The following is a 56312-nucleotide window of genomic DNA, read 5'->3' on the forward strand; positions in this document are numbered from 1 at the left end:
CGCCGTTCCCGCCGGGGCCGCAGCAGGGCGCCCCGTTCCAGGCCCCGCCGCCGTTCCCCGGTCCGCCGCAGGGTGCGCCGCCGCAGGCGCCCGGGCCGTTCCCGGGCGCGCCCGTGCCGCCGCCGCAGCCGGGTCCGGGCTTTCCGCCGCCGGGGCCCGGCCCCGCGCCGGCCGCCCCGCTGCCGCCGCCCGGTGTGCCGACCATCGGTCCGGGCACCACCGCCGTGGTCAACTACCGGGCGCCGGACGGCTCCGAGCGGAGCCTGGTGATGACGTCCGAGCCCGGCACCCCGCACCCGGAGTGGAAGGCGCTGCAGGAGCTGCGCCGGATCGGCGTGCCCGCCGACCAGGTGCTGGAGGTGCACACCGACCTGGAGCTGTGCGACCTGCCCGGCGGCTACTGCGCCCGGATGGTGAAGGCGTCCTGGCCGAACGCGCGGATCAGCCACACCGCCCCGTACGGCCGGGACACCGCGGCCCGGCAGGCCGGCATGGCGGTGCTGAGCGAGCACGTCGAGCAGCTGCACCAGCTGGTGTCCGCGCCGCCGCGCCCGCGCACCCAGCGGGTGCCGCTGCCGCCGCCCGGCTCGGTGCCGCCGCTGCCGCCGATGGTGCCGCAGCAGCTGGCCGCCGAACTGGGCCAGCTGTTCGGTCCGGGCGTGTTCCGGTTCGAGCAGCGCGCGGTGGCCCGGCAGGGCGTGCCGGACGCGGTGGCCCAGACCCTGATGTGGGTCGGCCTGCCGCGCGAGTTCCCGCCGTTCTTCTGGGCGCAGGCCCAGGAGGGCCGGCCGATTCCGACGCTGGCCGAGCTGGCCGCCGAGCGCGGACTGCCGTCCGGCCCGGACTTCGGCGGCTACCTGGTGCTCGGCAACGACTACGGCCGGCAGCTGTGCGTCCAGTACGGCACCGCCGCGGTGGTCGCCGTGGACATCGAGAACCCGGCCGAGCCGCCGCGGTTCGTCAACACCGGTGTCCCGGAGTTCGTCCGCTGCCTGACCGTGCTGGCCCGGATGTGGCATCTGCGACACGGCCTCACGCCCGAGCAGGCCGGCCGCTGGACCACCGACTTCCAGGCCCAGCTGCTGGCGGCCGATCCGGCCGCCGTGCACACGCCCGAGAGCTGGTGGGCCGTCCTGGTCGAACAGCTCTGGGACGGCCTGCTGTAAGGCATGTCCGACGATTCCTCGCCCCGTCCGCACGGCCGGTTCGCCCGGCCGCGCGGTGGCGGCCTGTTTGGTTTGCGTTCGTATCTGCGCAAAATAGGTCAATGGGACGGACCGTCCTTCCCACCGAACCACGCACCCGGCGGGGCTGCGCAGCCCGCGAGCACGAGGAGAACAGCCGAATGAGCGACGCCGTGTCCCAGTACGGCTTCACCGTCTCCCGGCGCGGCTACGCGCCCGACCAGGTCGAGGCGGCCGTCACCGCGCTCAGCCGCGAACGGGACGAGGCCTGGGAACGCCTCAGCGTGCTCGGCACCGGCCTGCGTGAGATGGAGAAGCGCCTCGCCGACATCCAGCAGGCCGCCGAGGACGCCCCCGACCCCGACTTCACCGAGCTCAGCGAGCAGGCCGCGATCCTGCTGAAGATCGCGCAGAACGAGGCCGAGGCGATCCACACCAAGGCCAAGCGCTCCGGCGAGGACGCCCGGGACGCCGCCCACGAGGCTGGCGAGTCCGCGGCCAAGGACGCCAAGCAGTTCTCCGCCAAGCAGCGCGAGGACGCCGACCGGTTCGCCCGGGGCGCCGACGAGCGCAGCCGCGCCGAGGCCGAGCGGATCCGCGCCCAGGCCGACGCCGAGGCCCGCGCCGTGGTGCACGCCGCGACCGGCCACGCCGCCCGGATCCGGGTCTCCGCCGCCGACGCCTCCGAGCAGTCCGAGGTCACCCTCGCCGAACGCCGCCGCAAGGCCGACGAGGGGTTCGCCACCGCCGAGGCCGACGCGGACGCGGTCGTCGCCAAGATCACCGCCGCCGCCGAGGCCAAGGTGAAGGAGGCCGAGCAGCACCGCGAGGCGATGCTCGCCGAGGCCCGCCGCCTCGACACCCAGGCCCAGGCCAAGGCCGACGCCGAGCTCGCCGCCGCCAAGGAGAAGGCCGCCCGGATCAAGCTCGCCAGCGAGCGCGAGCAGGTCGACTTCACCAAGCGACTCGACAAGGTCCAGACCCACCTCGACCACATCAAGGGCACCCTGGCCTCGCTCACCGGCGCCGCCGTCGGCGCGATCGAGGAGGAGCCCGAGGACGGGAAGCCGGCCGCGCCGAAGGCCGACCTCACCAAGGGCCCGGTCGCCACCGCCACCAAGCCGGCCGTCGAGAAGCCCAAGCCGGCCGTCGACCAGCCGACCGCCGTGCTCGACCGCGTCGAGGACCGGCCGACCGCGGTGCTCGACCGCGTCGAGGACCGGCCGACCGCGGTGCTCGACCGCGTCGAGGACCGGCCGGAGGCCAAGCCGCAGGCCGCCGACCCGCGCAAGCCCTACACCCCGACCGTGGCCGAGCCCCCGGCGCCGCCCGTCAAGCCCGCCAGCTTCGCCAAGGACCCGCTGCCCCCCAAGCCCGAGACCCCGCCCGCCCCGCCCGTCCCGTCGGCGGCCGCGGCCGAGCCGGAGGCGGAGACCCGCATCGTCCCCAAGATCGTCATCGTCGACGACGGGCTGAACCACGACACCCGCCCGAACCGCGACCGGATCCAGCGCCGGGGCTGAGCCCCGCGCCGCGGAACGCCACCGCCCCGCTCGGCAGCCGTCCGAGCGGGGCGGTGTGTTCTTCCGCGGTCAGTCCAGCAGGCTTTGGCCGATCCAGCCGCCGGGCGCGCAGCCGGGCGGGATCGCGAAGACGGCCGAGCCGATCGGGGTGGTCCACTGGTTGAGCAGGTCGGACGCGGCGAGGGCGCGCTGGATGGGCAGGAACTGCCCGGCGATGTCCCGTTGGAAGGACGCGAACAGCAGACCAGTGTCGGGGGTGCCGTCCGCGGCCGGGGCGTCGTCGTAGTTGAACGGGCGGCGGAAGATCCGCTGCCGGGGATCCGCCACGTGGGCCCGCCGGACGTGGGCGAACTCGGAGATGACCGGCAGGCCGAACGCGTCCCGGGCGGCGAAGTCGGGCGGGTCCGTCTCGGCGGCGCCGGTGAGCGGGGCGCCGGTGCCGAGGGTCCGGCCGATCGAGAACTCCTTGGCCCTGGTGTCGGCGGCGTCCCAGGTCTCCAGCTCCATGCGGATGCGCCGCAGCACCATGGTGGTGCCGCCGCGCAGCCACTCCGGGCCGTCTTCGGCCCACACCGCCCCGTCGAAGACGTCGCTGCCGGGCGCCGGGTTGACGGTGCCGTCGATCTGTCCCATCAGGTTGCGCTGGGTGACGCCGTCCTCCTGGACGCCGCGCCCGCGCCGGAACCCGCGCTGGGCCCAGCGCAGCCGGGCGAAGGTGCGGGCGTCCTTGACCAGCATCCGCTGGGCGTGCGCCACGGTGAGCGGATCGTCGGCGCAGATCTGGATCAGCAGGTCGCCGCCGCACCAGTGGTCCTGGAGCCGGTCGATGGAGAACACCGGCAGGGGCGCCAGCGAAGCGGGCCGCCGGTCGTCCAGCCCGGCGGCGGTGAAGAAGCCCGGGCCGAAGCCGAAGGTGACGGTCAACCGGGCGGGCAGCTCGGCGAGTTCGGCCTCGGTGTCGGCGAGCGCCGGCGCGCCCCCGGTGAGCCGGGCGGCGTCGTCGGTGAGCAGCCGCATCATCCGGCCCAGGGCCGCGCGGTCCGTTCCGCCGTCCAGGTCGAAGCCGAGGAACACGGCGTGGGCCTGGGCGGGGGTGTCGATCCCCGCCTGGTGCGGCCCGTGGAACGGGATCTTCTGGACGCCGTACCCGGGCGGCTGCGGCCGGGAGTCCCCGGTGCCGCGGTCGGCCGCGGCGACGCCGACGCCGGCCCCGGCCAGCGCCCCGCCGAGGGCGAGCGCGCCGCCGGCCAGCAGCCGGCGGCGACCGACCGCGGCGGCGGCGGGTGCGACGAGGTCGGTGGGGCTGCTGTCCATGGGGAGCTCAGCCCTTCGTCATGCCGGCGTTGTAGTCCTCCTTGGCGCCCGCGAACGCCTTGGCGACGGCGGTGAACTTCAGCGTCCGGCCGTCGTCGAGGGTCAACGTCACGGTGACTTCGTCGCCCGGCTTCACGGCCTTGGTCAGGCCCATCAGCATCACGTGGTCGGAGCCCGGCTTGAGTTCGTGGCTCGCGTTCGCCGGGATGACGAAGCCGCCCGCCTTCTGCCGCATGGTCGGCTTGCCGTCCACATCCGCGACCTCGTGCAGTTCGGTCTTCGCCGACACCGTCGAGGTGCCGGACACCACGGTGACCTTGGCGCCCGTGGTGTTGACCAGGGTGGCGAACACGCCGGTCATCTCGGTGTCGGAGGCCTTCACCCACGGGTCCTTGACCGTCAGGGGCGCCGCGTCGGCCGTGACGGCCGCGCTCGGCGAGGCCTTGGCCGAGGACGACGAGTCGCCGCTGCCGCAGGCGACGAGCGCGGAGAGGGATATCGCCCCGAGTGCCGTGGCGGCGACGAGGCGGCGCAGACGGGGGGAGCGGCCCGGAACGGTGGTGGTGGTCGGCATGGCGTGCATCGGCTTTCGGCTCGGTCGCAGGCGTGGTGGTGTCCCGCGGTTACCGCAGTGGTCGGACCGCACGGACCGGAAGTTCCCGGCATCTCGCGGGAACTTCCCGCGGGCCGCCGCCGACCACTGTCGTGTGAAGCCCCGAGTCCCCTCCCGCCCGGCGGCGGTGCCGTTCCTCACCGCACTGCTGCTGGCCGCGCTGTCCGTCCTGGCACCCGCGCCGCGGGCACAGGCGCACGCGCAGCTGCTCGCCTCCAGCCCGGCCGCGGACTCCGTGACGGCAGAGTCGCCGACGGCGGTCACGCTGAGTTTCGACAGCCCGGTGCAGCCCGGTTACACCACCGTCGCGGTCCTCGGCACCGACGGGACGCCGTACACCGACGGCACGCCGACCGCGCTCAACGGCCAGGTGCAGCAGAAGCTCGGCCGCCTGCCGAAGGGCGCCATCCAGGTCGTCTGGCGGGCCGTCGCGGCCGACGGGGCGCCGCTCCAGGGCCGCTTCACCTTCACCAACGCCGACGACACCGCCCCCGTCCAACCGCCCGCGCGCCCCTCGACGCCCGCGGCCCCGCCCGCCGCCGCCCCCGCCGCCCGGGACAGCGCGGACTGGCCGTGGTGGGCGGCGGCCGGCGGCCTGTCGGTCGCGGCGGTGGCGGCCGTGGCCGTCCTGGTGCGCCGGCCGTCCCGGGGCCGATGAGGCTCAGAGAACCTCGACGGACGCCCCCGTCAGGCGGTGGCGGCAGTCCAGGACGTACTGGGCGTGGGCGGTGACGGCGGCGTAGTCGAACTCGTCGTGGTCGGCGAGCAGGACGACCGCGTCGGCGGCGGCCAGTTCCTCGGGGGTGGCCTCGACCCGGTGGACGGTGGCGAGCGGGCCCGCGTCGTGCGGTTCGGCGACGTGGACGCCGGCGACCACGTGCGGGTCGGCGGCGCGGACTTCGGCGCCCTGGCGGGTGAGGAGCTCGACGATCCGGGCGGCCGGGGTCTCCCGGGCGTCGCCGGTGTTCTTCTTGTAGGCCAGGCCGAGCAGCAGCACCCGGGAGCCGTTGACGCTGCGGCGGCGCTGGTTGAGGGCTTCGGCCAGGCGGCGGACCACGTAGTCCGGCATGTGGCTGTTGACGTCGTTGGCGAGCTCGACGAAGCGGAACGACTGGCCGAGCGCGCGCTCCACCCGCCAGGACAGGTACGAGGGGTCGATCGGCAGGCAGTGGCCGCCGACGCCGGGGCCGGGCGTGAAGCGCAGGAAGCCGAACGGCTTGGTGGAGGCCGCGTCGATGGCCTCCCAGACGTCGATGCCGAGGTCGTGCGCGAACATCGCCAGCTCGTTGACCAGGGCGATGTTGACGTGCCGGAAGGTGTTCTCCAGCAGCTTGGTCAGCTCCGCCTCCTTGCAGGAGGAGACCGGCACGGTGCGCTCCACCAGCTGCCCGTAGAAGCCGGCCACCGCGGCCAGCCCGTCCGGCGTGGTGCCGGAGACCACCTTCGGGGTGTTCTCCAGCTTCCACTGCGGGTTGCCGGGGTCGATCCGCTCGGGGCTGTACCCGAGGTGGAAGTCGGCGCCCGCGCGCAGCCCGGAGCCGGCCTCCAGCAGGGGGGCGAGCAGTTCCTCGGTGGTGCCCGGGTAGGTGGTGGACTCCAGCACCACCGTCGCGCCGCGCTTCAGGTGCCGGGCCAGCAGCTTCGCGGACGCCTCGATGAACGACAGGTCGGGCACGCCGTCGCGCAGCGGCGTCGGGACGGTGATCACCGCGATGTCGAAGTCCGCGACGTCGGCGGGGTCGGCGGTGGGCAGGTAGCGGCCGCCGTCCAGCAGCGGTCGCAGCCGCTCGCCGGGGATGTCCTCCACGTACGACTCGCCGACCGCCAGCCGCTTGATCCGGCGTTCGTCCACGTCGTACCCGACGACCTGGTGGCCCACCTCGGCGGCGCGGACCGCGAGCGGGAGACCGACATAGCCCTGACCTGCGATGACGATGCGCATGACGAACCCAACCCCCTGGAAAAGACCGGTGTCCCCACACCTTCTTCACATGAGAGTACGGAGCCCCGGCCGTCGCGCGGGCCGCTTCGCCGGAAGTGGCCGGAGGCCGGCGTGCCGACGCCGAGATCTCGCGGCGCCCGCCCCAGGCGGGCGCCGCGAGTCCCGGCGTGAGTGGCACGGGCGCCCCCACCCAGGGTCGCCCGGCCTTCGCACTCCCGACCCCCATCGAGGTGCGATCGCGCTTCCGCAGCCATCCCCCACGGTTGGATGCGGCCTGCGCTGCACACCATCCTGCGCGGCGACCATGGACGGACAGTGACAGGAGTGTGTCGACTGCATGATCTCTGGACGAGTCTGTACGAATAGCGGCGAGTCGACCCGACGCCCCCGGTCCGGGACGCCGCGCCACGTGCCCGGGCCCGCGCGGCGTAGGCTGGACACCCCCCGGGCGCACCGCGTTCCGGGACTGTCGCGCTGCCCGGCCGCCGTCTGCTGCCGGGCCACTCCCCGCCGTGGAGAACTTGACGTATGAGCCTGTCCGGACTGCTCGATGTCGTCGTACGGGACGCCGCCCTCGCCGAGGCGATCGAGGCGGCGGCCACGGGCCACAGGCAGCACCTCGACCTGGTCGGCCCGCCCGCCGCCCGGCCGTTCGCGATCGCGGCGCTGGCCCGCTCCCTGGCCGCCCGGGCCGGCGAGGGCGGCCGCCCGGTCCTGGCGGTGACCGCCACCGGCCGGGAGGCCGAGGACCTCGCCGCCTCGCTGCGCTCCCTGCTGCCCCCCGACGCGGTCGCCGAGTTCCCGGCCTGGGAGACGCTGCCGCACGAGCGGCTCTCCCCGCGCTCGGACACCGTCGGCCGCCGCCTCGCGGTGCTGCGCCGGATCGTCCACCCGCGCGCCGACGACCTGGCCGCCGGGCCGGTGCAGGTGGTGGTCGCCCCCGTGCGCAGCGTGCTGCAGCCGCAGGTGAAGGGCCTGGCCGAACTGGAGCCGGTGGCCCTGCAGCGCGGTGAGCAGCACGACCTGGGCGAGATCGCCCGCAAGCTGTCGGCCGCCGCCTACGCGCGGGTCGAACTGGTCGAGAAGCGCGGCGAGTTCGCGGTTCGCGGCGGCATCCTGGACGTCTTCCCGCCGACCGAGGAGCACCCGCTGCGGGTGGAGTTCTGGGGCGACGACGTCGAGGAGATCCGCTACTTCAAGATCGCCGACCAGCGGTCGCTGGAGATCGCCGAGCACGGCCTGTGGGCGCCGCCCTGCCGGGAGCTGCTGCTGACCGACGAGGTGCGCGGCCGGGCCGCCGAACTGGCCGCCCAGCACCCCGAGTTGGGCGAGATCCTGGACAAGATCGCGCAGGGCATCGCGGTCGAGGGCATGGAGTCGCTGGCCCCCGTGCTGGTCGACGACATGGAGCTGCTGCTCGACGTGCTGCCCACCGGCTCGATCGCGGTGGTCTGCGACCCCGAGCGGGTCCGCACCCGGGCCGCCGACCTGGTCGCCACCAGCCAGGAGTTCCTGGCCGCGTCCTGGGTGGCCGCCGCCGCGGGCGCCGACCGCCCGATCGACCTGGAGGCGATCGACGTCTCCGCCGCGTCCCTCTGGTCGCTGGCCGACGTGCGCGAGCACGCCGCGGGGATCGGGCTGCCCTGGTGGTCGGTGAGCCCGTTCGCGACCAGCGACTCGACGGTGTCGGAGATTTTGGAGTTCGATGCCGACACGCTGACGCTCGGCATGCACGCCGTGGAGGCGTACCGCGGCGACACCGCGCGGGCGATCTCCGACGCACGGGAACGGCTGGCTGCCGACTGGCGCGTGGTGCTGGTGACGGAGGGCCACGGCCCGGCCGCCCGGCTGGCCGAGGTGCTCGGCAACGAGGGCATCCCGGCCCGGCTGGTCGCCGACCTGGGCGAGGCCCCCACCCGGGACGTCGTGTACGTCTCCTGCGGCTCGATCGAGCACGGCTTCGTCGACGAGGCCCTCAAGCTCACCGTCATCACCGAGACCGACCTGTCCGGCCAGAAGTCCTCCACCAAGGACATGCGCCGGATGCCGTCCCGCCGCCGCAACGCCATCGACCCGCTGGCGCTGGCCGCCGGCGACTACGTGGTGCACGAGCAGCACGGCGTCGGCCGGTACGTGGAGATGGTGCAGCGCACCGTGCAGGGCGCCACCCGCGAGTACCTGGTGCTGGAGTACGCGCCCGCCAAGCGCGGCCACCCCGGCGACCGGCTGTTCGTGCCCACCGACCAGCTCGACCAGGTCACCAAGTACGTCGGCGGCGAGGCCCCGACGCTGCACCGCCTCGGCGGCGCGGACTGGGCGAAGACCAAGCAGCGCGCCAAGAAGGCCGTCAAGGAGATCGCCGCCGACCTGATCAAGCTGTACTCGGCCCGGATGGCTGCCCCCGGCCACGCCTTCGGCCAGGACACCCCCTGGCAGCGGGAGTTGGAGGACGCCTTCCCGTACGCCGAGACGCCCGACCAGCTGACCACCATCGGCGAGGTCAAGTCGGACATGGAGAAGTCCGTCCCGATGGACCGGCTGATCTGCGGCGACGTCGGCTACGGCAAGACCGAGATCGCCGTCCGGGCCGCCTTCAAGGCCGTGCAGGACGGCAAGCAGGTGGCCGTGCTGGTGCCCACCACGCTGCTGGTGCAGCAGCACTTCTCGACCTTCGCCGAGCGGTACGCGAACTTCCCGGTCAACGTGAAGGCGCTGTCCCGGTTCCAGACCGACACCGAGGCCAAGGCCGTCCTGGAGGGCCTGTTCGAGGGCTCGGTGGACGTGGTCATCGGAACGCACCGGCTGTTCTCCTCGGAGACCCGATTCAAGGACCTCGGCCTGGTCATCGTCGACGAGGAGCAGCGCTTCGGCGTCGAGCACAAGGAGCAGCTGAAGAAGCTGCGGGCCAACGTGGACGTGCTCACCATGTCCGCCACCCCGATCCCGCGCACCCTGGAGATGGCGGTCACCGGCATCCGCGAGATGTCCACCATCACCACCCCGCCGGAGGAGCGCCACCCCGTCCTGACCTTCGTCGGCCCGTACGACGAGAAGCAGATCGCCGCCGCGATCCGGCGCGAACTGCTGCGCGAGGGCCAGGTGTTCTACATCCACAACCGGGTCGAGTCGATCGACAAGGCGGCCGCCCGGCTCAAGGACCTGGTGCCCGAGGCGCGGGTCGCCACCGCGCACGGACAGATGGGGGAGACCCAGCTGGAGAAGGTGGTGGTCGACTTCTGGGAGAAGGAGTTCGACGTCCTGGTCTCCACCACCATCGTCGAGTCCGGCATCGACATCTCCAACGCCAACACCCTGATCGTCGAACGCGGCGACACCTTCGGCCTCTCCCAGCTGCACCAGCTCCGCGGCCGGGTCGGCCGAGGCCGGGAACGCGGCTACGCGTACATGCTGTACCCGCCGGAGAAGCCGCTCACCGAGACCGCGCACGAGCGCCTCGCCACCATCGCCCAGCACACCGAGATGGGCGCCGGCATGTATGTCGCCATGAAGGACCTGGAGATCCGCGGCGCGGGCAACCTGCTCGGCGGCGAACAGTCCGGCCACATCGCGGGCGTCGGCTTCGACCTCTACATGCGGATGGTCGGCGAAGCCGTCGCCGACTTCCGCCAGTCCCTGGAGGCCGGCGGCGGCGAACCGGAGGAGGAGCCGCTCGAAGTCAAGATCGAGCTGCCGGTCGACGCGCACGTCCCGCACGACTACGCGCCCGGCGAGCGGCTGCGGCTCCAGGCGTACCGGTCGATCGCGGCCGTCAACTCCGAGGACGACATCACCCAGGTCCGCGAGGAGCTGACGGACCGTTACGGAAAGCTCCCCGAGCCGGTCGAGAACCTCCTGCTGGTGGCCGGCCTGCGACTGTTCGCCCGGCGCTGCGGCATCGGCGACATCACCCTCCAGGGCGCCTTCGTCCGCTTCGGCCCGGTCGACCTGCGCGAGTCCCAGCAGCTCCGCCTGAACCGGCTCTACCCCCGCACCCAGATCAAGTCCGCCGCCCAGCAACTCCTCGTCCCCCGCCCCGGCTCCGGCGGCCGGATCGGCGGCAAGCCGCTGGTGGGGCGTGAACTGCTGTCCTGGTGCACGGAGTTCCTGAGCACGATGTTCGACGACCTCAAGCGGTAGTCGGGGCGAGCACCACCAGGGGCGCGTGGGGGAGGCACCCCCGCGCGCCCCTGTTCCGTCCCCCCTCGGCGTTTACAGCTTCCACTGGCCGGTCTGCTGCGCGAAGCCGCTGTCCAGCGCGAACTGGATCTTGTCGAGCTTGGCGTCCGCCGGGACCTCGAAGGTGATGAAGCCGAGGGCGGTCTCGCCGGGGGCGATGTTCGCGGGGACGGGGAACTCGGGGCCGGCCTTGGTCTCGGCGACGGTCGAGCCGTAGCCCTGGCCCTTGTCGTCGATGACCTTCGCGCTGTTGGCCGGGGCGTCGGCGTAGGCCGCGCTGCCGGTGGCCTTGATCCGGAACTGGACCGAGACGAAGCGCTTGCCGTCGGCGGCCTTCGTGTACTCGTCCGCGCCCTCGGCGTTGTCGGCGACCTTCACCAGCGTGACGTCCGCGGTGTTGCTCTTCTCGGTGCCCTTGAGGCCGATGGTGTCGCCGACCTTGGCGGTCGAGGCGGCGGCCTTGCCCTGGTCGCCGGAGGCGGTGTTCGCGGCGGAGGCGGCGCTCTTGGGGGTGGTGGAGACGGAGTTGTCGGGGCCGCAGGCGGTCGCGGCGGCGAGCAGGCAGGCGCCGAGGAGGACGGCGGCGGTGCGGCGGGTGCTGATGCGGACGGACGACTCAAGCATGGCGGGTCTCTCCCCCAGGTTTTCTGCGGTGGGCCGGGGTTCCGGCGACGACTCCAGTAAAGCCTCGACTGTGAACAGTGTCAATGACGATTCACGAAACCTCTCTGTTCACGTGTGAACGCTCCCGGAAATCGGCCTGGCTATGCTGTGTGGCCACACCACGCTGCTGAGGAGCCCGCGCATGTCGGAAAGTCCCGAGGTCACGGCCGCCGAGATCGCCCGGCTCGCCGGTGTCGGCAGGGCCGCGGTGTCCAACTGGCGCCGTCGTCACGTCGACTTCCCGCGGCCCGCGGGCGGCACCGAGACCAGCCCGACGTTCCGGCTCGACCAGGTCGAGCAGTGGCTGCGGGCACAGGGGAAACTCGCCGAACTGCCGCTGCTGGAACGGGTCTGGCAGCAGCTGGAGACGCTCCGCGACCCGTCCGGATCGGCCGTCGCCCCGCTGGTGGAGGCGGGTTCGCTGCTGCTCCTGCTGCACCGTGAGCCGTCCGCGTGGGCGGAGCTCGCCGAGCAGTCGGACACCCGGCTGGCCACCGCGCTGCCCAAGGCGCTGCGCCGCGCCGCCGGCACGCTGCTCGGGCCGGCCGCGGCCGCGACCCTCGCCCTGCCGTTGATCGCCGGCGCCACCCAGCTGGACCTGGCCCGGCTGCTCGCCCGACTGGCCGCGGAGAACGGTCCGGCCGCCGCGTACGAGCAGCTGCTGACCAGGTACACCGAGGCCAACCCCCGTCTGCAGCAGCCGATTCCGGACGAGACCGCCGCCCTGCTGGCCGCGCTGGCCGGCGCGCCGGGCGAGGACCGGACGGTGCTGGACCCGGCGTGCGGCGCCGGCGGGGTGCTGCTGGCCGCCGCGCCCGCCGCGCGCCTCGGGCAGGACGCCGACCCCGGCCTGGCCGGCGTCGCACTGCTGCGCCTCGCGCTGACCGCCCCCGCCGACCGCCCCGGCCCGCTGCCGGTGGACGTCCGCGCGGGCGACGCGCTGCGCGCCGACGCCTTCCCCGGGGTGGCCGCCGACGCGGTGCTGTGCCGGCCGCCGTACAACGAACGCGACTGGGGCCACGACCAGTTGCAGTACGACAGCCGCTGGCCCGGCGGGGTGGTGCCGCCGCGCGGCGAGTCCGAACTGGCGTGGGTGCTGCACTGCCTGGCGCACACCCGCCCCGGCGGGACGGCCGTGCTGCTGCTGCCGCCCACCGTGGCGTCCCGCCGGGCCGGCCGCCGGGTGCGGGCCGAACTGGTCCGCTCGGGGGCGCTGCGCGCCGTGATCGCCCTGCCCGCCGGCGTCGCCCCGCCGTACGGGGTGCCGCTGCACGTGTGGGTGCTGCGCGGACCGGAGCCCGGCGACGACTTCCGGCACCTGCTGCTGCTGGACGCCGCCGCCGACGGCGGCCGGGAGCGGATCGACCGCGCCGCGCTCCGGAGCGACGTCCTGACGGCGTGGCAGGCGTTCGACCGGGCCGCCCGGACCGGCGGCCCGCTGCCCGCCGACCGGCCCGGCCGCTCCCGGGCGGTCCCCGCGCTCGACCTGCTGGACGACGAGACCGACCTCACCCCGGCCCGCCACCTGCCCGCGCTGCCCGCCGAGGCCGCCCCCGACGCGCTGACCGCCCTGCGCACCCGCCTGTCCGCCGAACTCGCCCGGCTCGCCGACCTGGACGCCGCGCTGCCCGCCCTCGCCGCCACCGGCGCGGCCGCGCCCCCGCAGGTCAGCATCGGCGAACTGGCCCGCTCCGGCGCCCTGGAGGTGCACTCCTCCGGCCAGGGCGCCCCCGCCCGCCCCGGCGGCCGCACCCCGCTGCTCACCGACCAGGACCTGCAGTCCGCCGCCCCGCCGAGCGCCGCCACGGACGCCGAAGGGACGGTGACGGTACGTCACGGCGACGTGCTGGTACCGGCATTGGGCGGTGACGGCGCCCAGGCGGTGCACCCCGGCAGCCCGTACGCGGACGCCGCGCTCGGAGCCCGGCTGCACCTGCTGCGGCCCGACCCGGCCCTGCTCGACCCGGACTTCCTGGCCGGACAGCTGCGCGCCACCGGCGCCGGCCGCCGGGCCAGCAGCTACGCCTCCACCACCAGCCGGTTGGACATCCGGCGGGTCGAGGTGCCGCGCGTCCCCGTCGAACAGCAGCGGGTGCTGGGCGCGGAGTTCCGTCGACTCGCCGAGTACGAGGCGGCCCTGACCCGCGCCACCACCGAGGCCCGCACCCTGACCCGGGCACTCACCGACGCCCTCGCCGCAGGAGCGGCGAAGCCGCTCTGACCCGCGACCGGGATCGGCGAAGCCGTTCCGCGACTCGACCCGTGGCAGCAACTCCCGGTGGAGGTAGCGTGTGCGCAGCACTTGCCCCGCCGTCGTCGAGGAGCGTCCATGCCCGCCCGCGCCGTGTCCGGCCCGTACCGGATCTGGGTGACGCTGCTGTGCGCCGCGCTGCCGGTGCTGACCCTCGGGTTCCTCGGCATGGTGCCGTCGGCGGTGCTCGCGGCCGGGCGGCGGCGGCCGGCCGACCTGGTCGGCGCGGTCGTCGTCGGGCTGATGCAGCTGGGGATGTTCGTGGCGCTCGGGCTGACCCCGACGGGCGGGACGCTCAACACCTGGGTCGCGCTGCTGCTGGTGATCCCGCTGTGGATCGGTACGCCGGTGCACTTCCTGGTGATGAACCAGCGCCGGTTCTGGCCGGCGGCCGACGCCCCGGCGCCGTACCCGTACCCGGCCTACCGGCCGTACCCGGCGTCGGCCCCGACGTACCCGGCCGCCGGCCCGTACGCCGGCCACCCGTACACCGACCACCCGTACGCCGACCACCCGCAGGCCGTCACCCGGCCGGTGCCGCCCGCCGTGCCGCCGGCCGGCGCGGCTGGCGCGGCCGGTGCGACCGGGGCCGCGGAGCTGCGCGAGCTCGGTGAGTTGTTGCGCCGTCAGGCCGGGGACGGGCAGCCGTGAGCCGCACCGTCGGCGGGCGGTACCTGCTCGACGAGAAGATCGGGCACGGCGGGATGGGGCAGGTCTGGGCCGCCCGGGACCAGCAGTTGGGCCGGTCGGTCGCGGTCAAGCTGCTGCGCACCGACGCGGTGCCGCACCCGGCCGGTCGCGGCGACAGCCAGGGCGATCTGCTGCGGCAGCGGTTCCTGCGCGAGTGCCGGATCGGCGCGTCCCTCGACCACCCCGGGCTGGTCACCGTGTACGACGCGGGCGCCGACGGGGACGAGCTCTACCTGGTGATGCAGCGGGTGCCCGGGCTGAGCCTGGCCGACCTGATCGCCGAGGAGGGCCCGTTCACCGTCGAGCGGGCCGTCGCCGTGGCCGGGCAGCTGTGCGCCGCGCTGGCCGCCGTGCACGGGGCGCGGGTGGTCCACCGGGACCTCAAGCCGAGCAATGTGATGGTCCGTCCGGACGGGCGGGTGGTGCTGCTCGACCTCGGCATCGCCGCCGCCGTCGACCCCGCCGCCACCCGCCTCACCCTCACCGGCAGCCCGATCGGCAGCCCCGCCTACATGGCCCCCGAACAGGCCATGGCCACCGACACCGACCGCCGCAGCGACCTGTACGCGCTCGGCTGCATGCTGCACGAGATGCTGGCCGGCGGCCCCCCGTTCCCGGCGCCCACCGCGCTCGGCGTGCTGCGCCGCCAGGTCGACGACCCGCCGCAGCCGCTGCGTGCGCTGCGCGCGGAAGTCCCGCCCGTGCTGGAGGAGTTGGTGCTGCGGCTGCTCGCCAAGCAGCCGGACCGGCGGCCCGCGGACGCGGCCGAGGTGCACGCCCTGCTGCTGCCGCTGCTGCCCGTTCCGGCGGGCCGGCCGCGCACCCTGCTGCCGGTCGTCCCCGACCCGGCGGACCCGTACCGCTACCCCCACCACCCCGGGCCCGCCGGCGGGGCCGTCCTGCTGCCGCCGCCGCCCGTGCCCGCGGCCCCGCCCGCGGTCCCGCCGCCGGCCGCGCGGCCCGGGCAGGAGACGCTGGCGGGGGCCTGCGCCCGGCTCTCCGACCTGGTCGCGGCCGGCCGGCACACCGAGGTGCTCGACCTGTCCGCCCGGCTGCTGCCCCGGGCCGTCGCCGAACAGGGCGAGGCCGCGCCGCTGGTGCACACCGTGCGCGCCATCCGGGCCCGCACCCTGCTCGCCGAACGCCACTGGGGCGAGGCGCTGCCCGAACTGCGCCTGCTGGCCGCCGCCGCGGCCGCCGAACGCGGCCCGCACGACCCGGCCGCCCTCGACCACCGCCGGCACGCCGCCCGCTGCCTGGAACAGCTCGGCCTCGCCCACGACGCCCTCGCCGAGTACCGGGCCGTCCTCGCGGCCCTCCCGCCCGACTCCCCGCACGCCCCGGAGCTGCGCGAACGCATCGGCCTCCTGCTCGCCGCCACCGGCCACGCCGAGACCGGCTGGCAGACCCTGCTGGAACTCCTGCTGGAGACCGAACGCCGTCACGGCCCCCACCACCCCGACGTCCGCCGGCTGCGCACCCACCTGGAACAGCTCGGCGCCCACCGCACCACCGCCAACCCGTACGCGACCTGACGATCGATCAGGTTCGGGGTTCGGGCCGCCGGCGCAGTCGACCCCGGACGGGCCACCGTGCGCGCGGGGTCTGGCACCCGGGGGCGGGGCTCCCTATTGTTCGTCCCAGCCACGAACGCGACGCACCACCGGAACGCGCTCCATCGACCAGGAGGCCCCAGTGACCCGCACCAGCACCGTCCGACGACTGCGCGCCGCCCTCGGCGTGGCGATCGCCGCCGCCGCGCTCTCCGCCTGCGGCGGGGCACCGGCGCACCAGGGCGCCGCCGCCGTGGTCGGCGACGAGCGGATCACCATCGCGCAGGTGCAGGCGAGGCTGTCGGCGGTCCGCGAGGTCGGCGGTGCGCAGGCCGGCGCCCCCGCGGCGAACGAGCAGCCCGGGCTGGTCCGGCACGCGGTCAACGACCTGATCCTCGACAAGGTCATCGACCGGGCCCTGACGGAACGTCGGCTGACGGTCGACGCGAGCGAGATCGGCGCCGCCAAGGCCGCGGACAGCCGCACCGTGGGCGGTGACGCCAAGCTGGCCGAGCTGCTGCGGGTCAAGCAGGGCGTGCCGGCCGGCGGGATCGACGACTTCTACCGCCAGCAGCTCGGCCTCGCCAAGCTGGCCGGCGGCCAGGACCCGACCGGCGCCGCCGGCGACGCCACGATCCGCAAGGCCCTGGTGGACGCGGGCACCGCCCTGCACATCCAGGTCAACCCGCGCTACGGCACGTGGGACGCCGCCCGGATCGGGCTCACCGACACCACCGACAACTGGCTGCCGATGAACGTCCGCCCGCTCTGACCGGACGGTCCGGTCCCGTCCAGTACAGCCCCTCCCGTCCAGTACAGCCCCGGCTGGCACAGCGGCAGCTCGCAGCTGCCGCCCCAGGAGGTGTCACCGGACGGAGTCGCGCCGTCGGCCCGCACCATCGCCGACGGCGCGTACTGCGTCGCCGCGACCACCGCCGGGGCCGCGCCGGCCAGGGCGAGCAGCAGACCGGCGAACGCGGCGGTGCGGGCGAAGCGCTTCATGGCAGGTCCTCCTGGGGACGGTGAAGAACGGATCTTGGTGCCCGGTTCCCGATCCCGGGGCCGGCGCCTGGAACTAGCATGGCGAGCGCGGGGTGCCCGAACCATCGTGCAGCCACCTCACCAACTGCTCTGGCAGCAAGACGACCGGGGGACGAAAATGGACCTGTTGGCCCAAACGCCGTGCGCCGGAACCGAGTTCGTACCCGATCCGGCCGACGCCGCGGCCTACGCCTGGGTGCTGGAGCACGGCCGCCTCGACCCCGCCGCACTGGCCGGGCACTTCACCCGCCAGGGGCTCGACCCGGCCGCCGCCGGCGACGCCTTGGACCGGCTGACCGCCTGGCAGCTGCTCCAGCCCGACCCGTCCGACCCCGGACGCTGGCGGGCCGTGCCCCCGCAGACCGCGATCACCGCCCTCGCCGCCCCCGTCGAGGCCGCGATCCAGCGCAGCCGCGCCGAACTCGCCGAACGCCAGGCCCGGGTGGCCGGCTTCCTGCCCTTCCACCAGGCCGTCCGGGACTCCGGCGGCGCCGGCGAGATCGAGGTGATCGCCGACCTGCTGAACGTCCGCGCCGCACTCGACCGGGCCTCCGCCGAATGCCGCAGCGAAGTCATCACCAGCCAGCCCGGCGGCGGCTCCCGGGTGCCCGACGCGATGGAGGAGGCACTGCGCCGCGACCGCGCCCTGCTCGGCCGCGGCGTCCGGATGCGCACCCTCTACCACCACACCGCGCGCTTCAACGGCCCCAGCCAGGCCTACGTGGAAGCCGCGACCGCCCTCGGCGCCGAGTACCGCACGGCGCACGAGCTGTTCGGCCGGCTCATCGTCTTCGACCGCGAACTCGCCTTCCTGCCGCTCAGCGACGGCACCTGGGGCGCACTGGTGGTCCGGCAGGAGGCGATGCTCGCCTACCTCTGCGACATCTTCGAGCAGGCCTGGTCGCTCGCCCGCCCGTTCGCCGCCGCCGCTGAGGACGGCCTCGAACAGGTCTCCCAGGAACTCGACCGCACCATCGTGCGGATGCTCGCCGCCGGCCTCAAGGACGAGGCCATCGCCCGCCGCCTCGGCATGTCGCTGCGCACCGCGCGCCGCCACATCGCCGACATCATGGACGAGTTGGGCGCCGAGAGCCGCTTCCAGGCCGGCGTCGCCGCCGCGAAGGCCGGCCTGCTCGACGACTGACGCCGCCTGCCGCGCGCCGGCCGCGTGTCACGTGGTCCCGGTACCGCCCGCCGGGGACCGGCAATCCGTGACTGTGCGTCAATCCAGCCGCCCCGCAGTATTGATGTCAGCGGGGCACACCGGGCCCCGCCGGGACAGCGGAGACGGAGGTGACGACATGCAGTGGGGACAGGACGAGAACCGTACGGCCGACCCGGAACGCGAGGTCGTCGCCTTCCTGAACCGCCGCCTCGGCACCGGCCCGGCACTTCTGTGGACCGACGACGTGTCGGGCGCGGCCCACTGGGCCGAGACCCTGCGTCACCACCTCGGCCGCCCCGTCGAACCCGCCCCGAGCCGGCCCGTCCGGCGGCTCACCGCGGCGGAGGACAGCAGCCTGCTGCTCTTCCAGCACCACGGCGGCAGTCGGGTCCGACCCGACGACACCGGAACCCGGCAGGGCGTCCGGCTCCTCCCCGGCCACTGGCTGCTGCTGCCTCCGGGCTGCAGCTGCGACCTCCAGTGCCGCCCCGGCGCCGAACCCCTGGCCCTGCGGATCCCGACCGCCTGACCCCCGCACCACCCGCGGCCGGGCCGAAACACGCCCCCGGCCGCCCGTTTCCTCCCGATTCATCCCCCCTCTCAACAAGGAGTTCTGTCATGGGTGTTCAGTCCACCGAGTCGGCTTCGAAGTTCGCTGCGCTGGCCCGTCAGGCGGCATTGTCGGTGGCGGTGGCCGCCGCGGTCGGTGGTGCGGTGTTCGCGCCGGCCGTGGCCCAGGCTGCGACCGCGCCGTCGGTGAGTGCCGGTCACGCCACCACGGACGGCTGCGGCGCCTGCTACCCCGACGTCATCTGATCCAGCTCGCCAATCCTCGGTTCCCCCTCTCAACAAGGAGTTTTGTCATGGGTGTTCAGTCCGCTGAGTCGGCTTCGAAGTTCGCTGCGCTTGCTCGTCAGGCGGCGTTGTCGGTGGCGGTGGCCGCTGCGGTGGGTGGTGCGGTGTTCGCGCCGGCCGTGGCCCAGGCTGCGACCGCGCCGTCGGTGAGTGCCGGTCACGCCACCACGGACGGTTGCGGCGCCTGCTACCCGGACGTCATCTGATCCACGCACCACGCCCGGGGCGCCGGCGGCCCTGCCGCCGCCGGCGCCCCGCGTCCGCCCCCGACCCCGACTTCCCCGCCCCGCCCGGACACCGGAGAGGAACACCGCCATGGACTGGCTGGAACGCTGCGTCGACGACCCCGAGACCTTCCTGCGCAAGCACTGGCGCCAGGGCCCGGTGGTGCTCCGCCCCGCCGATCCGCCCACCGAAGTGCTCACCGTGGAGAGCCTGTTCGACCTGATCGACGAGGGGACGCTGCGCGACCCGTACGCGGGGCTGTTCACCGTCGAGGGCACCGTGCCGCAGGAGGAGTACTGCCCGCCGCGGGTGATCGCCGGCCGGACGCTGGAGGGGTGCCTCGACCCGGAGCGGGTGCGGGCGCTGATCCGGGACCGCAACGCCACGCTTCAGCTGCGCTACCTCAACCACTGGCACCCGGCGGTGCGCGCGCTCACCGCCGGCCTGTCCGAGAGCCTGGGCCGGCTCACCGAGGCGTTCATGTTCTACTCGCAGCCCGGCCGGCACGGCCCGGTGCACCGCGACGAGGGCGACATCCTGGTCATCCAGCTCAGCGGCCACAAGCACTGGCAGGTGTACGGCGGGCCGACCGAGCCGAGCTGGCAGCCGGTCCGCGAGGACAACCCGGGCCCGTGCCTGCTGGACACCGTCGTCCACCCGGGCGAGGTGCTGTACGTGCCCAACGGCTACGCCCACACCGCCCGCGCCACCGAGGACGGCCCCTCGCTGCACCTGACGATCGCGCTGCGCGAGGCCTGCGCCGTCCACCTGCGCACCCAACTGCGCACCCTGCTCGCCGAGGGGCTCGAACTGCCGGCCCGCCCCCGCGACGAGGACGACCTGCTGGAGGCCGGCGCGCAGCTGCTCGACCACCTGCGCACCCGGATCGCCACCGCCGACCCCGCCGAGCTGGTGTCCGCCGCCCGCCGCGCCGCGTACAGCAGCCGTCCCACCGCCTGAACCCGCGGACCGAACCCACCCGCCTCGACCCGCCGCCCGACCCCGCTGCACGAGCCTCAGAGGAGACCCGACCATGACCGAGACCTGGCTGAGCCGCTTCGTCGCGGACGAGGAGCAGTTCCGCACCGAGCTGTGGCGCACCACCCCGGCCGTGCTGCGCCCTTCGCGCCCGCCGGTGGACGTGCTGCCCGCCGCCGAACTCGACCGACTGCTCGACCACGGCCTGCTGAAGGTGCCGTACCTGGGCCTGGTGCAGCGCGACGCCCACCTGCCCGTCGAGCGGTTCTGCCCGCCCCGGGTGGTGCTCGGCGAGGTGGTCGGGGGGTACGCCGACGGCGCGGCCGTGCGGGCGCTGATCCGGGACGAGCAGGCGACGCTGCTGCTGCGCTACGTCGACCAGTGGCACGACGGGGTGCGCGAGCTGGCCCGCGGCCTGGCCGCGGAGATCGGCCGGCAGGTCGAGGCGTTCTGGTTCCACACCCCGCCCGGCACCCAGGGCCGCCCGGTGCACCGCGACGACGCGGACGTGCTGGTGGTGCAGATCTCCGGGGCCAAGCGCTGGTGGGTGCACGGCGGGCCGGCCGACGGCAACTGGGTGCCCGACCGGGAGGACGGCGACCCGGGCGAGGTGCTGCTGGAGACCGTCCTGCAGCCGGGCGAGGTGCTGTACGTGCCGCGCGGGTTCGCGCACCGGGCCCGCGCCGAGGACGGCGCGCCGTCCACGCACCTGTCGCTGACCATCCGGGAGGCGGCCAGCGCCAACCTGTACACCGTCGCGCAGAGCCTGCTGGCCGACAGCCTCGCCCTGCCGGGCCGCCCGCTGGACGACGCCGCGCTCACCGATGCGGCCGCCGCGCTGATCGAGCACGCCACCGCGCTGCTGGCCGAGCTGACGCCCGCCGACCTGCTGGCCGTCACCCGCCAGGTCATGCTGCAGCCCGCCGGGTGACCGGCCCCGCGCGGGAAAACCGCTCGGCCGCCCCGTCCGGCGTCGTTGTAGGTTCGGTGCCGTGGACACTCCGAAGCTGATCCTGCTCACCACCACCCACCGCGTCGCACCCGGCCTGCTCGGCTGGCCGGCCTGGGAGGCCCTCCGCTCGGCGCCCGTGGTGCTGGTCGGCGTCGCCGACCACCCGCAGCTGCCCGCGCTGCGCGCCGCCGGCGTCGAGCCCCGGCTGGTCGAACGGGGCACCGCCCCGGCGCTGGCCCGGCAACTGCTCGCCGAGGCCCCCGCGGTGTGGCTGGAGAGCCCGGACGGCGACCCGGGGCTGACCGACGCGCTGGCCCGGATCGCGGTGGAGGAGGCCGGCGAGCACCCGGAGATCGAGGTGCTGCCGGGTTCGTACGACCTGCCGGGCGCCCGGCTGCTGGACCTGGTCTCGGTGATGGACCGCCTGCGCTCGCCCGGCGGCTGCCCGTGGGACGCCGAGCAGACCCACCGGAGCCTGGTGAAGTACCTGGTCGAGGAGGCGTTCGAACTGGTCGAGGCGATCGAGGAGGACGACCGGCCGACCCTCCGCGAGGAGCTCGGGGACGTGCTGCTCCAGGTGTTCTTCCACTCCCGGATCGCCGAGGAGGACGCCGAGGACCCGTTCTCGATCGACGACGTGGCGGGCGACATCGTCGAGAAGCTGATGTACCGCCACCCGCACGTGTTCGGCGACGTCAGTGTCGAGGACTCCGCCGAGACGGAGGCCAACTGGGAGCAGCTGAAGGCCGCCGAGAAGCAGCGCGAATCGGTGCTGGACGGCGTGCCGGCCGGCCTGCCCGCGCTGGCCTACGCGGCGAAGCTGGTCTCCCGGGTGCGCCGCGCGCGGTTCACCGGGGTGCCGGACGCGCCGTACGAGCTGCCCGCCGAACTCACCGCCGAGTCGGCCGGCGACCTGCTGCTGGCGATCGCCCAGCGCGGCTACGACCACGGCGTGGACGTGGACGCGGCCCTGCGGGCCGCGGCCCGGCGCTACCGCCGGGCGGTGCGGACCGCGGAGGGCCTGCCCGAGACGGACTGACGGAGGTCAGCCGGCCAGCGGGACGTCCGTGACCGGGCGGCGCTGCGCCGGGACGACCTCGCCGATCGCCTCGCCGACCAGGGCCAGCACCTCGGCCAGCGGGGCGAGGTGGCCGGGCAGCTCGACCAGCTGGACGACCCGCTCGCCGTCCGGGCCGGCGACGGCGAACAGGTCGATCGGCCCGAGGTGCTTGGCGGCGGTGTCGACCAGCGCGGCGATGTCGGCGGGGTGGTGGACGTCACCGGAGACCCCGACCACGGGGCAGCCGGGACGGTCGAGTTCGGCCGCCAGGTCCTCCGCGACGCCGGGGCGGAGATCGGCGATGAGCAGGCCGGCGGCTCCGGCGGCGGAGAACCGGCGGGCCAGGTCGCCCCCCTCGCCCCCGTCGAGCACCGCGATGACGACCACTGCACCGGCTACTCGCATGGCCTGCTCCCCTTTCAGAGCGAAACCGGGGCGGTCCGCACGCCGCCCACTGTGCTTCATCGGAGGATCGTAGGCTCGCCCCGACGCTCCGCAACAGGGATTACCCGCCAGGTGACCAGACTCACGCGACGGCGGTTCCAGATACGGTCAAGACATGCCAGATCAGCCCCACGCCGCCCACCCGCAACTCTTCACCTGGGAGTTCGCGGCCGACCCCTATCCGGCGTACGCCTGGCTGCGGGAGCACTCCCCGGTGCACCGCACCACCCTGCCCAGCGGAGTGGAGGCGTGGCTGGTCACCCGGTACGCGGACGCCCGGCAGGCGCTGGCCGACTCCCGGCTCTCCAAGAACCCGGCGCACCACAGCGAGCAGGCGCACCGCACCGGCCGGGTGGGCATCCCGGGCGAGCGGCAGGCCGACCTGATGACCCACCTGCTGAACATCGACCCGCCGGACCACACCCGGCTGCGCCGCCTGGTGTCGAAGGCGTTCACGCCGCGCCGGGTCGCCGAGTTCGAACCGCGGGTGCAGCAGCTCACCGACCGGCTGATCGACTCCTTCGCGGAGCGCGGCGAGGCCGACCTGATCCACGAGTTCGCCTTCCCGCTGCCGATCTACGCGATCTGCGACCTGCTGGGCGTCCCCGCCGAGGACCAGGACGACCTGCGCGACTGGGCCGGCATGATGATCCGACACACGGGCGGCAAGCGCGGGGGAGTGGGCCGCGCGGTCAAGCAGATCCGCGGCTACCTGGCCGACCTGATCCACCGCAAGCGGGCCGACCTCGGCGACGACCTGATCTCCGGCCTGATCCGGGCCGGTGACCACGGCGAGCACCTGACCGAGAACGAGGCCGCAGCGATGGCCTTCATTCTGCTCTTCGCGGGGTTCGAAACCACCATCAATCTGGTCGGAAACGGACTTTTCGCCCTGCTTTGCAACCCCAGCCAGCGCACCCTGCTCCAGGACTCGCTGGCCCGCGGCGAGTCGGGCCTGCTGGAGACCGGCATCGAGGAACTGCTGCGCTACGACGGCCCGGTGGAGCTGGCGACCTGGCGGTTCGCCACCCGGCCGCTGGCCATCGGCGGGGTGGACGTCCCGGTGGGCGATCCGGTGCTGGTGGTGCTGGCCGCGGCGGACCGCGACCCGGCCCGGTTCTCCGACGAGAACACCCTGGACCTGGCCCGGACGGACAATCCGCACCTCGGTTTCGGGCACGGGATCCACTACTGCATCGGCGCGCCGCTCGCCCGGCTCGAAGGGCAGCGCGCGATAGGCACACTGCTGACACGGCTGCCGGACCTCCAGCTCGCCGCCGATCCGGCCGAACTCCGTTGGCGGGGCGGGCTGATCATGCGCGGGCTGCGGGAGCTCCCGGTCTCCTTCACGCCCCGCTGACCCCGGTTTCGACCGCGGCCGACCTGCTCCCGCGCGGGATGGCCAACTGCCGTGCCGGGGGCGCGCGGTGCGCCCCTGGAGGGGCGAATGCGGACATACATGGACGGTTTGTGCACGAGATGTGAAGGTCCGTAATTTCGGCGTGATACCGGTGATATGAGCTTGTGATTGCTCATCAGCTCTGCTTACTCTCCGATCTGCCCGCAGCCGTGGGCCCCGAACGCGGCACGCCGAGTCCTGTCCACCGCGCCCTCGGGACACCGACCAGGAATTCGGACAGGAGCGGGGGACCCAGGTGTGAACGCCGTAGCAGTTCCGACGGCTTGGGGTGAAGCCGCCCGGGAGCGGACGCAGTCGCGTCCCCGCTCCCCGGCGGCCGGGCCAGCCTCCCGGTCCGAACCCGACAGCTCACCTCGCAGGCGTGCGGAGAGGAAGTCCCATGCTGTTCACCGGTTCCGGCCGTCACCGCCGTAGTACCAAGGCCGAGAAGGTCGTCGCCGCCGCAGGCGTGGCGTCCGTGGGCCTGGCCCTGCCCCTGCTGTCCGCCACCGGAGCGGCCGCCGCGCCCGCCGACACCTGGGACCGCGTCGCCCAGTGCGAGAGCGGCGGCAACTGGGCCATCAACACCGGCAACGGGTACTACGGCGGCCTGCAGTTCTCCTCCTCCACCTGGCGCGCCTACGGCGGCAGCGAGTACGCGTCCCGCGCCGACCAGGCCTCCCGCTCCCAGCAGATCGCGGTGGCCGAGCGGGTGCTCGCCTCCCAGGGCCCCGGCGCCTGGCCGGTCTGCTCGGGCAAGGCCGGCCTGACCAAGGGCGGCAGCAGCAGCTCCCAGGACACCGCCTCCCGCTCGCAGCAGCGCCCGGCCACGCCGCAGCAGCAGCAGTCGACCAAGACGACCAAGACGCCGAAGTCCCAGCAGCAGACCCCGAAGGCGCAGCAGCCGCAGCAGGGCTACAAGTCCCCGAAGCCGGCCACCACCTCGCAGGCCGCCGGGAAGTACACCGTGCAGAGCGGTGACACGCTGTCCGGCATCGCCGTCGCGCGGAACCTGTCCGGCGGCTGGGAGCAGCTGTTCCAGGCGAACCGCGACGTGATCGGCGGCAACCCCGACCTGATCGTCCCCGGGCAGGTCCTCTCGATGTGACGCCGCGGAGCGTCGGCCGGCCGGGCTGACGCTCCGTCCGTTCCGGGCGCGCGCCGAGCAGTTCGCGCCGTCCGGAACGGCCCGGTGGCGGGCAAACAGGTGAACTACCAGTGAGTAGCCGGGCCACACGGTGAGACGGGGCCCGGCCGGGCGTGGCCGCAGGCATGTCTGCGGCTAGGCTCTGGGCGTAACGACCACACATCCGCTTCCGCTAGGAGATGCCTCGTGCCGTCCATTGATGTCGTCGTAGCCCGTGAGATCCTCGACTCCCGCGGCAACCCCACGGTCGAGGTCGAGGTCGGTCTCGACGACGGCAGCACCGGTCGCGCGGCTGTCCCGTCGGGCGCCTCCACCGGCGCCTTCGAGGCGCTGGAGCTCCGCGACGGCGACAAGAACCGCTACTTCGGCAAGGGCGTCGAGAAGGCCGTCCTCGCCGTCATCGAGCAGATCGGCCCAGAGCTGGTCGGCTACGACGCCACCGAGCAGCGCCTGATCGACCAGGCCATGCTCGACCTGGACGCCACCCCGGACAAGTCCTCGCTCGGCGCCAACGCCATCCTCGGCGTCTCGCTCGCCGTCGCGCACGCCGCGTCCGAGGCCAGCGACCTGCCGCTGTTCCGCTACCTGGGCGGCCCGAACGCCCACGTGCTGCCGGTCCCGATGATGAACATCCTCAACGGCGGCTCGCACGCGGACTCCAACGTCGACATCCAGGAGTTCATGATCGCCCCGATCGGCGCGGAGTCCTTCTCCGAGGCCGTCCGCTGGGGTGTCGAGGTCTACCACACCCTCAAGGGCGTGCTGAAGGAGCGCGGGCTCTCCACCGGCCTGGGCGACGAGGGCGGCTTCGCCCCGAACCTGGACTCCAACCGCGAGGCCCTCGACCTGATCACCGAGGCCATCAAGAAGGCCGGCTACACCCCGGGCAAGGACGTCGCGCTCGCCCTGGACGTCGCCGCCTCCGAGTTCTACAAGGACGGCGCCTACCAGTTCGAGGGCAAGGCCCTGTCGGCCGCCGAGCTGGTCGAGTACTACGCCGAGCTGGTCGCCGCCTACCCGCTGGTCTCCATCGAGGACCCGCTGGACGAGTCCGACTGGGACGGCTGGAAGGCCATCACCGACAAGCTGGGCGACAAGGTCCAGCTGGTCGGCGACGACCTGTTCGTCACCAACCCGGAGCGCCTGCGCCGGGGCATCGAGACCGGCACCGCCAACGCGCTGCTGGTGAAGGTCAACCAGATCGGCTCGCTCACCGAGACCCTGGACGCCGTCGAGCTGGCCCAGCGCAACGGCTACCGCTGCATGATGTCGCACCGCTCCGGCGAGACCGAGGACGTCACCATCGCCGACCTCGCCGTCGCCACCAACTGCGGCCAGATCAAGACCGGCGCCCCGGCCCGCTCCGAGCGCGTCGCCAAGTACAACCAGCTGCTGCGCATCGAGGAGATCCTCGACGACGCCGCGGAGTACGCGGGCCGCGGCGCGTTCCCGCGCTTCCGCCCTGCGGACAAGTGAGCACAGCAAGGGCTGATCCGCCACTGAGCTCGATGTGACCGGTGCCCCGGCCCCCACCGCGTAGGGTGGGCCGGGGCACCGGCATGCGCAGGAGGGGCGACCAGATGGCCAAGTGGAGGATCCCCGGACTGGCGGCGCGCCCGCGCTTCACCAGTCGGGCCACCGTGCTGGTGCTCGTGCTGTGCTCACTGGTGGCGATACTCGCCTACCCCGCCCGGCAGTACATCGCCCAGCGGGGTGAGATCGCCGATCAGCGGGCCAAGGCCGAACACGCCCGCCAGCAGGTCGACGAGCTGCGCCGGGCCAGGGCCCGCTGGCAGGACCCGGAGTACGTCAAGGCACAGGCCCGGGAACGGCTGCACTACGCGCTGCCGGGCGAGACCCCGTTCGTCTCGGTCGCCCCGCCGCCCGCGCCGGGCGACAAGCAGTCCGCCTCGGACGCCACCGGACACCCGAAGGCCGCCCGCCCCTGGTACTCCTCCTTCTGGGACTCGGTGGACGCCGCCGACACCGCACTCGCCGCACCGCCCGCCGTCCCCTGACGGCCCTGACGCCACGTCACCCCACCCGCCCCCATCCGACGAACAGACTGCTGATGAGCAACCAGAACCCTCCTGTTTCCGACCACGACGTCGCGGCCATCGCCGCCCAGCTCGGCCGGGTGCCGCGCGGGCTGCGCGCCGTCGCCCACCGCTGCCCGTGCGGCAACCCGGACGTGGTGGAGACCGCGCCCCGGCTGCCCGACGGCACGCCGTTCCCGACGCTCTACTACCTGACCTGCCCCAAGGCCGCCTCGCTGATCGGCACCCTGGAGGCGGAGGGCGTGATGAAGGAGCAGAGCGCCCGGCTCGCCGAGGACCCGGAACTCGCCGCCGCCTACCGGGCCGCGCACGAGGACTACATCGCCCGCCGGGACGCCATCGAGGTGCTGGAGGGCTTCCCCAGCGCCGGCGGCATGCCCGACCGGGTCAAGTGCCTGCACGTGCTGGTCGGCCACTCGCTGGCGGCCGGCGAGGGCGTCAACCCGCTCGGCGACGAGGCGATCGGCATGCTGGAGGACTGGTGGGCCAAGGGCCCGTGCGTCAGCCCCGCCGAGGTCGAGGCCGCCGGTGAGCGGGTCGTCCGCAACCGCGCCAAGGCCGAGGACCACGCCGCGGTGATCGCCGCCAAGGAGGCGCTGACCGCCGAGCGGGCCGCCGCCCGCAAGGCCGCCGGGGACGCCGAGGACACCGTGGAGGGTGACGAGTCGTGAGCAGCACCCGGGTCGCCGCGATCGACTGCGGCACCAACTCGATCCGCCTGCTGATCGCCGACCTGGACCCGGAGACCGGGGAGATCGTCGACCTGGACCGGCGGATGCTGATCGTCCGGCTCGGCCAGGGCGTCGACCGGACCGGCCGGCTGCACCCCGAGGCGCTGGACCGCACCTTCGCGGCCTGCCGCGAGTACGCGGAGGTCATCGCCGCGCACGGGGTCGGCCCGGAGCGGATCCGGATGGTCGCCACCTCGGCCTCCCGGGACGCCGAGAACGCCGCCGAGTTCACCGCGGGCGTCAAGGAGATCCTCGGCATCACCCCGAGCGTGGTCAGCGGCGAGGAGGAGGCCCGGCTCTCCTTCACCGGCGCCACCCGCGAGCTGCTCGGCGGCCCGCACCGCCCGCCGTACCTGGTGTTCGACCTGGGCGGCGGCTCCACCGAGTTCGTGCTCGGCGAGCAGGACGTGCGGGCCGCGCACTCGATGGACATCGGCTGCGTGCGGATGACGGAGCGCCACTTCGCGGGCGGGCACCCCACCGAGGAGCAGATCGCCGCCGCCCGGGCCGACATCCGGGCCGCGCTGGACGCCGTCGCGGAGAGCGTCCCGCTGACCGGGGACGCCACCCTGGTCGGTCTGGCCGGCACCGTCACCACGGTCGCCGGGATCGCCCTGGAGCTGCCCGGCTACGACTCCGAGCGGATCCACCACGCGGTGCTGACCGTGCAGCAGGTGCGGGAGACCGCCGAGTGGCTGCTGCACTCCTCGCACGCCGAGCGGGCCGCCGTCCCCGTGATGCACCCCGGCCGGGTCGACGTGATCGCGGCCGGAGCCCTGGTCCTGCTGGAGATCATGGAGCGCACCGGCGCCACCGAACTGCTGGTCTCCGAGCACGACATCCTCGACGGCATCGCCTGGTCGATCGCCTGACCCGGGCGCGCCGGGAGGCCCCGAGCGGGCCTCCCGGCGTGTCGCGGCAACGAGCTTCGTGAATTTCTTCACATGGCGATCGGGCCTTTCGGCCCAGCGCGGTGATCGGTTCGTCCGATATGTGGGACCGAAGGCGCCCGGGGCGGGTGGTTCATGGGATCGCAGGCCACCCGTCGTTCACGCCGAAGAAATCGAAAGTGCACCCGGGAACCCGTGCGGCGCAAGGATCGTTGCTGCTCAGCGAGGCACTGGGTGCCGCGCCGGTCGCGGCGGGCGGCCGGCGGGGGCCGGCGGGAGCCGACGGGCCGAAAGTGTGGGCGCGCAGTGTAGCAGCCGGTGTCCAGAAGCTTGTGATGGGCCTCACGAACGGCCCATCAGGCGGGGGTGGATACTTTCGGATATGAGCACCACGGAGCGTCCTCGCATCCTCATTGTCGGCGGTGGTTACGTCGGCCTGTATGCCGCGATGCGCATCCTCAAGAAGATGCGCTACGGCGAAGCGACCGTCACGGTCGTCGACCCGCGGTCGTACATGACGTACCTGCCCTTCCTCCCGGAGGCGGCCGGCGGCAACGTCGCCCCCCGCAACCTCGTCGCGCCCCTGCGCAGCGCCCTGAAGAAGGCGGAGGTGCTCACCGGTCACGTGACCGAGGTGGACCACGCCCGCAAGGTCGCCACCATCCAGCCCGCGGCCGGCGAGTCCTACGAACTGCCCTTCGAGTACCTGGTCGTGGCGACCGGCTCGGTCTCCCGCACCTTCCCGATCCCGGGCCTGGCGGAGCACGGCATCGGCATGAAGACGGTGGAAGAGGCGATCAGCCTCCGCAACCACGTCATGGCGCAGCTGGACAAGGCCGAGTCGACCACCGACGAGGACGTCCGCCGCAAGGCGCTGACCTTCGTCGTCATCGGCGGCGGCTTCGCCGGCATCGAGACGGTCGCCGAGATCGAGGACATGGCGCGCGACGCCGCCAAGATCTACAAGACCGTCAGCCGTGACGACATGCGCTTCGTCGTGGTGGAGGCGGCCAACCGCATCCTCCCCGAGATGGGCCCCGACCTGGGTCTGTGGACCAAGGGCCGCCTGGAGGAGCGCAACATCGAGGTCTACATCGAGACCTCGATGGACTCCTGCGTCGACCAGCACGTGGTGCTGAAGAACGGCATGGAGTTCGACGCCTCCACCATCGTGTGGACCGCCGGCGTGAAGCCGAACCCGATCGTCAACCGCTTCGGTCTGCCGCTCGGCCCGCGCGGCCACGTCGACACCAAGCCGACCCTGCAGGTCCAGGGCTTCGACTACGTGTGGGCGGCCGGCGACAACGCCCAGGTCCCCGACCTGGCCGCCGGTGAGGGCGCCTGGTGCCCGCCGAACGCGCAGCACGCGGTCCGTCAGGCCGCCGTCCTCGGCGACAACGTGGTGGCCGGCATGCGCGGCTTCCCGCAGGCCGAGTACAAGCACAAGAACCTCGGTGCGGTGGCCGGCCTCGGCCTGCACAAGGGTGTGGCGATCCTGTTCGGCAAGGTCAAGCTCAAGGGCCGCCTCGCCTGGTACTTCCACCGCGCCTACCACGGTGCGATGGTCCCCACCATGAACCGCAAGATCCGGGTCTTCACCGACTGGACTCTGGCGATGTTCCTCAAGCGCGAGACCGTCGGCCTCTCCGAGATGGAGAAGCCGTTCGACGCCTTCCAGGAGGCGACCGCTCCGCCGAAGCCGGCCGCCGCGGCCGAGCCGAAGAAGGAACTCGCCTCTAGCAAGTAGGCGACCAGACCCGCCAGTTCGGGTTACGAGTCGGAGGCCCTCCGCCCGGCAACGCCGCCGGACCACGTCCTCCGTGGTGCTCAGCCGGCCTTGCTGCCGGGCGGAGTACAGCAATCGGTTGACCAAGGCCCCCACCCCCGCCGGGTGGGGGCCTTCGGGCTTCTCCGGGCCGCCGTCAGGCCTGGTCGGCGGGTGCGGTGCGGTCGCTCAGGCGTTCGTGGCGCTGGCGGGCGGCCTGCGGGGTGCCGAGGCCGAGGCCGAACGCGATCTCCTGCCAGGTCATCCCGCGGCCGCGGGCCATGGTGAGCAACCCGGCCTCCAGCTCGTCGAGTTCGGCCCGGACCAGGGGGAGCAGGGTGAGGGCGGCCGTCACGTCGGCGCGGTCCACCTCCGGTTCGCCGTCCTCGGCGAGGGCGGCGCCGCTGAGCAGGAAGGCGACCAGCCGGACCGCCTCGTGCGGGGCGAGCATCGCCGGGTTGGTCTGGCGGCGGCGCTGTTCGTCGGTGGCGGCGTGCCGCTCGGCGATCCGGAACAGCGAGGTCCAGACGCGCTCGGTGCGCGCGGTCTCGGGGTGCGGGGGAGCGAACGGGTCGGTGTCGGTCATGGCAGCAGCATGCGGCGGTGAACGGGACGACGTCAACCCTCTGTTGTGAACGAAGTGTTCATTCGCAGGGCGCGGAGGCGCCTCGCGCGGGTGCGCTCCGGGGCTACGCAAAGCGAGGGAACGGCCGCCTAAGTGACGGTGCGTCACGCCGCTCGGGGTGCCGAGCGGGTCGGCCGGCCGGTAGTCGGCCCATCACCGCAGGTCACGGCATATATGCAGACTGGTGCCCAGAGCCGGACTCGAACCGGCACGGCCTTCCGGCCAAGCAGTTTTAAGCTGCCCGTGTCTGCGTTCCACCATCTGGGCCTGGGAGCGCATTGAGCTCGATTACTGAGCCTAGTCGGCCGGACGACGGTTTCGCATATTTCCAGGGACGGAAGTTGTCATGCTTCCATGCCATCTGACGAAGCGTCTGTCATTTCGGCCACCCTTCGGTGGTTCTCGGCCACCCGCCGCTCTCGGGGATTGAGTCATACCGGAGGAGGAGGGCCCGGCGGCGGTCGTACGCCTGCGGGCGGGGCGGCAACCGTTCGACGGAGCGACGAATTTCCATGATCACGAAGGAGAGGATGGGATAGCGGTCGCCGGTACGTGCGGGCCGCCCTCCAGTGACGAACCAGCATCTCCCGGACAGGAGTCCCCTTCGTGAGCACCTCGACCGCGTACGCAGCCCACACCGGTCTGGCGGCGGCCCGCGCCACCGGTCTCAACAAGGTCTACGGCGAAGGCGACACCCGCGTCGTCGCGCTCGACAACGTCTCGGTCTCCTTCGGCCAGGGCGAGTTCACCGCGATCATGGGCCCGTCCGGTTCCGGCAAGTCCACCCTGATGCACTGCATGGCGGGCCTGGACACGGTCAGCTCCGGCTCGGCGACCATCGGCGAGACCGAACTGGTCGGCCTGAAGGACAAGCAGCTGACCAAGCTGCGCCGCGACAAGATCGGCTTCGTCTTCCAGGCGTTCAACCTGCTGCCGACGCTGACCGCGCTGGAGAACATCACGCTGCCGATGGACATCGCCGGCCGCAAGGTCGACAAGGCCTGGCTGGACCGCGTGGTGGAGACCGTCGGCCTGTCCGGCCGGCTCTCGCACCGCCCGGCGCAGCTGTCCGGCGGCCAGCAGCAGCGCGTGGCCTGTGCCCGCGCGCTGGCCTCCAAGCCGGAGATCATCTTCGCCGACGAGCCCACCGGCAACCTGGACTCCCGCTCCGGCGCCGAGATCCTGTCCTTCCTGCGCAACTCGGTGCGCGAACTCGGCCAGACCGTGGTGATGGTCACCCACGACCCGGTGGCCGCCTCCTACGCGGACCGCGTGGTGTTCCTCGCCGACGGCCGGATCGTCGACGAGCTGACCAACCCCACCGCCGACTCCGTCCTCGACCGGATGCGTCGTTTCGACGCCAAGGGCCGCACCAGCTGACGGACCCTCAGCAGCCGACCGACCACACCACCCCAGGACTGACCCCATGTATCGCACCGCACTGCGCAACGTGCTGGCCCACAAGGGCCGACTGCTGATGACGGCACTCGCCGTCATGCTGGGCACCGCCTTCGTCGCCGGCACCCTGGTGTTCTCGGACACCATGGGCCAGGCCGTCCGCGCCAGCTACTCCAAGAGCTACTCCGACGTCTCGGTGCTGGTCTCCGACAAGTGGTCCCGCAGCGCCGAGAACGGCCCGAAGGCGGCCGGCGAGAAGAAGCGCGAGGCGCTGACCGACGCCACCGTGAAGGACCTCGCCGCCCTGCCGGGCGTCGAGCGGGCCCGCGGCGTGGTCACCGGCTTCACCGCTGTCGCCGACAAGAAGGGCAACCTGATCGGCGAGGCCTGGGGCGCCCAGGGCTCCAACTTCGCCCCGGACGCCTCCGGCCAGGACTCCCGCTACCAGATGGTGCAGGGCCGCGGCCCGAAGGCGACCGGCGAGATCGCGCTCAACAAGCAGGCCGCCGACAAGGCCGGCTACCAGGTCGGCGACAAGGTCCGGGTGGCCGGCAACGGCGCCGCCGAGGACACCACGCTCACCGGCGTGTTCACCTCCGACGACCCGCAGGTCACCTCCGGCGGCACCCTGGTGCTGATGGACACCGCCACCGCCCAGCAGCGCCTGCTGGAGGCCGGCCACTACAGCTCGATCGCGCTGACCGCCAAGTCCGGCGTCGCGGAGAGCGCGCTGCTGGACGCGGCCAAGGCCAAGCTGCCCGGCGACGTCTTCGACCTGGAGACCGGCCAGCAGCTCAAGGACGAGCAGTCCAAGATGGTGACCCGGTCGGTCACCGGCATGAAGAGCATGCTCCTGGTGTTCGCCGGCATCTCGCTGTTCGTCGGCATCTTCATCATCGTCAACACCTTCACCATGCTGATCGCGCAGCGCCTGAAGGAGCTGGCGCTGCTGCGCGCGGTCGGCGCCAGCCGTCGCCAGGTCACCAACTCGGTGCTGGTCGAGGCGCTGCTGATCGGCGTGATCGCCTCCGTGTCCGGCCTGCTCCTCGGCATCGGCATCGGCGCCGGCATGCAGTCCCTGCTGTCCAGCATGAACGACGGCATGCCCACCGGTTCGCTGGTGATCGCCCCGGCCACCGTGATCGGCACCCTGGTGACCGGCATCGTGGTCACCGTGCTCTCCGCGCTGATCCCGGCGATCCGCGCCTCCCGGATCCCCCCGGTGGCGGCGATGAGCAGCGGCGACCTGCCCAGCACCCAGCGCGGCCTGGTGGTCCGCAACTCGATCGGCGCGCTGCTGGCCGGCGGCGGCATCGCCCTGATCCTGCTCGGCGCGTTCAGCAAGGGCAGTGGCGGTCGGACCTACCTGGAGCTCGGCGCCCCGCTCACCCTGATCGGCGTGTTCGTCCTGCTGCCGCTGCTGTCCCGGCCGGTGGTCGCCCTGGTCGGCCCGCTGCTGGGCAAGGTGTTCGGCACCCCCGGCAAGCTGGCCCGCCGCAACGCGGTCCGCAACCCGCGCCGCACCGCCAGCACCGCGGCCGCGCTGACCATCGGCCTGACCCTGGTCACCGCCGTGACGGTGATCGGCAACTCGGTCACCAGCACCGTCACCCGGCTCGTCGCCGGCTCGATGAAGGCCGACTACACGGTCTCGATGGCCAACCACGACGAGGTGGCGCGCGAGCTCGCGCCGGTGATCGCCAAGGCGAACGGGGTGACCGCGGCCAGCCCGGTCGGCAACGTGATGTGGACGATGGACGGGGACCGCAAGGCCGTCCAGGGCTTCGACGCCGCCGCCTTCGACCAGCTGGTGAAGGTCGACATGACGTCCGGCTCGACCGGTGCGCTCAAGCAGGGCCAGCTGCTGGTCAACGACGAGTTCGCCGGGAAGCACCAGCTCCACCAGGGCTCCACCCTCAAGCTCGAGGTGGACGGCGACAAGACGGTCGACCTCACCGTCGGCGGCGTGTTCGAACGCAACGACGCCCTGTCGCCGGTCATCGCGTCCAACACGCTGATCGACCAGTACGACTCCGACTCCTTCATCACCGAGATCCTGGTCAAGGGCAAGGACGGCGCGACCCCCGCGCTCAAGCAGGCCGTCAAGGAGGCCACCGGCAGCAACCCGGTGATCCAGGTGCTCACCGAGAAGGACAAGGTCGACGAGTTCAGCCGGATCATCACGACGATGCTGAACATCATGTACGGCCTGCTCGGCATGGCGGTGCTGGTCGCGGTCCTCGGTGTGATCAACACGCTGGCCATGTCGGTGTTCGAGCGCAAGCGCGAGATCGGCATGCTGCGGGCGATCGGCCTGGACCGGCGCGGCATCAAGCGGATGGTCCGCATCGAGTCCGTGGTGATCTCGCTGTTCGGCGCCCTGATCGGCGTGGGGCTCGGCTGCTTCCTGGCCTGGGCGGCCACCCGGGTGCTCGCCGCCGACCTGAACGGGCTGACCACCGCGGTCCCGTACGGCAGCGTGGCGCTCTTCCTCCTGCTGGCCGGGCTGGTCGGCATCATCGCCGCCCTCTGGCCGGCCCGCCGGGCCTCCCGGATGGACATCCTCAGCAGCATCAAGACCGACTGACGGCCGGTTGAACGAAAGCGCCGCCCGCCCCCGGGAGACCGGGAGCGGGCGGCGCTGTCCGTGCGGGCCCGGGTCAGCGGGTCTCGATCACGACCTTCTCGATCACCACGTCCTGCACCGGACGGTCGTTGCGCGGGTTGGTGTCGGTGGTGGCGATCGCGTCCACCACCTTCTGGCTCGCCTCGTCCGCGACCTCGCCGAAGATGGTGTGCTTGCCGGTCAGCCAGGTGGTCGCGCCGACCGTGACGAAGAACTGCGAACCGTTGGTGCCCGGGCCCGCGTTGGCCATCGCCAGCAGGTACGGCTTGGTGAACGCCAGGTCGGGGTGGAACTCGTCGGCGAACTTGTAGCCCGGGCCGCCGGTGCCGTTGCCCAGCGGGTCGCCGCCCTGGATCATGAAGCCTTCGATGACCCGGTGGAACACCGTGCCGTCGTACAGCGGAGCGTTGCTGGGCTGCCCGGTGTTCGGGTCGATCCACTGGCGCTCGCCGGTCGCCAGCTCCACGAAGTTCTTGACCGTCTTGGGGGCGTGGTTCGGCAGCAGCCGGATCACGATGTCGCCCTTGTTGGTCTTCAGGGTGGCGTACAGCTCCTCGGCCATCCGGGGGGCCGCCTTTCTGGTCGTGTGTCAGTTGCGTCCCCCACCCTGCCCCCTCAAGGGGTCCGCGCGCAGGCGACACGGGATCCTTCTCACGGCTGACGCGGAATACTTTGCCAAACCATTACTCTTGTGCTCTGTATGGGTGGTGCTGTGCCGCCCCGGAAGGAATGTGATGAGAAGCAGAAACCCGGTCTTCTCGCGGGAGGGGTCCTTCACCCGCGACAACCAGTACGCGGGGTTCGGCGCGCAGCCGGCCGGGCAGCAGGCCCCGGGGTACGGCAACAACCCGTACGCCAACAACCCGTACGCCGACAACGCCTACGGCCGGCCCGGCGGTCAGTCGCTGACCGACCAGCAGCTCGCCGAGATGTACGGCGCCCCCGCCGCGGGCCCGGCCCAGACCGGCCGGATGACGCTGGACGACGTGGTCGCCCGCACCGCGATGACGCTGCTCACGCTGGTCCTCGCCGGCGCGGTGGCCTGGTTCGTGGTCCCGGTCGAGAAGTACGCGATCGCCGGTGTCGCCGCGTTCGCCGCGATGATCATCGGCCTGGTGGTCAGCTTCAAGCGCAGCGTCAACCCGGCGCTGATCCTGGCCTACGCCGCCCTGGAGGGCTTCTTCCTCGGCGCGCTCAGCAAGGCCCTCAACACCCTGTTGCAGGGCATCGCCGTCCAGGCCGTGCTGGGCACCGCCGCGGTGTTCGCGGCAGTGCTGATCGCCTACAAGAGCGGGAAGATCCGGGTCACCCCCCGGTACACCCGGATCGGCGTCTCGATCGCGATGGGCTTCGTGATCCTGATGCTCGTCAACCTGGTCGCCACCATGTTCGGCGCGGACTTCGGGTTCCGCTCCGGTCCGCTCGGCATCGTGGTCGGCGTGGTCGGCATCGCCCTCGGCGCGTTCTTCCTGACCCTCGACTTCAACGAGATCGAGGAAGGCATCCGGTACGGCGCCCCCGAGCGCGAGTCCTGGCGGGCCGCCTTCGGCCTGACGCTGTCGCTGGTGTGGATCTACCTGGAGATGCTGCGCCTGATCGCCATCCTGCGCGGCGACGACTGATCGCAGCGCTCGGACAACTCGCGGCGGGCCCCGGAGGAGCACTCCTCCGGGGCCCGCCGCGTCCGCTCCGGCCCCGGCTTGGCTACCCTCGGGGCCATGTCCGACGAGCACCACCCCGCCGCCCCCGCCCAGTTGACCGCCGCCGTGGACCGGCTGGCCGACCGCTTCCGGGCCATGCCGCAGAGCCGCCTGCTGGGCGCCGTCCCCGGCCACCCCTCGCGGGCCGCCGCGGTGCTCGCGCTGGCCGGCCGGCTGGCCGACGCCGCCCGCACGCTGGAGGGCCTGCCGCCGCTGCCCGTCCCCGACTGCGGGGCGTTCGCCGTCGGCGACCAACTCGCCGTCACCGGCCACGACCTGGCCGCCGCGGCCGCCGACCGCCCCGCCGCGCTGGCCGCCGCGCTCGACGACGTCGCGGACACCGACCGGCTGACCGCCTGACCGCCCGACCGCCCGCCCGGGGGACGCCGAAGGGGCGCCGGTCCGCCCGGGCAACCCCTTGCCGTGCGGACCGACGCCCCTCCGGGCGCGGTTCAGATCGAGGCGACCACCCGGTCGGCCAGCACGTACACGGTGTCGCCGTCGGTGGAGAAGGTCAGCGAGTACGACCCGGAGAACCGCGAGCCGCCGAGCAGTCGGACGTCCTCGCCGGCCCGGACGGCGTCGATCAGCCGGTACGCCGCCTCCCGGTCGCCGGGGGCCACGCACAGCGTGGTGCCGTCGGCGAACGCGTACACGTCCAGCGTGCCGAGCGGGCCCGGGCGGACGTCGGTGAGGGCGATCCGCTCCTCGGCGAGCGCGGCGAGCCGGTCGTCGGTCCACTCGCGGGACGGGGTCGGGCTGGGCACGAAGTCCGGGTGCGAGGGGTGCCGGCGCGGGTCGGGCGCGGCCGCGGGCTCGCTCTCGGCGTCCAGCAGTCCGGCCTCCAGACCGGTGGCCAGCAGGTCGGCCTCCCGGCGGGCCTTCACGTCACTGTTGTCGCCGGGCGCCGGGAAGCCGCCGCCCCGCAGGCCGCCGTCCGCCGAACCGCCGTCCGCCGGGCCGTCCTTGACCAGGTCCTCCAGCGCGTTCCGCAGCGCCTCGCCGAACTCCGGGTCCATCACGCCGTGGTTGTCGGCGGCCTCCTGCGGACCGGTCGGGCGCGGGAAGAAGATCGGCCAGTCCTCGCCGGCGGCCGTGAACGGGGTGTCGAACAGCGGCGCGTCCTCGGCGGCGCGCGCCTCCTGCTCGGCCCAGAACGCGCGGGCTTCGGTGATCTCCCGCTCCCGGTCGGCGGCGAGCGCCTCGGCCACGGCGCGGCGTATCAGCGCCTCGTCGAGCTGCGGGGCGGGCTGCGCGGTGGGCTGCGCGGCGTCCAACTTCCGCCCCAGGGCGCGGAGGTGGAGCAGGACGGCGGCGGTCAGGGCGATCAGGGCCAGCAGCAGGGAGGTGTAGACGACGCTCACGGAACGTACTCCCAACGAGGAGCGGAACGGGGTTACGGCTCCACACTGCCGTATTCGCGGCCGTTACTGCAGAGGCGGATGTCCGATTTGCCAGTGACTTTCCTACTTGTCCTTAAATTGTTGGGTAATGCCGCTCCACGCAGCGGAGTTGATCCAATCCGGTGCGTCGACATTTCGGTCCCGGAAGGCAGAAAATCGGGCCGGATCGCACCTGGAGTGTGATCCGGCCCTCAATTACGGACGGTGACTCCGGACGGGTGAGACGTCCGTCACGGTGTCGCCGCCGCGGTCAGCTCAGTCGCTCGACGACCATCGCCATGCCCTGGCCGCCGCCGACGCACATGGTCTCCAGGCCGAACTGCTTGTCGTGCCACTGCAGCGAGTTGATCAGCGTGGTGGTGATCCGGGCGCCGGTCATGCCGAACGGGTGGCCCACCGCGATCGCGCCGCCGTTGACGTTCAGCCGGTCCAGGTCGATGCCCAGGTCCCGGTAGGACGGGATGACCTGCGCCGCGAACGCCTCGTTGATCTCCACCAGGTCGATGTCGCCGATCGACAGGCCGGCCCGCTTCAGCGCCTGCTTGGACGCCTCCACCGGGCCGTAGCCCATGATCTCCGGCGACAGCGCCGAGACGCCGGTGGAGACCACCCGGGCCAGCGGGGTGATGCCGAGCTCGCGCGCCTTGGTGTCCGACATGATCACCAGCGCGGCCGCGCCGTCGTTCAGCGGGCAGCAGTTACCGGCCGTCACGGTGCCGTCGGGGCGGAACACCGGCTTCAGGCCGGACACGCCCTCCAGCGTCACGCCCGCGCGCGGGCCGTCGTCCGCGCTCACCACGGTGCCGTCCGGCAGCGTCACCGGGGTGATCTCGCGCTGCCAGAAGCCCGCCTTGATCGCGGCCTCGGCCAGGTTCTGCGAGCGGACGCCGAACTCGTCCTGCTCGGCCCGGGTGATGCCCTTCAGTGCCGCCAGGTTCTCCGCGGTCTGGCCCATCGCGATGTACGCGTCCGGCAGCAGGCCGTCCTCGCGCGGGTCGTGCCACTCCCCGCCGCCGGTCTCGGCGCGGTGCGCGGTGCGGGCCTGGGCGTCGGCGAACAGCGGGTTCATGGTGCCCGGCATGCCGTCCGAGGTGCCGTTGATCGACCGGGAGACGGTCTCCACGCCGGCCGAGACGAAGACGTCGCCCTCGCCGGCCTTGATCGCGTGCAGCGCCATCCGGGTGGTCTGCAGCGAGGACGAGCAGTAGCGGGTGATGGTGGCGCCCGGCAGGTAGTCCATGCCCATCTGCACGGCGACGATCCGGGCCAGGTTGTGGCCCTGCTCGCCGCCCGGCAGGCCGCAGCCCAGCATCAGGTCGTCGATCGTGCGCGGGTCCAGCTGCGGGACCTTGGCCAGCGCGGCGCCGATGATCTGCGCGGTCAGGTCGTCCGGGCGGATGTCCTTCAGCGAGCCCTTGAAGGCCCGGCCGATCGGCGAACGGGCGGCGCTGACGATGACGGCTTCGGGCATGGCGGGCTCCTCGCTGAGTGACCTCGGGACGCGATCCGGTGGATCTCCCGGGAAAGTTACCGCTTGGTAGCTCCGGCGTCATCCGCCTCCGGATGTGAATTGGCCGACGCGATCGCCCGCGGCCGGCCGCCTTCCGCGACCGCCTCCGGCTCCGGCTCGCCGCCGGGCAGCGCCAGCCGGAACCGCTGCTTGAGCGTCGCCCACCGCCACGTCCCGTTCGCCGGGCCCGCCGCCGTCACCTCGGTGCCCGAACGCCCCGCCGCCGCCGCGGCCGCCACCGCCACCGGCAGCACCGCCTGCGGCTCCACCGGCCCGCCCACCGCGGACGGCGTGTCCTGCGGCCACAGGTCGAGCGCCGCGCACACCGACGGCAGCAACGCCATCGACGCCGTCGCGTAGCCCTGCGCGGACGGGTGGTAGCGGTCCGCGGCGAACAGCTCCGGACGCGTCGCGAACTCCGGGCCCAGCAGCGAACCCAACGAGACCGTCCGCCCGCCGGCCTCCACCACCGCGATGGTCTGCGCCGCCGCGAGCTGCCGGCTCAGCCGCCGCGCCACCCAGCGCAGCGGCGGCCGCACCGGCTTGATCGTCCCCAGGTCCGGGCAGGTGCCGACCACCACCTCGCAGCCCGCCGAGACCAGCCGGCCCACCGCCTCGCCCAGCTCCCGCACACTGCGGGCGGCCGGGGCGTGCCTGGTCACGTCATTGGCGCCGATCATCAGCACCGCGATGTCCGGGGAGTGCGGCAGGGCCCGCTCCAGCTGCCCCGCGAGATCGCCCGAGCGGGCGCCGGACTTCGCCACGTTCAACAGCCGCACCGGGCGCTCGGCGACGGACGCCAGCCCCGACGCGAGCAGCGCGCCCGGCGTCTCCTGCGCCCGCTGCACGCCCAGGCCCGCGGCCGTCGAATCGCCCAGGAACGCCATCACCAACGGCGACCGGCCGTCCGTCGGATCGGCGAACGCCTCCCCGTGCAGCCCGTCCGCGCGCGGCGGATCGCCGCCCAGGTTCCCGATCGCCCGGATCGCCATCCGGCTCTCGGTCAGCAGCACCCCCGCCACCCCGACCCCGAGCAGCCCCAGCCCACCCCCGCCGTACGCTGCGGCGGTGGCGATCCGCCGCGCCACCCGCGCCCTCGACGCCTGCGAGCCGGCCATTCGGCCACCCCCTCTCCTCTTCCACCCACACTCGTACCCGCTCACCCCGATCCGCTACCGCCCGCCTCCGCCAACCACCCGCCCGGAGCCGCTGCGCCCCGGAGCGGCAGGCCCGCCGCGGGCGGCGCCGGCCGGCTTTCCGAAGACCGTGCGGCGGAGTGCCCCCTCGGAGCGCTGTTGTTCGGCGGAGACGGAGTGCCGACCCCGGCCGGGAGCGGTTTGTTCGGGTGGGGTGGGAGACATGGGACGGATGGGCCCGGTGGGTGGGAAGGGGGCCCTAGGCTGGGGGTTTCGGCAATCAGGGCTGCCATGGACCGGGAGGACCCCCGTGCGGTACCACAATTCGATCATCGAGCTGGTCGGCGACACCCCGTTGGTGAAGCTCAACAAGGTCACCGAGGGCATCAGCGCCACCGTGCTGGCGAAGGTCGAGTACTTCAACCCCGGCGGTTCGGTGAAGGACCGGATCGCGATGCGGATGATCGAGGCGGCGGAGGCCTCGGGCGCGCTCAAGCCGGGTGGCACCATCGTCGAGCCCACCAGCGGCAACACCGGTGTGGGCCTGGCGATCGTGGCTCAGCAGAAGGGCTACAAGTGCATCTTCGTGTGCCCGGACAAGGTGTCCACGGACAAGATCAACACGCTGCGGGCGTACGGCGCCGAGGTCGTGGTCTGCCCGACGGCGGTCGCCCCGGAGCACCCGGACTCGTACTACAACGTCTCGGACCGGCTGGTCCGTGAGACCCCGAACGCCTGGAAGCCGGACCAGTACTCGAACCCGGAGAACCCGGCGTCGCACTTCCACTCCACCGGCCCGGAGCTGTGGGAGCAGACGGACGGCCGGATCACCCACTTCGTGGCGGGCGTCGGCACCGGCGGCACCATCTCGGGCACCGGCCGGTACCTGAAGGAGGCGTCCGGCGGGAAGGTCCAGGTGGTCGGCGCGGACCCGGAGGGTTCGGTGTACTCGGGCGGCACCGGCCGTCCGTACCTGGTGGAGGGCGTCGGCGAGGACTTCTGGCCGACCGCCTACGACCGCGAGGTCGCGGACCGGATCGTCGCGGTCTCCGACAAGGACTCGTTCCAGATGACCCGCCGCCTGGCGAAGGAGGAGGGCCTGCTGGTCGGCGGTTCCTGCGGCATGGCCGTGGTGGCCGCGCTGGAGGTGGCCCGCGAGCTGGGGCCGGACGACGTCGTGGTGGTGCTGCTGCCGGACGGCGGCCGCGGCTACCTGTCGAAGATCTTCAACGACGACTGGATGGCCGACTACGGCTTCCTGCCGACCGCCGCCGACGAGGCGCACATCGGCGAGGTGCTGGCCCGCAAGGACGCGGTGGAGCACGAGGGCATCCCGCAGTTCGTGCACATGCACCCGGGCGAGACGGTCGCCGAGGCGGTGCGGGTGCTGCGCGACTTCGGCGTCTCGCAGATGCCGGTGGTCTCCCCGGGCGCCGGCCACCCGGACATCATGGCCGGCGAGGTGGTCGGCTCGGTGGTCGAGCGCGAGCTGCTGGACGGCCTGTTCAACGGGCGGATCGAGCTGACCGACACGCTGGACAACGTGATGTCCAAGCCGCTGCCGGTGGTCGGCTCCGGCGAGTCGGTGACCAACCTGATGTCGGTGCTGGAGAAGGCCGACGCGGTGGTGGTGCTGGTGGAGGGCAAGCCGCAGGGCATCGTCACCCGCCAGGACCTGCTGGCCTTCCTGACCGCCCGGGCCGGCCACTGACGTTGCGTCGACCGTGCCCGCCCGCCGGTACGTGGACGTCACAAGCACGCAGCATCGGGTTAACACGGCTCCGGCATTGTGGTGGGCACGGCAAGAGAAGCCGAACACGGTGACGGCGGGGGCGGGAGCGGCTCTCCGACCTTCGCGGTCACCGGGGATCCGACGGTCGGCCTGATCCGACCGCCGGCTCCGGTCCGCGGGGGCCGCCGTCGTCCCGCCCCTGGCAGGCCCAGGGTGTCGACGGCACCCGTGGCAGCTCACGCGTCGCGAGGCGCGGCTTCCGCGCACTCCCGGGTGGGGGAGTGCACGCGGAGGCGGCAGGGCCGGTCCGGGCGACGCCCGGGCCGGCCCTCGCCGCGTGCGGGGGCCGGGCCGCCGTTTCCCGATGGCCGTGCGACCCCCTACGCTCGCAGTCATGACCAGCACTGACCTGCCCGAGCAGGACGCACCGCGCTACGTTCGCCTCACCATCGAGCTGATCGCCGAGATCACCGACGAGCAGGCCCTGAAGGTCGCCGCCCTGACCCAGGTCGCCGACGACGAGTACCTGGACGACGAGGAGCGCGCCCAGGCCGTCGAGGCGATCGAGGTGGACCCGACCGGTTCGCTCGCCCACTTCGTCGACCCGGTGGCGCTGCTCGGCGAGGTCCCCGGGGTGGAGCTCGCCTCCGCCACCTGGGAGTCCGCCACCACCGACTACGACCCGGACGACGAGGGCTGGGACGAGTACGAGGTGCAGTGAGCCCCGGCGCGACTCGCGCCCAGGCCCGGTCCGGGAGTTTCCGGACCGGGCCTTCTTTGTCCGTTCTGTCAGGCTGTTGAGTACTCTCGTATGATCTGCACATTTTTGAGTGATCTTGAGTGATCTCGGCACCGAGGAGCGTGGACGTGACCGCAGCGGACAAGCAGGAGCGGCCGCTCGGCGGCAACTGGAGCCGCCGCGGCGTGCTCTCCGGACTGCTCGGCGCCCCGGTGCTGCTGCTGGCCGCCTGCCAGAGCGGCGGAGGCGGCAAGCCCGCCTCCGGCGGCACCGCCCCGGCGGCCGGCGGCGAGAGCCCGTCGGTCAGCCCGAAGGCGTCCGTCGCGGTGATCACCATCACCCCCGCCGACGGCGCGACCGCCGCACCCTTCGCCGAGCCGGTCACCGTCACCGTCGCCGACGGCACGCTCACCTCGGTCACCGTCACGGACAGCACGGGCAAGCAGATAGCCGGACAGCCGGCCGCCGACGGCGCGAGCTGGACGTCCACCGCGCCGCTCGCCAGCGGCACCCAGTACACCGTCGCGGCCGCCGCCGAGGACAAGGAGAAGCGTCCGGCGGACGCCAACGCGAGCTTCTCCACCGCCTCCCCGGCCAACACCTTCGTCGGCTACTTCACCCCCGAGGACGGCTCCACGGTCGGCGTCGGCATGCCGGTGTCGATCAACTTCAACAAGCCGATCACCGACCGCGCGGCCGTCCAGCAGGCGATCACCGTGGTCGCCGACCCGCCGGTGGAGATCGTCGGCCACTGGTTCGACTCCACCCGGCTGGACTTCCGCCCGGCGCAGTACTGGGCCAAGGGCACCACCGTCACCCTGAAGCTGCGGCTGAAGGACGTGGCCGGCGCCAAGGGCGTCTACGGCACCCAGTCCAAGAACGTCACCTTCACCGTCGGCCGTAGTCAGGTCTCGGTCGCCGACCTGAAGGCCGACACCCTCACCGTCACCACCGACGGCAAGGTCAGCGCCACCTACCCCGTGATCGGCGGGTCGCCGGACCACCGCACCTGGGGCGGCAGGATGGTGATCTCCGAGCGCTACCAGCAGACCCGGATGAACTCCGCCACCGTGGGCCTCGGCAGCGAGTACGACATCCCGGACGTGCCGCACGCCCAGCGGCTCACCACCTCCGGCACCTTCATCCACGGCAACTACTGGTCGGCGGCCTCGCAGTTCGGCAACTCCAACACCAGCCACGGCTGCATCGCGCTGCAGGACGTGCAGGGCGGCAGCAACCCGAACACCAGCGCGGCCCGGTTCTTCGCGAGCTCGATGGTCGGCGACGTGGTCGAGGTGGTCAACTCCGGTGACCGCACGGTGAATCCGTCCAACGGCCTGAACGGATGGAACATGTCCTGGGCGGACTGGAAGGCCGGCAGCGCGATCTGACGCGCCGTGGAGGCGGAGCGCGGGAGCGGGGGCGGCCCGGTGAATGTCCTAAACGGATGGTAAAAAATTCGCATGCGGGGGGATGCGTCGATGTGTTGAGCTTGCCCCCGCGGCAGGGCCGATCGGGCCCGCGTCCGCTTTCAGGCACAGGAGTTCAGCCATCAACACTGCCCTTCGCCGCTCCGTCCGCGCCGGTATAGCCGTCACCGCCGGCGCCGTTCTCCTCGCCGCCGGCGTCACCGCCTGCGGCACCGTCAAGCAGCTGACCGCCGGCGAGAAGCTCTCCGGGGCGTTCGAGAAGCTCGGCGACGCCAAGTCGGTCGGCTTCCAGCTGTCCGTCGACGCCACGGCCGACCAGATCGTCGCGTTCGGCAAGGCCGTCGACGACCCGATCGAGCAGAAGGACGCCGACGTCCTCTCCGACCTGACGCTGAACGTGTCGATGAGCGCCGACAAGCCGCTCAAGGACACCGAGGCGTTCAAGTCCGGCAACGCCCTCGGCGCGGTGAACGACTACGACCTCAAGGGCGTGGCGCTCGCCTACTCGCTGGGCACCAAGAAGTCCGGCAAGACCTTCGCCGACATCCGGCTGGTCGGCGACAGGATGTACCTGAAGGTCGACGCCCGCGGCATCGCCCAGCTCATGGGCGAGGACACCAAGGGGGTCGACGAGTTCGCCGGCTCGCTGCCCGCCGAGGCCGGGGCGTTCAAGGACGCCGTCGACGGCAAGTGGGTCTCGATGGACCTGAAGAAGGCCAAGGAGCTCGGCGAGCAGCAGAAGAAGTCCGCCGACACCGGCAACGGCCCGGCGCTCGGCGCGGTGCCGAGCTTCGACCCGGCGGAGCTGGAGCGCTTCGGCAAGTCGGTCAAGGACGTGGTGTCGAAGAACATCTCCGTGGAGGAGAAGGGCAAGTCCGGTGACGCCGACGTCATCCAGGTCTCGGCGCCCGCCCGTCCGCTGGTCGAGGGTCTGGTGAAGGCCTTCGAGAAGCTGGCCACCGGCGCCACCGGTGGCTCCGGCATCTCCGCGTTCCCGCCGGTCCCGTCCGACGGCCTCTCCAAGGTGCCGGACCGCAAGCTCGCCGTGGACGTGCTGATCAAGAGCGGCAAGGCGCAGGCCGTCACCTTCGACCTGATGCAGCTCGCCGACAAGCCCGACCCGGCGGCGCACTTCCCGCTGCGGCTCGGCTTCGCCGTCGACGCCCCGACCGTCTCCGCGCCCGCCGGCGCCGCCGAGCTCGACCTGGGCAAGCTCCAGGAGATCGCCATGAAGATGGCCACCGCCGACGGCACCTCGGCCGCGGGGGCCGACGGCCCGGTCGCCCCGCTGACCGAGGCGCAGTACGCCGAGCTGGCCGCCGCCGGCGTCGACCGCGAGAAGGCCGCGAACCTGAACGCGGCCGGCCTGTCCTTCCAGGAGATCAAGGACTTCGCGGCCGTCGTCAAGGGCTGACGCCCCGTCGGCCCGGCCCCGCCCCGCGGCCCGTCGCAGCCCCGGCTGCGGCGGGCCGTGGGCCGTCCAACGCGATGTCCGGAATCCGCCGGAACGCGGCGGGCGGCGGGCGCAGGCTGGGACGCATGAACACCACCGACACCGCCTTCGACGTGCGGGCCATCCCCGCCGGGACGCTCGCCGAACTGCGCCGGCTCGACGACAGCGGGCGCTGCCACCCCGTCACCGTCACCGAGGACGCCGGTGCGCCGCTGCGCTGCTGCCTCACCCGGGCCCGCGCCGGCGAGCGGATCACCCTGCTGTCCTACGCGCCGCTGCGCCGCTGGGCCGAGGAGACCGGCTGCGACCCGGGCCCGTACCTGGAGACCGGGCCGGTGTACGTGCACGCCGACCCGTGCGAGGGCTTCGCCGGCGGCTGGCCGGACGCCTTCCACGGCGGGCAGCGGGTGGTGCGGGCCTACTCCGCGGACGGCCGGATCCTGGCCGGCCGGGTCGGCGAGCCGGCCGAACTGCCTGAGCTGGCCGCCGAGTTGCTGGACGACCCGGAGACCGCCGTGGTGCACGTGCGGGCCGTCGGGTTCGGCTGCTTCATGCACGAGGTGCGGCGGGCGGGCTGAGGGCGTTCACCGCTCGGGATCGTCACCGCTCGGGATCTTCACCGATCCGGATCGTCACTGCCGCTTCGCGTAGTCCGTGAAGCCCTGCCAGTCGACGACCACGCAGGCCACGTCGCCGAGCACCCAGGCGTCGTGGCCGGGCGGGCAGATCATCACATCGCCGGCGCCGAATTCCTCGGCCTGGCCGTCGTCCATCTCGATCCGCATCCGGCCCGAGATCACGTACCCGGCGTGCGAGGCCTGGCAGCTGTCCGTGCCGGCGATCGGCTTCACGTGCTCCGACCAGCGCCAGCCGGGCTCGAACACGCCCCGGCCGACCCCGCCGGCCTTCAGGTTCACCAGCGCCACCTGGCCCTTGCCGCCTTCGAACGGGCGGACCTCCTCGGGGGAGTCCAGACTCATCCGCATCATTCCGGCCATTACGGCTCACCTCCGGCCGACAACGCCCCGCGCCCCCGTCGCCGGGCTCGGCGGCGGGGGCGCGGCTGACGCTTCCCATCCTGGTGACCCGGCGCCGTCCGCGCCAGGCACGGCGGTCACTCCGCAGTGGCCGCCAGCACGATCTCGACGCGCTCCTCGACGAACCGGTCGACCGGGCTGCCCCAGTACGACCACGGAATGGGGACGATCGGGCCGAGCGCCCGCAGGTGCGCCATCGCGTCGGCGGGGCGGCCGGCCCGGGCCAGCACCCAGACCAGCCAGCCGTGCGCGAAGCTGCGGTGGCGGTCGTCGGGGTCCGCCTCCTCCAGCGCGGCGACCACCGCGTCCGCGGCGGCCTGCACCTCGGGGGCGGCGTACGCGTCGCGCGGCGACCGGTCCCGCTGGAACTGCTCGTAGTACGCCTGCAGCTTGTACGCGGACAGCAGGCTGCCCTTCGGGGCGGCCGCGATCGCGGCGTCCACGAAGGCGTGCATCTTCTCGTGGCTGCCCTTCCACTTGGCGCACCAGTACTGCAGGGCGTTGGCGTGCGCCGAGAAGTTGTGCGGGTCGCGGGAGGCGATCTCCTGCCAGAGCGCCAGGAAGCGCTCGTTGTCCCAGCTCTGCCCCATCGCCAGCGGGATCTGCGCGACGAACGGCAGCGGGTCGGCGGGGTCGGCCAGCCGGACGGCGTCGGCGGCGGCCGTCTCGGCCTCGGACAGCACCCGGGCGAAGGCGGCCCAGCGCTCCGCGGTGACCTGGCCGGCGCTGTTGCTGGTGCGCACCTTCCAGGCCACGTCGATCAGCGCGTCCAGGGTGAGCAGCGCCGCGTCGGCGTTGTCCGGCTGCTCGGCGCGCCAGGCCAGCAGCCAGGCGTCGTCCTCGGCGGCAGGCTCGGCGAACCGGCCGATCAGGCCCCAGCGCCGGTCGTGGTCGCCCGCGGCGGCGGCCAGCAGCGCGACGGCCGGCTGCCGGTCGCCGTCCTTGAGGGCGGCCAGCGCCGCGTCCACGTCCGGGCCGGTCAGGCCCGGGTCGGCGACCAGTTCGGCCCGGCCGACCAGGCCGTGCTCGGACGGGTAGATGGTCGGTCGGGTGGCCTCCTCGACCCGGGCGATGGTGGCCTTCGCCTCCTCGGTGGCGGTCTTCAGCTTGGCGGTGCGGCGTTCCATCAGCCAGGTGGCCAGCTTGAAGCCGACCAGCAGGACCAGCGGGACGATGACGATCAGACGGGCCATCGGGTGGTTCAGCTCCAGGAGTGGCGGGACGTCAGGACTGCACGCCGGCCGGGGCGGCGAGCTCGGCGAGCAGGGTGCGCAGCGGGGCGGTGTCCGGGGCGTCGGCGACCGCGGCGTCCAGTGCGGCGGGCAGCCGCTCGGCGGCGTCGTCGGACAGCGCCAGGGCGGCCGGGTGGCCCCAGGACAGCTCCCAGCGGGCCAGCTGCTGCGAGGCCAGGGCGAGCACCGTCAGCGACTGCAGGGCCTTCCGCAGCAGCGGGCGGTGGAACTCGCGGGCGGCCCGGCCGGTGGCCTGCGCGGCCTCCTCGCTCTGCGGCAGCCGCCTGGCGATCTCCTCCGAGCGCCCGGCGTCCAGTGCGTCCAGCATCGCCTCGACGGTGCCGTGCAGGCCGCTGTCGGTGAGGGCGCGCAGGACGGGCTGGGCGTTCTCGCGGGCGTGGGTGAGCATCGCCTCGTGGACCAGGTCCGGCCAGTCGAGGCGGCGCATCTGCGCGACCTCCGGCGGCAGCGCCAGCGTCTCCAGCTCGGCCAGCCGCTGCTGCGGGTCGCGCAGCAGCCCCAGCGCGGGCCGGTCCTCGCCGAGTCCGGGCAGGCCCGGGCTGTCCGGCAGGGCCTCGATCACGGCGACCCGCTGGCGGATCGGCGGGTGCGAGTCGTACGGGTCGGGCTGCTCGTCGGGCAGGTCCAGGCCCATTTCGGCGAGCTCCTCGCGGCGCTCCGGGTCGGCCAGCAGGCGGCCCAGGCCGCCGAAGAACTGGCCGGGCAGCGGGAGCAGGCCGGCGCCCACGCCCATGGTGGCGTAGCTGTCCAGGTAGAAGCTCTGTGCGGCGTCCAGCGCGGGGAGGCGGCGCAGCGCGGAGGCGGTGGCGTCGCGGCCGGCGATCCGGGCGGCGTGCCGGTCGGCGGCGTACTCCTGGCTGCGGCTGATCGACTCGGAGACCCGGAAGTACAGCTTGGCGTACAGGGTGAAGAACTTGGCGAGGTAGCGCTCGATGCCGCCGTTGCCGGCGTCCTCGTCGCTGGCCTTGCGGCCGCGGGCCTTCCGGTAGGCGTTGTCGTCGGCGATCTCGGCGGCCCGGTCGGCCACGTGCTGGTCGGCGCGGCGGTGCAGGGTGGCGATGGTGTGGCCGATGGCGGTGCGGCCGGCCACCGTGACACCCGACAGGCGGACGTCGTTGTTGGCGTAGTGGCCGAACTCGTGGGCGAGCACCGAGTCCAGCTCGGCCTCGGTCAGGCCGATCAGCAGCGGGGCGCCGATGACCAGGTGGCGGCGGCCGGGGATCAGGCCGAGCAGCTTGGTCTCCTCGTACACGCCGGCGTTGACCTGCGGCACCAGGCGGATCTCGGCCGGGCCGCGGACGCCGGTGGCCTCGGCGATCCGGTCGACCCGGGCCCACAGCTCGGGCTGCTCCTCGCGGGTCAGCGGCAGGCCGTCGTGGCTGTCGTCGCGCTTGCGGCGGGTCAGGAACACCACCCGCAGCACCGGGTAGGCGATGGCGGCGCTGAGCAGCCAGAGCTTGACCATGGCCGAGTGGAAGCGGTCGGAGTTGACGACCAGTTCGACGTTCAGCCAGATCAGGCCGACCACGATGGCCGCCGCGAGCAGGTAGAACCCGGCGAGCAGCGTGACCGCCAGCAGGGCCCGGGTGGATGTGCGCATGCCGGTGCGCTCGGTGGACATTCCGCGCCCCCAAGTGTCGATCATGTGTGCGGCTGGCAGATCGTAGCGGTACGACCTGGCCTTTTGCGAGGCGATTGAGGTGACGGAACGGCAACCTGGCGTGCTGCCACGACGCACCCGCCCAACCGCTGCCCGTGATCCGTCCGCCGCACTAGGCTCAATGGCATGACCGAGCATCAGCTTTCCCACGGCTTCGAGACCCTCGCCATCCACGCGGGCCAGGAAGCGGACCCCCGGACCGGGGCAGTCGTGACGCCGATCTACCAGGTGTCCACCTACAAGCAGGACGGCGTCGGCGGACTGCGCGAGGGCTACGAGTACAGCCGCTCCGCGAACCCCACCCGCACCGCCCTGGAGGAGTGCCTGGCCGCGATCGAGGGCGGCTCCCGCGGCTTCGCGTTCGCCTCCGGCCTGGCCGCCGAGGACACCCTGCTGCGCACCCTCCTCAAGCCCGGCGACCACATCGTCATCCCCAACGACGCCTACGGCGGCACCTTCCGGCTGTTCGCCAAGGTGCTGACCCGCTGGGGCGTCGACTTCTCCGTCGCCGACACCCACCACCCGGAGAAGGTCCGCGAGGCGATCCGCCCCAACACCCGCGCGGTGTGGGTGGAGACCCCGTCCAACCCGCTGCTCGGCATCACCGACCTGGCCGCGGTCGCCGAGATCGCGCACGCCGCCGGGGCCCGGCTGATCGTCGACAACACCTTCGCCAGCTCCTACCTGCAGCAGCCGCTGTCGTTCGGCGCGGACGTCGTCGTGCACTCCACCACCAAGTACATGGGCGGCCACTCCGACGTGGTCGGCGGTGCCCTGGTGGTCGCGGACGCCGGCCTCGCCGAGGAGGTCGGCTACCACCAGAACGCGATGGGCGCCGTCGCCGGGCCCTTCGACGCCTGGCTGGTGCTGCGCGGCATCAAGACCCTCGGCGTCCGGATGGACCGGCACTCCGACAACGCCGCCCGGATCGCCGAACTGCTGTCCGCCCACCCGAAGGTGACGCAGGTGCTGTACCCGGGCCTGCCCACCCACCCCGGGCACGACGTCGCCGCCAAGCAGATGAAGGCGTTCGGCGGCATGGTGTCGTTCCGCGTGGCCGGCGGCGAGCAGGCCGCCGTCGACGTGTGCAACCGCGCCCAGCTGTTCACCCTCGGTGAGTCGCTCGGCGGCGTCGAGTCGCTGATCGAGCACCCCGGCCGGATGACCCACGCCTCCGCGGCCGGCTCCCCGCTGGAGGTGCCCGCCGACCTGGTGCGCATCTCGGTCGGCATCGAGTCCGCCGCCGACCTGCTCGCCGACCTGGAGCAGGCGCTCGGCTGACCCGTTCCGGGGCGGTTCAACGGCGGCCGTGCGGATCGCCGTTGAACCGCCCGGGGCTCGACGCCGTTCTGCGCGGTGCGGCGGGCCGGGCTCAACGCCGGTCGCGCAGGCCGTCGTTGAACCGCGCCAGCAGCGCGCAGAACAGCGTGCGCTCGTCCGGCGTCCAACCCGCCGTCAACTCGGCGATCAGCCGCCGCCGCCGCTCGCGCACCTGCGCCAGGCGGCCGGCCCCGAGCGGGGTCAGCGCGAGCCGCACCGCCCGCCGGTCCGCCGGGTACGGCACCCGGGCCAGCAGCCGTTCGCGCAGCAGCGGCGCGGCCTGCCGGGTCACCGTGGAGGAGTCCACGCCCAGTGCGGCCGCCAGCGTCTTCACATTGGCCGGCCCGCCGGCGGCGAGCTGGTCCAGCAGCAGGAACGCGGCCCGGTCGAGCTCCCCGACGGCGCTGAGCCGCCGGGCGAACACCGCGACCTGGTAGGGGAGTCGGCAATCGGGGTCGGGATCGGGGGCGTCGGGCACGTCGGGCAGGGAAGGGCTCATCGCGGCTCACGTGATGGTGCGGGCGACTCGTGCCCAGCAGCGTACGCGCGCCGGGCCTGCACCGGAACCGTCCGGACCTAGGCTGATCTTCATGCAGAACTGGCCGATCACGCTGGACGACGTCCGGGGCGCACAGAAGATGCTCGCCGGGGTGGCCCGGGTCACCCCCATGCAGAGCAGCCGGTACCTGTCCGGGGTGGCCGGCACCCCCGTCCACCTGAAGTGCGAGAACCTCCAGCGCACCGGCTCGTTCAAGCTGCGCGGCGCCTACCTGCGGATCGCCGGCCTGCTGCCGGTGGAGCGGGCCGCCGGGGTGGTCGCCGCCAGCGCCGGCAACCACGCCCAGGGCGTGGCGCTGGCCGCCGCGCTGCTCGGCGTGCGCTCCACCGTCTTCATGCCGCTCGCCGCGCCGCTGCCGAAGGTCGCCGCCACCCGCGAGTACGGCGCCGAGGTGCGGCTGCACGGCGCCAACGTCGACCAGGCGCTGCGGGCGGCCCGCGAGTACGCCGACGCGACCGGCGCGGTCTTCATCCACCCGTTCGACCACTGGGACGTGATCACCGGTCAGGCCACCGTCGGCCTGGAGATCCTGGAGCAGTGCCCCGAGGTGCGCACCGTGCTGGTCGGCACCGGCGGCGGCGGGCTGCTGGCCGGCGTGGCGATCGCGATCAAGGCGCTGCGTCCGGACGTCCGGGTGATCGGCGTGCAGGCGGCCGCCGCGGCGGCGTACCCGCCGTCGCTGGCCGCGGGCCGCCCGGTCTCGCTGGAGCGGTTCTCCACCATGGCCGACGGGATCATGGTCGGCCGTCCGGGCGACATCCCGTTCGAGGTGGTCGACTCGCTGGCGGACGGGGTGCGGACGGTCTCCGAGGACGAGCTGTCCCGGGCCCTGCTGGTCGGGCTGGAGCGGCTCAAGCTGGTGGTCGAGCCCGCCGGGGCGGCGCCGATCGCCGCGCTGCTGGCCGAGCCGGGCCGGTTCGAGGGCCCGGTGGTGGGGGTGCTGTCCGGCGGCAACATCGACCCGCAGCTGATGCAGCGGGTGCTGCGGCACGGCCTGGCCGCGGCCGGCCGCTACCTGTCGCTGCGGGTGCGGCTGGCCGACAAGCCCGGCGCGCTGGCGGACCTGCTGGGCGTGCTGACCCGGGTCGACGCCAACGTGCTGGACGTCGCGCACGTGCGGATCGACCCGCAACTGGGCCTGACCGAGGTCGAGGTGGACCTGCACCTGGAGACCAAGGGCCCGGAGCACTGCGCGGCGGTGATCGGGGAGCTGCGCGAGGACGGCTTCGTGGTCTCGCACTGAACCGCGGTACTGAACCGCGGTACTGAACCGCGGCGCCGGGCCGCGCCGCGGCGCCGGGATCCGGCTCACCCGATCGGGTTGACGCGATATATCGCGAGTGGCAGCATCTTGCGATGTATCGCGAGCTTGCCGTCTGCGGGCTCGGGTAACAGAGTGGGTGATCTGCGCCCAAAACGCACTCGTCCACCGATTTCGCCCCCCGACTCCAGGGAGATGAGGCAGGACCATGGCGGCAGCCATCGAAGCCGAGAACCTGGTCAAGACCTTCGGTGACGTACGCGCCCTCGACGGCGTGAGCCTGGACGTCCCCGAAGGCACCGTGCTCGGACTGCTCGGCCCCAACGGCGCCGGCAAGACCACCGCGGTGCGTGTTCTGACCACCCTGCTCCAACCCGACTCCGGCCGGGCCACCGTGGCCGGCGTCGACGTCCTCAAGCACCCCAACCGGGTGCGCAGCCTGATCGGCCTGTCCGGCCAGTACGCCGCCGTGGACGAGTACCTCACCGGCCGCGAGAACCTCCAGATGGTCGGCGAGCTCTACCAGATGAGCGCCCGCGACGCGAAGAAGCGGGCGCTGGAACTGCTCGAATGGTTCAACCTCTCCGACGCGATGGACCGCACCGCCAAGACCTACTCCGGCGGCATGCGCCGCCGCCTCGACCTGGCCGCCGCCCTGGTGGTCCGCCCGCCGGTGATGTTCCTCGACGAACCCACCACCGGCCTCGACCCGCGCAACCGGCTCGCCCTGTGGGAGGTCATCGAGACCCTGGTCGAGCAGGGCACCACGCTGCTGCTCACCACCCAGTACCTGGAGGAGGCCGACCGCCTCGCCCACGACATCGCGGTGGTCGACCACGGCAAGGTGATCGCCCGCGGCACCGCCGACGAGCTGAAGGCCCAGATCGGCGGCGAGCGCATCGAGGTCGTCGTGCACCGCCCCGACCTGGTCCCCGAGGCGATCGCCGCGCTCACCCCGTTCGCCAAGGGCGACCCGGCCGTCGAGAAGAACACCCGCCGGATCACCGTCCCGGTCAGCGGCGGCGCCAAGGTCCTCGCCGACGCCATCCGCGAACTGGACGCCCGCTCCATCGAGATCGACGACATCGGCCTGCGCCGCCCCACCCTCGACGACGTCTTCCTCTCCCTCACCGGCCACGCCACCGAGGACGGGAACACCGCCGACGAGGGCGAGCACCCGGCGAAGAAGGGCCGCCGCGGCCACGGGAAGGACGCCTGAGATGACCACCGCACTGCCCGACGCGGCGATCGGCCCGGTCCCCGTCACCCCCCGGCGCGGCGTGCCCGCGATGCTGCACGACTCCTGGGTGGTCGCCAAGCGCAATCTGCGCCGGATGACCCGGATTCCCGAGATCGTGGTGTTCGGCCTCATGCAGCCGGTGATGTTCGTGCTGCTGTTCTCGTACGTGATGGGCGGCGCGATCGGCATCCCCGGCGCCACGCCCAGCCACGAGGTGTACATCGAGTACCTGATGGCCGGCATCTTCGCGCAGACCGTCACCTTCGCGGTGGCCGGCGCCTCGGCCGGCATCGCGGAGGACATGACCAAGGGCCTGGTCGACCGGTTCCGCTCGCTGCCGATGTCCCGCGCCGCGGTGCTCACCGGCCGCACCCTCGCCGACCTGGTGCAGACCGCGATCACCGTGGTGGTGCTCGCCCTGGTCGCGCTGCTGGTCGGCTGGCGGATCCACGACGGCTTCCTGAAGGCGCTCGCCGCGTTCGGCCTGCTGCTGCTGCTCGGCTACGCGTTCTCCTGGATCGGCGCGCTGATCGGCCTGTCGGTGCGCAGCCCCGAGGCCGCCACCTCGGCCGGCCTGATCTGGCTGTTCCCGCTGACCTTCATCTCCAACGCCTTCGTGCCGGTCAGCTCGATGCCGGGCTGGCTGCAGCCGATCGCCTACTGGAACCCGTTCTCCGCCACCGTGCAGGCCTGCCGCAGCCTGTTCGGCAACCAGCTCGGCCCCGCCCCCGACGTCTGGCCGATGCAGCACGCCGTGCTGGTGTCGATCGGCTGGTCGCTGATCATCACGGTGCTGTTCTCCTGGCTGTCGGTGCGCAAGTACCGCCGCGCCGCGGGCTGACCCGCCGGGGCCGGAAACGACCGGACGGCCGCTCCCCCCACCCGGGGGAGCGGCCGTCCGTCGTCGGGCGCGAGGCTCAGCCGGAGAACGGCTTGGCGTCGACGATCTTCACGCCGGCCTTCTTGCCGTTCGGCAGCTCGTAGACGGCGTCCTCGCCGACCGACTTGCCGGTGATGGCGCGGCCCAGCGGCGACTGCGGCGAGTACACGTCGATGTCGCCGTCGGTGACCTCGCGGGAGGCCAGCAGGAACTCCATGGTGTCGTCCAGGTCGCCGTCGAAGGCCACCTTCACCAGCATGCCGGGGGCCACCACGCCGGAGTCGGCCGGGGCCTCGCCGACCTTCGCCCGCTCCAGCAGCTGCGACAGCTGGCGGATCCGCGCCTCGGTCTTGCCCTGCTCGTCCTTGGCCGCGTGGTAGCCGGCGTTCTCCTTGAGGTCGCCCTCCTCGCGCGCGGCCTCGATCTTCTGGGCGATCTCGATGCGCCAGGGCCCGGTCAGGTGGTCAAGCTCGGCCTTGAGCTTGTTGTAGTGGTCCTGAGTGAGCCAGGTCACGTCATCGTTGGTCTGGGTCACAGGGTGCTCCTCGTCGGTGCTGGCGCTGCTGCGAGGGTGGTTCGGCAGCAGTGGTCGATTTTCTGGGCAGATGCAAAGCAACGCCCGCTTCCGTGCCGTTCGGCAGGGAAGGGGCGAAATCACGAGCCTAACAAGTTCTCCGCACGGGCGGGAGGGGCCGCGGGCGCCGAGGGCGTGCCGCTCCTTCGACTATGCGC

The 56312-nt window shown here is 73.1% G+C and carries 50 protein-coding genes, 1 tRNA gene, 1 pseudogene and 1 riboswitch; of the genes and pseudogenes, 35 read left to right on the forward strand and 17 right to left on the reverse strand.

The window, feature by feature from the left end; translation table 11 throughout:
* Both CG736_RS26735 and CG736_RS26740 read left to right on the forward strand, forming a co-directional pair.
* Positions 1–1166, forward strand: a 1166-nt coding sequence (locus tag CG736_RS26735; protein WP_232734200.1) for an SUKH-4 family immunity protein, incomplete at its 5' end; no start/stop codon positions are given.
* Between the two features lie 179 nt (positions 1167–1345).
* Positions 1346–2707, forward strand: coding sequence for a hypothetical protein (locus CG736_RS26740; RefSeq protein WP_100588739.1), 1362 nt, complete (start codon positions 1346–1348; stop codon positions 2705–2707).
* 69 nt (positions 2708–2776) lie between these two features.
* On the opposite strand, the gene CG736_RS26745 is transcribed toward CG736_RS26740, so the two are convergent.
* Together CG736_RS26745 and CG736_RS26750 are read right to left on the reverse strand one after the other, a co-directional pair.
* Entirely contained in the window at positions 2777–4021 is a 1245-nt protein-coding gene (locus CG736_RS26745) for a Dyp-type peroxidase (RefSeq protein ID WP_100588740.1), read from the reverse strand.
* A 7-nt stretch (positions 4022–4028) separates the two neighbouring features.
* Positions 4029–4595, reverse strand: a complete 567-nt coding sequence (locus CG736_RS26750; protein ID WP_100588741.1) for a copper chaperone PCu(A)C — start codon at positions 4593–4595, stop codon at positions 4029–4031.
* A gap of 133 nt (positions 4596–4728) precedes the next feature.
* Between CG736_RS26750 and CG736_RS26755 the strand changes: the two genes are divergently transcribed.
* Positions 4729–5292 (forward strand): copper resistance CopC family protein, encoded by a 564-nt coding sequence (locus tag CG736_RS26755; RefSeq protein ID WP_157815750.1) that lies wholly within the window; start codon positions 4729–4731, stop codon positions 5290–5292.
* Between the two features lie 3 nt (positions 5293–5295).
* Here the strand turns inward: CG736_RS26755 and CG736_RS26760 are convergent, their stop codons facing one another.
* Positions 5296–6576, reverse strand: coding sequence for a nucleotide sugar dehydrogenase (locus tag CG736_RS26760; protein ID WP_100588743.1), 1281 nt, complete (start codon positions 6574–6576; stop codon positions 5296–5298).
* A gap of 528 nt (positions 6577–7104) precedes the next feature.
* On the opposite strand from CG736_RS26760, the gene mfd reads away from it, so the two are divergent.
* Positions 7105–10713: a transcription-repair coupling factor gene (gene mfd, locus CG736_RS26765; RefSeq protein ID WP_100588744.1), complete on the forward strand. Its 3609-nt coding sequence runs from the start codon at positions 7105–7107 to the stop codon at positions 10711–10713.
* A gap of 72 nt (positions 10714–10785) precedes the next feature.
* On the opposite strand, the gene CG736_RS26770 is transcribed toward mfd, so the two are convergent.
* Positions 10786–11376: a DUF4352 domain-containing protein gene (locus CG736_RS26770; protein WP_100588745.1), complete on the reverse strand. Its 591-nt coding sequence runs from the start codon at positions 11374–11376 to the stop codon at positions 10786–10788.
* A gap of 181 nt (positions 11377–11557) precedes the next feature.
* On the opposite strand from CG736_RS26770, the gene CG736_RS26775 reads away from it, so the two are divergent.
* From CG736_RS26775 to CG736_RS26790, 4 genes are all read left to right on the forward strand, one after another.
* Positions 11558–13636 (forward strand): N-6 DNA methylase, encoded by a 2079-nt coding sequence (locus CG736_RS26775; RefSeq protein WP_198520624.1) that lies wholly within the window; start codon positions 11558–11560, stop codon positions 13634–13636.
* A gap of 108 nt (positions 13637–13744) precedes the next feature.
* Positions 13745–14317, forward strand: coding sequence for a hypothetical protein (locus tag CG736_RS26780; RefSeq protein WP_100588747.1), 573 nt, complete (start codon positions 13745–13747; stop codon positions 14315–14317).
* Positions 14314–15891: a serine/threonine-protein kinase gene (locus tag CG736_RS26785; RefSeq protein WP_255419035.1), complete on the forward strand. Its 1578-nt coding sequence runs from the start codon at positions 14314–14316 to the stop codon at positions 15889–15891. The genes CG736_RS26780 and CG736_RS26785 overlap by 4 nt, the downstream gene beginning before the upstream one ends.
* Before the next feature lie 160 nt (positions 15892–16051).
* Positions 16052–16681 carry a SurA N-terminal domain-containing protein gene (locus tag CG736_RS26790; protein ID WP_100588748.1) on the forward strand — a complete coding sequence of 210 codons (630 nt, stop codon included), beginning with the start codon at positions 16052–16054 and terminating at the stop codon, positions 16679–16681.
* Here CG736_RS26790 and CG736_RS26795 read toward each other — a convergent pair.
* The gene (locus CG736_RS26795) at positions 16600–16911 is read right to left on the reverse strand and encodes a hypothetical protein (protein ID WP_100588749.1); all 312 of its coding nucleotides are present in this window, start codon (positions 16909–16911) and stop codon (positions 16600–16602) included. The genes CG736_RS26790 and CG736_RS26795 overlap by 82 nt on opposite strands.
* Before the next feature lie 157 nt (positions 16912–17068).
* Between CG736_RS26795 and CG736_RS26800 the strand changes: the two genes are divergently transcribed.
* The 7 genes from CG736_RS26800 to CG736_RS26830 all read left to right on the forward strand — a co-directional run bounded on the left by CG736_RS26800 (position 17069) and on the right by CG736_RS26830 (position 22164).
* The gene (locus CG736_RS26800) at positions 17069–18094 is read left to right on the forward strand and encodes a helix-turn-helix transcriptional regulator (RefSeq protein WP_100588750.1); all 1026 of its coding nucleotides are present in this window, start codon (positions 17069–17071) and stop codon (positions 18092–18094) included.
* 157 nt (positions 18095–18251) lie between these two features.
* Positions 18252–18644, forward strand: a complete 393-nt coding sequence (locus CG736_RS26805) for a hypothetical protein (protein ID WP_043915774.1) — start codon at positions 18252–18254, stop codon at positions 18642–18644.
* 89 nt (positions 18645–18733) lie between these two features.
* Positions 18734–18931 carry a hypothetical protein gene (locus CG736_RS26810; protein WP_043915775.1) on the forward strand — a complete coding sequence of 66 codons (198 nt, stop codon included), beginning with the start codon at positions 18734–18736 and terminating at the stop codon, positions 18929–18931.
* A gap of 47 nt (positions 18932–18978) precedes the next feature.
* Positions 18979–19176, forward strand: coding sequence for a hypothetical protein (locus CG736_RS26815; protein WP_100588751.1), 198 nt, complete (start codon positions 18979–18981; stop codon positions 19174–19176).
* Between the two features lie 109 nt (positions 19177–19285).
* Positions 19286–20155, forward strand: coding sequence for a JmjC domain-containing protein (locus CG736_RS26820; RefSeq protein ID WP_100588752.1), 870 nt, complete (start codon positions 19286–19288; stop codon positions 20153–20155).
* A 73-nt stretch (positions 20156–20228) separates the two neighbouring features.
* Positions 20229–21104: a JmjC domain-containing protein gene (locus tag CG736_RS26825; RefSeq protein ID WP_100588753.1), complete on the forward strand. Its 876-nt coding sequence runs from the start codon at positions 20229–20231 to the stop codon at positions 21102–21104.
* A gap of 61 nt (positions 21105–21165) precedes the next feature.
* Positions 21166–22164: a MazG family protein gene (locus tag CG736_RS26830; RefSeq protein WP_043915778.1), complete on the forward strand. Its 999-nt coding sequence runs from the start codon at positions 21166–21168 to the stop codon at positions 22162–22164.
* A gap of 6 nt (positions 22165–22170) precedes the next feature.
* Here the strand turns inward: CG736_RS26830 and CG736_RS26835 are convergent, their stop codons facing one another.
* A complete protein-coding gene (locus tag CG736_RS26835; RefSeq protein ID WP_157815751.1) occupies positions 22171–22590 on the reverse strand; it encodes an SDR family NAD(P)-dependent oxidoreductase in 420 nt (139 codons plus the stop codon).
* Between the two features lie 154 nt (positions 22591–22744).
* Here CG736_RS26835 and CG736_RS26840 point away from each other — a divergent pair, with 154 nt between their 5' ends.
* The 7 genes and pseudogenes from CG736_RS26840 to CG736_RS26870 all read left to right on the forward strand — a co-directional run bounded on the left by CG736_RS26840 (position 22745) and on the right by CG736_RS26870 (position 30600).
* Positions 22745–23989, forward strand: coding sequence for a cytochrome P450 (locus CG736_RS26840; protein WP_100588755.1), 1245 nt, complete (start codon positions 22745–22747; stop codon positions 23987–23989).
* A gap of 252 nt (positions 23990–24241) precedes the next feature.
* Positions 24242–24425: riboswitch (cyclic di-AMP (ydaO/yuaA leader) on the forward strand.
* Positions 24426–24428: 3 nt separating this feature from the next.
* A complete protein-coding gene (locus CG736_RS26845) occupies positions 24429–25136 on the forward strand; it encodes a transglycosylase family protein (protein WP_100588756.1) in 708 nt (235 codons plus the stop codon).
* A gap of 225 nt (positions 25137–25361) precedes the next feature.
* The gene (gene eno, locus CG736_RS26850; RefSeq protein WP_100588757.1) at positions 25362–26651 is read left to right on the forward strand and encodes a phosphopyruvate hydratase; all 1290 of its coding nucleotides are present in this window, start codon (positions 25362–25364) and stop codon (positions 26649–26651) included.
* 104 nt (positions 26652–26755) lie between these two features.
* Positions 26756–27193 carry a septum formation initiator family protein gene (locus CG736_RS26855; protein ID WP_232734202.1) on the forward strand — a complete coding sequence of 146 codons (438 nt, stop codon included), beginning with the start codon at positions 26756–26758 and terminating at the stop codon, positions 27191–27193.
* A 53-nt stretch (positions 27194–27246) separates the two neighbouring features.
* Positions 27247–27753 (forward strand): annotated as a pseudogene (locus tag CG736_RS26860) (DUF501 domain-containing protein); the annotation flags it as partial.
* Positions 27754–27899: 146 nt separating this feature from the next.
* The gene (locus CG736_RS26865; RefSeq protein ID WP_100588759.1) at positions 27900–28835 is read left to right on the forward strand and encodes a Ppx/GppA phosphatase family protein; all 936 of its coding nucleotides are present in this window, start codon (positions 27900–27902) and stop codon (positions 28833–28835) included.
* 400 nt (positions 28836–29235) lie between these two features.
* Positions 29236–30600: an NAD(P)/FAD-dependent oxidoreductase gene (locus CG736_RS26870; protein WP_100588760.1), complete on the forward strand. Its 1365-nt coding sequence runs from the start codon at positions 29236–29238 to the stop codon at positions 30598–30600.
* Positions 30601–30775: 175 nt separating this feature from the next.
* On the opposite strand, the gene CG736_RS26875 is transcribed toward CG736_RS26870, so the two are convergent.
* Positions 30776–31204, reverse strand: a complete 429-nt coding sequence (locus CG736_RS26875; RefSeq protein WP_043915786.1) for a hypothetical protein — start codon at positions 31202–31204, stop codon at positions 30776–30778.
* Between the two features lie 221 nt (positions 31205–31425).
* Positions 31426–31510 (reverse strand) — tRNA-Leu (locus CG736_RS26880).
* A gap of 339 nt (positions 31511–31849) precedes the next feature.
* Between CG736_RS26880 and CG736_RS26885 the strand changes: the two genes are divergently transcribed.
* Positions 31850–32623 (forward strand): ABC transporter ATP-binding protein, encoded by a 774-nt coding sequence (locus CG736_RS26885; protein WP_043915787.1) that lies wholly within the window; start codon positions 31850–31852, stop codon positions 32621–32623.
* 46 nt (positions 32624–32669) lie between these two features.
* Positions 32670–35228 carry an ABC transporter permease gene (locus tag CG736_RS26890; RefSeq protein ID WP_100588761.1) on the forward strand — a complete coding sequence of 853 codons (2559 nt, stop codon included), beginning with the start codon at positions 32670–32672 and terminating at the stop codon, positions 35226–35228.
* Between the two features lie 73 nt (positions 35229–35301).
* Here CG736_RS26890 and CG736_RS26895 read toward each other — a convergent pair whose 3' ends face one another.
* Positions 35302–35829, reverse strand: coding sequence for a peptidylprolyl isomerase (locus CG736_RS26895; protein ID WP_100588762.1), 528 nt, complete (start codon positions 35827–35829; stop codon positions 35302–35304).
* Positions 35830–36001: 172 nt separating this feature from the next.
* Here CG736_RS26895 and CG736_RS26900 point away from each other — a divergent pair, with 172 nt between their 5' ends.
* On the forward strand, positions 36002–36889 hold the full coding sequence (locus tag CG736_RS26900) for a Bax inhibitor-1/YccA family protein (protein WP_100588763.1): 888 nt from the start codon (positions 36002–36004) through the stop codon (positions 36887–36889).
* Between the two features lie 96 nt (positions 36890–36985).
* Positions 36986–37327 carry a hypothetical protein gene (locus CG736_RS26905; protein ID WP_100588764.1) on the forward strand — a complete coding sequence of 114 codons (342 nt, stop codon included), beginning with the start codon at positions 36986–36988 and terminating at the stop codon, positions 37325–37327.
* Positions 37328–37419: 92 nt separating this feature from the next.
* Here the strand turns inward: CG736_RS26905 and CG736_RS26910 are convergent, their stop codons facing one another.
* From CG736_RS26910 to CG736_RS26920, 3 genes are all read right to left on the reverse strand, one after another.
* Positions 37420–38331 carry a hypothetical protein gene (locus CG736_RS26910; RefSeq protein WP_100588765.1) on the reverse strand — a complete coding sequence of 304 codons (912 nt, stop codon included), beginning with the start codon at positions 38329–38331 and terminating at the stop codon, positions 37420–37422.
* A 289-nt stretch (positions 38332–38620) separates the two neighbouring features.
* A complete protein-coding gene (locus CG736_RS26915) occupies positions 38621–39841 on the reverse strand; it encodes an acetyl-CoA C-acetyltransferase (RefSeq protein ID WP_100588766.1) in 1221 nt (406 codons plus the stop codon).
* 56 nt (positions 39842–39897) lie between these two features.
* Entirely contained in the window at positions 39898–40998 is a 1101-nt protein-coding gene (locus CG736_RS26920) for an SGNH/GDSL hydrolase family protein (RefSeq protein WP_100588767.1), read from the reverse strand.
* A gap of 328 nt (positions 40999–41326) precedes the next feature.
* On the opposite strand from CG736_RS26920, the gene CG736_RS26925 reads away from it, so the two are divergent.
* From CG736_RS26925 to CG736_RS26945, 5 genes are all read left to right on the forward strand, one after another.
* Positions 41327–42727: a cystathionine beta-synthase gene (locus tag CG736_RS26925; RefSeq protein ID WP_100588768.1), complete on the forward strand. Its 1401-nt coding sequence runs from the start codon at positions 41327–41329 to the stop codon at positions 42725–42727.
* Positions 42728–43142: 415 nt separating this feature from the next.
* The gene (locus CG736_RS26930; RefSeq protein ID WP_043915795.1) at positions 43143–43469 is read left to right on the forward strand and encodes a hypothetical protein; all 327 of its coding nucleotides are present in this window, start codon (positions 43143–43145) and stop codon (positions 43467–43469) included.
* A gap of 140 nt (positions 43470–43609) precedes the next feature.
* Entirely contained in the window at positions 43610–44878 is a 1269-nt protein-coding gene (locus CG736_RS26935; RefSeq protein WP_100588769.1) for an Ig-like domain-containing protein, read from the forward strand.
* Between the two features lie 82 nt (positions 44879–44960).
* Positions 44961–46331 (forward strand): hypothetical protein, encoded by a 1371-nt coding sequence (locus CG736_RS26940; RefSeq protein ID WP_100588770.1) that lies wholly within the window; start codon positions 44961–44963, stop codon positions 46329–46331.
* Positions 46332–46456: 125 nt separating this feature from the next.
* Positions 46457–46948 (forward strand): DUF1203 domain-containing protein, encoded by a 492-nt coding sequence (locus tag CG736_RS26945; protein WP_232734203.1) that lies wholly within the window; start codon positions 46457–46459, stop codon positions 46946–46948.
* A gap of 54 nt (positions 46949–47002) precedes the next feature.
* On the opposite strand, the gene CG736_RS26950 is transcribed toward CG736_RS26945, so the two are convergent.
* The 3 genes from CG736_RS26950 to CG736_RS26960 form a co-directional block, all read right to left on the reverse strand.
* Positions 47003–47368, reverse strand: a complete 366-nt coding sequence (locus tag CG736_RS26950; RefSeq protein WP_100588772.1) for a cupin domain-containing protein — start codon at positions 47366–47368, stop codon at positions 47003–47005.
* A gap of 116 nt (positions 47369–47484) precedes the next feature.
* Positions 47485–48600, reverse strand: coding sequence for a hypothetical protein (locus CG736_RS26955; RefSeq protein WP_100588773.1), 1116 nt, complete (start codon positions 48598–48600; stop codon positions 47485–47487).
* A 31-nt stretch (positions 48601–48631) separates the two neighbouring features.
* Entirely contained in the window at positions 48632–50281 is a 1650-nt protein-coding gene (locus CG736_RS26960) for a M48 family metalloprotease (RefSeq protein WP_157815752.1), read from the reverse strand.
* 165 nt (positions 50282–50446) lie between these two features.
* Between CG736_RS26960 and CG736_RS26965 the strand changes: the two genes are divergently transcribed.
* Positions 50447–51601: a cystathionine gamma-synthase gene (locus CG736_RS26965; RefSeq protein WP_043915800.1), complete on the forward strand. Its 1155-nt coding sequence runs from the start codon at positions 50447–50449 to the stop codon at positions 51599–51601.
* Positions 51602–51692: 91 nt separating this feature from the next.
* On the opposite strand, the gene CG736_RS26970 is transcribed toward CG736_RS26965, so the two are convergent.
* Entirely contained in the window at positions 51693–52139 is a 447-nt protein-coding gene (locus CG736_RS26970; protein WP_100588775.1) for a MarR family winged helix-turn-helix transcriptional regulator, read from the reverse strand.
* 91 nt (positions 52140–52230) lie between these two features.
* Between CG736_RS26970 and ilvA the strand changes: the two genes are divergently transcribed.
* From ilvA to CG736_RS26985, 3 genes are all read left to right on the forward strand, one after another.
* Complete coding sequence (ilvA, locus tag CG736_RS26975; protein WP_100588776.1) at positions 52231–53442, forward strand: threonine ammonia-lyase; 1212 nt, start codon at positions 52231–52233, stop codon at positions 53440–53442.
* A 226-nt stretch (positions 53443–53668) separates the two neighbouring features.
* Positions 53669–54679, forward strand: coding sequence for an ATP-binding cassette domain-containing protein (locus CG736_RS26980; RefSeq protein WP_100588777.1), 1011 nt, complete (start codon positions 53669–53671; stop codon positions 54677–54679).
* A gap of 70 nt (positions 54680–54749) precedes the next feature.
* Positions 54750–55541, forward strand: a complete 792-nt coding sequence (locus CG736_RS26985) for an ABC transporter permease (protein ID WP_232734217.1) — start codon at positions 54750–54752, stop codon at positions 55539–55541.
* A gap of 76 nt (positions 55542–55617) precedes the next feature.
* Here the strand turns inward: CG736_RS26985 and greA are convergent, their stop codons facing one another.
* A complete protein-coding gene (gene greA, locus CG736_RS26990) occupies positions 55618–56115 on the reverse strand; it encodes a transcription elongation factor GreA (RefSeq protein WP_100588779.1) in 498 nt (165 codons plus the stop codon).
* Positions 56116–56312: the final 197 nt, after the last annotated feature.

Source organism: Kitasatospora sp. CB02891, from assembly GCF_002803145.1.
In the GTDB taxonomy this organism is placed as follows: Bacteria; Actinomycetota; Actinomycetes; order Streptomycetales; family Streptomycetaceae; genus Kitasatospora; species Kitasatospora griseola.

Coding starts and splice junctions, on each gene's coding strand:
- CG736_RS26740 (WP_100588739.1), top strand. CDS start 1,346: ATGAGCGACGCCGTGTCCCAGTACGGCTTCACCGTCTCCCGGCGCGGC.
- CG736_RS26745 (WP_100588740.1), bottom strand. CDS start 4,021: ATGGACAGCAGCCCCACCGACCTCGTCGCACCCGCCGCCGCCGCGGTC.
- CG736_RS26750 (WP_100588741.1), bottom strand. CDS start 4,595: ATGCCGACCACCACCACCGTTCCGGGCCGCTCCCCCCGTCTGCGCCGC.
- CG736_RS26760 (WP_100588743.1), bottom strand. CDS start 6,576: ATGCGCATCGTCATCGCAGGTCAGGGCTATGTCGGTCTCCCGCTCGCG.
- mfd (WP_100588744.1), top strand. CDS start 7,105: ATGAGCCTGTCCGGACTGCTCGATGTCGTCGTACGGGACGCCGCCCTC.
- CG736_RS26770 (WP_100588745.1), bottom strand. CDS start 11,376: ATGCTTGAGTCGTCCGTCCGCATCAGCACCCGCCGCACCGCCGCCGTC.
- CG736_RS26775 (WP_198520624.1), top strand. CDS start 11,558: ATGTCGGAAAGTCCCGAGGTCACGGCCGCCGAGATCGCCCGGCTCGCC.
- CG736_RS26780 (WP_100588747.1), top strand. CDS start 13,745: ATGCCCGCCCGCGCCGTGTCCGGCCCGTACCGGATCTGGGTGACGCTG.
- CG736_RS26795 (WP_100588749.1), bottom strand. CDS start 16,911: ATGAAGCGCTTCGCCCGCACCGCCGCGTTCGCCGGTCTGCTGCTCGCC.
- CG736_RS26800 (WP_100588750.1), top strand. CDS start 17,069: ATGGACCTGTTGGCCCAAACGCCGTGCGCCGGAACCGAGTTCGTACCC.
- CG736_RS26805 (WP_043915774.1), top strand. CDS start 18,252: ATGCAGTGGGGACAGGACGAGAACCGTACGGCCGACCCGGAACGCGAG.
- CG736_RS26810 (WP_043915775.1), top strand. CDS start 18,734: ATGGGTGTTCAGTCCACCGAGTCGGCTTCGAAGTTCGCTGCGCTGGCC.
- CG736_RS26815 (WP_100588751.1), top strand. CDS start 18,979: ATGGGTGTTCAGTCCGCTGAGTCGGCTTCGAAGTTCGCTGCGCTTGCT.
- CG736_RS26820 (WP_100588752.1), top strand. CDS start 19,286: ATGGACTGGCTGGAACGCTGCGTCGACGACCCCGAGACCTTCCTGCGC.
- CG736_RS26825 (WP_100588753.1), top strand. CDS start 20,229: ATGACCGAGACCTGGCTGAGCCGCTTCGTCGCGGACGAGGAGCAGTTC.
- CG736_RS26835 (WP_157815751.1), bottom strand. CDS start 22,590: ATGCGAGTAGCCGGTGCAGTGGTCGTCATCGCGGTGCTCGACGGGGGC.
- CG736_RS26840 (WP_100588755.1), top strand. CDS start 22,745: ATGCCAGATCAGCCCCACGCCGCCCACCCGCAACTCTTCACCTGGGAG.
- CG736_RS26845 (WP_100588756.1), top strand. CDS start 24,429: ATGCTGTTCACCGGTTCCGGCCGTCACCGCCGTAGTACCAAGGCCGAG.
- CG736_RS26855 (WP_232734202.1), top strand. CDS start 26,756: ATGGCCAAGTGGAGGATCCCCGGACTGGCGGCGCGCCCGCGCTTCACC.
- CG736_RS26870 (WP_100588760.1), top strand. CDS start 29,236: ATGAGCACCACGGAGCGTCCTCGCATCCTCATTGTCGGCGGTGGTTAC.
- CG736_RS26875 (WP_043915786.1), bottom strand. CDS start 31,204: ATGACCGACACCGACCCGTTCGCTCCCCCGCACCCCGAGACCGCGCGC.
- CG736_RS26890 (WP_100588761.1), top strand. CDS start 32,670: ATGTATCGCACCGCACTGCGCAACGTGCTGGCCCACAAGGGCCGACTG.
- CG736_RS26895 (WP_100588762.1), bottom strand. CDS start 35,829: ATGGCCGAGGAGCTGTACGCCACCCTGAAGACCAACAAGGGCGACATC.
- CG736_RS26900 (WP_100588763.1), top strand. CDS start 36,002: ATGAGAAGCAGAAACCCGGTCTTCTCGCGGGAGGGGTCCTTCACCCGC.
- CG736_RS26905 (WP_100588764.1), top strand. CDS start 36,986: ATGTCCGACGAGCACCACCCCGCCGCCCCCGCCCAGTTGACCGCCGCC.
- CG736_RS26915 (WP_100588766.1), bottom strand. CDS start 39,841: ATGCCCGAAGCCGTCATCGTCAGCGCCGCCCGTTCGCCGATCGGCCGG.
- CG736_RS26920 (WP_100588767.1), bottom strand. CDS start 40,998: ATGGCCGGCTCGCAGGCGTCGAGGGCGCGGGTGGCGCGGCGGATCGCC.
- CG736_RS26930 (WP_043915795.1), top strand. CDS start 43,143: ATGACCAGCACTGACCTGCCCGAGCAGGACGCACCGCGCTACGTTCGC.
- CG736_RS26940 (WP_100588770.1), top strand. CDS start 44,961: ATGCGTCGATGTGTTGAGCTTGCCCCCGCGGCAGGGCCGATCGGGCCC.
- CG736_RS26945 (WP_232734203.1), top strand. CDS start 46,457: ATGAACACCACCGACACCGCCTTCGACGTGCGGGCCATCCCCGCCGGG.
- CG736_RS26950 (WP_100588772.1), bottom strand. CDS start 47,368: ATGGCCGGAATGATGCGGATGAGTCTGGACTCCCCCGAGGAGGTCCGC.
- CG736_RS26955 (WP_100588773.1), bottom strand. CDS start 48,600: ATGGCCCGTCTGATCGTCATCGTCCCGCTGGTCCTGCTGGTCGGCTTC.
- CG736_RS26960 (WP_157815752.1), bottom strand. CDS start 50,281: ATGTCCACCGAGCGCACCGGCATGCGCACATCCACCCGGGCCCTGCTG.
- CG736_RS26965 (WP_043915800.1), top strand. CDS start 50,447: ATGACCGAGCATCAGCTTTCCCACGGCTTCGAGACCCTCGCCATCCAC.
- CG736_RS26970 (WP_100588775.1), bottom strand. CDS start 52,139: ATGAGCCCTTCCCTGCCCGACGTGCCCGACGCCCCCGATCCCGACCCC.
- ilvA (WP_100588776.1), top strand. CDS start 52,231: ATGCAGAACTGGCCGATCACGCTGGACGACGTCCGGGGCGCACAGAAG.
- CG736_RS26980 (WP_100588777.1), top strand. CDS start 53,669: ATGGCGGCAGCCATCGAAGCCGAGAACCTGGTCAAGACCTTCGGTGAC.
- CG736_RS26985 (WP_232734217.1), top strand. CDS start 54,750: ATGCTGCACGACTCCTGGGTGGTCGCCAAGCGCAATCTGCGCCGGATG.